Here is a 46331-nt window from a genome sequence, read left to right as displayed (position 1 = left end):
CCCTATGACGTCCCCGAACAACGCGCGCACTTCATGCAGCGCGTTATCGGCTTCCTTCAGAACTCATATGGGACGCGATCGACCAATGATCTCACGCATCTGTCATGTGGTCACTTCATCGACGGCCGTCTGTTCAATCTCGACCGCTTCGGCGCGTGCCCTATCTGCCAGCATCAGGTGGCTGAACTGGCGATGTCGGAAGACCTCGCTCCCAACAATGGCGTGTACACACCCCTGAAGGTTCTCGGCCATATGGACGGCGATCACGCGCGTGCCATGGGTAATGCCCTGCTGCGCCGTCAGTCGTCCCTGTCCACCGATGAGAAGGCGTTTCTGGCGCGCCAGACCGATCTGACTCTGCCGGACAATCTGTTCAAGGAAACCCTCCCGTTCGCCTATCGGCTGTTCGGAACGAAGGTCAGCGAGCAGCTTTCCGGTGCAACCGATCTGCTGCGCATCGCGACGTTCCTCAGCGATGAGGCGGGCGACCTGTCCCTCAAGGACAATGTGCGCTTCAAGCTGAAGAAGGCCGATGCTCGCAATCTGCTTTCGATGCTCGACCAGATGCACAATCTGGAAGAGGATATGATGCGTCATCGCGAACGCTGGCTGCGTCTGGGCGAGAAACTCAAGCCCGCAAAGCATGCTGCGCGCTATCCGCGTGCAGCAGAAGCGTTCGACCGGCTGCGAAACGCGCCTGAGACGATCATCACGTTCAATCGTTCGATGGAAAAGGGTCTACGCGCCAAGCAGGTCGATCGCGACTTCATCGATATGATGAAAATGCGGCCGGGCGAATTTGCCCGCAAGCTGGACTTCATGCTGCGAAGCGCGACCGACGATACCACGCCTCGTATTCTCAATGCGCTGGGTGATGTTCGCACCAAGCTGACCGAGAGCATGCTCTATGACCTGCGCAAATATCTGCATGCGCGCGACATACTGCCCCAGCGCATCTATTTCCCCAAGGGATCGGTGAACAAGGTTCAGGTCGTCGACGATCATCGAAGCCCGATTGATCCCGAAATTCTGCTCCGTGCTGCGGCCATGATCGAAGACGAAATCATGTCCCGCGCAGAGGCACGAGAGCCGATGGGTAAGGTCTATATCGATCCCTTGCTGGAAGGCATCGTTGCGCCGTTCAACCGACGCGGCGACAGTTCGACGACCGTCGCCATGCCCAAGGGCAGCGCTGTGCCTTTCGACGGCGATTTCATTCGTCTGTTCGTCTACTGGGTCGGTCATATTGACGTCGATCTGTCGATCGTGCTGCTCAACAAGGATTTCGAGCAGAAGGGGCATATCGCCTTCACCAATCTGCATGGCTGGGGCTGCGTCCATTCCGGCGACATCACCAGCGCACCCAATGGCGCTTCGGAATTCATCGACTTCCCGATCGACAGTCTGATCGAAAAGGGCGTTCGCTATGTCACCTCGTCGCTGATCTCCTTCCGTGGGGAGCAGTTCAAGGATTTCGAATGCTTCGCCGGTTTCATGGAGCGGGACAGCGTCGGCAGCAAGGCGGTCTATGACCCCAAGACCGTGACGATGAAGTTCGACGTCAATTCGCCGAACACCGCCCATATGCCGCTCATCTTCGATCTGGAGGAGCGCAAGGTGGTGTTCGTCGATATGACCGGTGGCAATAGCCGGTTCGCGGCCGTGCGCAGCCAAGAAAACAAGACGGCCGCGTTGACGCAGGCCATGCTTTCTCTGAGCCAGCGCAAGACCACCTTGTTCGACATCGTTTTCCTGAACGCGATGGCGCGCGGCACGATCGTCGACACGCCTGATGAGGCAGATATCTGCTTCGGCATCGACGACATGGAAGCTATCGCTAACTTCGAAATCTGAGGAGGCTCGCATGGGCTTGGAATGGGATCGTAAGCTGGTTGCGGCGCATCGTGACGGCTATAGCGTTCGCGCGACTGCCGAAAAGCTGTTTGCCAGCGGCGATAAAAGCATGATGCATCAGATCAACCTCCATCACATCGATGGGAGCGTTGAAGTGCTGTGGTTCAACGACGATGCGGTCAGCTATGGTGGCGATTGGAGACTGCGGAACCGGATCGCCCATCACAACACCGTCGATCGAGCTAACGCCGTCTCCGTCGTCGAACGGCTTCCCAATGGGTTTCAGCCGCTGAAATTCCGGTGGGAAGAAGGGCCGACGAACAATCGCCATCCCACATGGAAGCTCACCGTGGCCGACGGCGAGTTCAATGCCACCGTCTGCAATTCATGGGACTCCGCGTGCTGGAATGTCCTGATCAATCAGGTCGGCTACAGCGATTTCCAGAGCGAGCAGGAGGCCAAGACCTTTGTCGAGCATAAGATCACCCAGATGGTGATCGACAAGGTCAATGAAGCGAACCGTGTGCTTTCCCTGTTCTGCGAACCCGGCAATCTGCGCGATGCGATCGCCGATCATCTCGGCAGAGAGGTCGTCAGTGCCTATGACTGCACTCGCGTCTGGGAAGCATGGTCAGTCGGCACCATGACGCAAGGCGATTTCGCTCCTCTGGAGTATCGCATCGACGAGATCGTCGACGGGTTGATGTCCGTGATTTCGTCCCATGGCAGCCGCGCAACCGATGAGGCGATCGACCGGGCCGCCATGCTGATCTGGGCGGAAACCAGAGGAGTTCGCCGCGACATCGAGGCACGATGGTCTAACATCCGTGATGATGCCGTCGTCGAGCCATTTATCAACGCTGCACGAGCAGTGTTCGCCCAACCGGCGGCATAAGGAACCAAGCATGACCGAAATTTCTCAGGAAACGATGGACCTCGCGCGCGATCTCTATTCGATGTGGAGTGGATGGCATCCCACCATGCACGTCAATCGTATGGCGGGGTGGCATGAACTCGACGCCGATACGGTCACCCAGTGGGTGAAGGTCGCGGAAGTGATCTACCGCCCCGAAGAACCGACAGCGCCTCAGATGGACGTCGATGTTCTGATCGATCGACTGCGCGGCATCGGCTATACGGGACCGCGTCATGGCCTGTCGCTCGCCATCGGCAATCTCATGCTTGAGGGCGCACAGGCGCTCAAACGGCAGAAGGCAGTGGTGGTCTCAACCAGCGCCGAATTGGTCCAAGATTTCGTGTCATTCCTCTATGCGGCAACCCCCATCTTGGAAGAGGCGGCACGAGCCGCCGACCAGCGCTGGGAGGACGAGCGAAACGAACGCGCATACCCCGCTGCCTTGCTCAACGAAGTCAATGCGGTGAAGGATGTGCGGGATCGAGCAGCAAAGCTTTTGGCCAAGTTCGATATCTGAACAAACACTAAATAGATGATCCGGGGCTGTTGAAGTCCCGGATTATCACTTCATAGAGCTATTTGAACGGTTCACCGCCTAAAAGGAACAGTTCGACCGCGAAATATTGCAGCGCAATGACGCGGATACGTAAATACTTGTTCAACAATTCATGAGGCTTATTTTGTTAAAACGCCTACTAATCGTGGGCGCGCTTTTCGTTACTACAACACCAGCGTGTGCACATGATGCCGTAGTGTCTAATTTGATAGCTACCTATTCTACCCCGGAAATGAAGGCTCTGTCGGAGTCGCAACAAAGAGAAATCGCCTGCACAGCATTAGCAGTCTACCACGAATCCAAGGGACAGCCTGAACGCGGCCAGAGCGCGGTGGCACATGTGATCCAGAACCGGGTTGCAAATCCCAAATTCCCGAACACCGCTTGCGGGGTCGTCTTCCAGCGTTGGAGGGGCCGAGCGCAGTTCGTGTTCATCAACTATGGCCCACAGCGCCTCATGCCACGTATTTCTTCGGCATGGAAAACGGCAGTGCGGGTTTCGATCGCAGCCCTTCATGGGAACAGCGGCGACCCGACAAATGGCGCGAAGTTTTTTCGTAATGTGCGGGTAGGCGGCCGATCAGGAATGACGATCGGCGCACACATCTTCACCAAGTAGAGAGAAGGTCGCGAAAGCGGCCTTTTCTTTTATCCCAAGATGATCGCAATTTGGCTTGCCTAAATACCATCACTATGATTATATCGCTGCGCTATGCACACTGATGAACATTCCTCCGAGAGCGGAGAAGAAGACAGTAGTAGCACCTTTGGGTGCATTTCCAACATCGACGACCGTGAGGTGCGATCATGAACATGTTTCTGATCGTAACGAGCGTATTCGTGCCGACTGTTTTGGGCCTAACCTCTTACATGGACTATGTTGCACACGGTGCGTGGTTCTGGGATCGCCCGGACCCCACTGACGTGACGAATGATCCCACGGTGACGCCAACGCTCCAATAAAAGAAGGCCCCGGTCGATGATCGGGGCCTTTTCATTCTCTGAATAAATATTACATGCGGACATTCATCGACATCGTGGCAGAAGAAATTCAGGCTCCAATGGTATTCCACTCCACTGAATTTGGCCCTGAGATCATCGCTGATGGTGAAATTTTGGCTAACTCCACCATCGACCTGTCGAACCTCAATGGCAAGGCAACCGATGTTCGTTTTGATGACACCCACCATGAGGCCAAGGGTGTTTGTGTCACGCGATCCTTCTATTTCGCCCGTCAGTTTTCCGATGTCATTTTTGGGATTGACCTGCGCAAACTGAAAAGCCGTTTCCGGGTTGTGCAGCGGGCCGAGACAGGTGCCTACGATCTTGCGGACGATCACGGCGATTTTCGGATCGAAGCAGAGGAATTCGTGATCTGTCCCGGCATTGACACCGATCGATATGTGACCTCGATCTGGATGTCAGAGGAGCGGCGTGGCGATGAAGAATTTGCTGCGATTGTCGCCGATCCCCGTTTCGCTGGATACTTTAGGCAGCCCTAACAACGATTATAAACGTCATTTGCCGTAGAGCGCCAGCACTGGAGTGACTGCGATGAATGCCGCATGGCAGCCGTCTACGCGTCCCCAGTCCTCATTGTAGACCCGCCAGCCTTTCTCAGTCGATCCATCGAAATATTCGTCCTCCTCTTCGTAAGGGGCCTCCTTGAGCCAACTGATGACCCACTGCGCTGCCGCAGTGGCGTCCATTTTGAAAGGGAAGGGGTGGAAATCGGTCTTATCGGTGGGGGCATAGGAGAAGAACACCATGCGGAGTGGTCGTTCGCGGTCGCCACGGACAGATATGTCAGGGGAGGGGCCTGCGGGGCGCAAGGCATAGCCCACAGCCGTCTTTTGCCATACGCGGCTCCGGTGTTCCTGAAACGCCATTTTCAGTGCGGGGAGAATGTCACCATCGCTGGTGATGTCGATCTTGAAGTTATCCATCGCGAATTTTTCTCTGTAAAATGATCAACACTTTATAGTGAGGTCTCAACCATGGAGGCAAAAAGAAAAGGCCACCCGTTGCCGGATGACCTTTCCTATGGAATAGAATATATGTTAATCAGAATACCAACAGCGCAGCCTCGATTCAACGCTGCTGATGTGATCATTATATTGAAGTAGATGCAGTTCGCGCAATATTAAAAAACGAATATTTTGCATTCGTTACTTCGCGCCTATAAATAAAGCGTCATGCGCAAACTAACCGATCAGGAAGAGCAATTGTGGACCGAGGTCACGCAAACCGTGCGTCGCCTCGACGATCCCACACCAATGCCATTTTCCCGGTCGCCACAGCGCGAAACCGCTCCAGAGCCATCATGGGTGCTCGATCTTCACAACATGACGCTGGAGGACGCCTACAGGGCCTCTCTCGGCTTCATTGCTGATGCGGGTGTCTGTGGGGTAAAATCAGTCGTCATCATCACGGGCCTTTCCGGGAGGATCAGGACAGAATTTCCGATTTGGATGGAGCGCGCATCACTTCGTCATGTTGAAGTGCTAAATGGTGGCGGCGCATTCAGGTGCCATATAAGCCGCAACCAGCGCGTTTCCTGACATTTTGGCATAGGCGCAACCTAAATATTGTGGACGGGCCTGTAGAAGGCGTAGAACGTCCATATCGCCGGAACACCCGCCTTAGAACAGCGGCCGGATGACGAGGCAGTCAAACACTCTAGGGCGCGATGATCCATCGCGATAATGGGACCCGCCCCAAAGCTGCGAGCCAGCACGTTGTAAGCGCCCTTTGGGGGCTCCGTGAAAGCAGACATCGGCCATGAGTGGGTCGACCGGTTTCGGGTTCTCTGCCGGTATAAAATGAGGAGGCGACCAGAACGATGATGGCGACAGCATTTCGACCATCAGCGGACACACGTTCCTCGATAGCGATGTGTCTGTGATTACCCCAAGGGTATAACCGTTAGGCAAGTGATGCCGGACCGAGGTTCGCTCGGATTGTATCTTTCCGGACAGGAAAGTTGCGTCCCAACCGTCTCAGTAGAGTTTTTGCGCATCACAGCCGAGATTGGGCTGCTACAAGCTGGTACCGGGTAACCGCCAGCCTCCAATAAAATGGATACGTTGCTTATCGAGTGACTGGACGACTCAGGGACGTCAGGAACATTATCTCCCCCTATGTGGATGAATTACCTTCTTGGAGTTCAACCATATAGGGGGAGATATGTGACATTCCGATCTAGGGACAATGCATATAATTGAACCATTCAATTGATATGAAGATCGAGAACGTAAGCGCTTGCGCTGTAGTGATGATCGAATATCAGGGCATCAGTGAAGCGTAGCGAAACTGATCCCTTAGTGATTTCATGACATCTTATGGTGCGATCAGTGCTGAGCCGAAGCCGGGCCTTGCTGCCCTCGTCGCCCACTCCAATTGCGGTAGACGGACTGATCGCACCAATCTATTTACCCTGCGATAAATAGGCCTATGCGTGAGTTCATAGATATCGTGGAAAGCTTCGGCACCGTTCTCAATTTCGACCCACAGGTTGACTCGACCCTGTTTGATCTGGACGTCAAGGCGGCCAATGGAACGATAACCCCGAAAGAGGTCAAGGATTTCGGTGCGTTTCTCCGATCGAATAAGACCAACTTCATTCGGATGTATCACGGCACCTCCAGCAAACATGATGTCACAGGGAAGGGCCTTCTGCCTACATCGGCTACACGCGCTAAAAGCCTGCAAAGTGCTCACGGTTTCGTATATCTGGCTTATGATCCCAACTCGGCCGTGTCATTCGCGCGCATGGCATATTCTGGTCAGCCCGGTCATATCATTGTCTATGCGGTGGACGTGTTGGTCAGCAGACTGCTCCCTGATAAGGACCAATTGTTCAACAAGCGAATGTGGGGCGGGGCGAAAGACCTCGGTGACTCTCTCGCAGAGTCAATGATCTACGGGCGAGGTGCCCGCGTGCGGGGGAAGATCGACCCCATGCAGTTACATATTTGGGGTGAATTCGATAAGCATGGTCACCCGATCGATGGTGCAGATATGAAGAAGGGGTCATAAGACCCCCTCAACATTTCAACGCCAATAAATACAGACGCTATCGCCAAGAACACTCACAGAGGCGGTAGGTTTGGCTCCGGTAGACGGGATTGGCGCATGAGGATGTAACTCAGCAATAAGCCGATACCGGTGAGGATCAGACCAATAATCTGTGGTGTATTCATGCCACTTTCTCCAGCATGCGGCCGATCTTCCGCAAGTCCTCGACTCCAATTCCGAGCGCGGAATAGCGCCAGCCCGTCCCCTGACCTTCGTTCTTGATCGCACGATAGAATTCGTGCGGAACGGGGAGGTGCTCGGATTGATCCAGACGGTCGACCAGATCATTGATCCGAGCCCTCATCGAAGTGATTTCATCCCGGCTGATTACGGGAACGTCGAGAGAAAATTTCCCCTCATAGATCAGTTGGTCAACCCGCGTTTTCTGACGCAGGATATAGCTCGCCATCACACCGATGATATGATTGATGCAATGTTCGTCATCGGGTTGGCTTTGCCATTGGCCGCCATAACATGGCGCGCCATCCTTGTAGAGGCGATAGCCTCGGGGCGGCTTGTGCTTCGGATAGGGTTCGGCTTCCACCTTCACCTCGTGACGAAGCGGCGGCAGTTCTGGAAGCTGACCACCCGCCGTCATGTCATAATAGTAGCGTGGCTCCCACGCTTTGATGAAGCCCTCCGATGGCTCTACCTCGATGAGATAGAAGGGCCAGCCGGAAGCACTGTTGTGGCCATAGGGTTCGGGGGCAATCAGCATCGGAAATCCTCATGGATCGGTTCGACCGAATAGGCTTCGAATTCATCATCGAATTCGAACTCGTTTATAATCATGCTTTCGTGATAATTTGGCGGGTAGCCTTCCTCGACGGAATGCGTGGTGTCGAAACGCCTGATAGCTTCTGCTCGGTCGACATTAACATAGCAGCGAAAACTGCTGGGAAAGCCGATCGCCACAATTTTGTTCATCAAATGGCTCCTTTCAAATCGGAACCACATAAACAGGTCGCGGTAGATAATTCCAGAAACTTCCGCTTTTTGAAAGTTTCTGGAATTTTCCTCTACTTCATCATCGTTTCCAGTGCGTCGGCCGCGTCATGGAGAAGCAGGACATCGGGATCGTCCATGAACTCCTCCGGGGTGCTCGATCCATATGGGCCGCAATGACTGCTATCGACATTCTCCCTCTCCGAAAGCTCGGCCGGGAGAGCATTGGCGCGATCGCGCAGCCGCTGGATCAGACCAGTGACGTCAGAGGGACGAAGGCTCATGCCGCAATCCTGTCATGCTGGTCGAATGATTTCCGCAGAGCCTTCGCATAGAAGGCGTGCATCTCGTCGAATTCCTCTTCGTATACGCCATCGCGAAAGTCAGGTTTGAACGAGAGATCGAAATCGACCTTGGCGTGGATTTTCAGACGCTTGCGAACAGCATCGGCATCGAATGCGCCCATGGAATCGTAATAGACGCCATCGACCTCGACCACCGAGTGATACCATTCGGGGCGACCCTTGTGGAAGCAGAAGGCTGCGGCGACCATCGAGCAAGCAACATCGCGCTCGCTCAGAACGTCGAAAAGGGCGGCGGCAAACACGGAACAGGTGTCCTCCTGCGCATCTTTGCGCAGGCGACCGAGCTTTGCGTCATCGATGATCTGTGCGACGTTCATGCTCACCACTCCCCCAGCATATCGATTGCAGTCGTGAACGACGTGCCGTTGACGGCCTCGAACATCAGGCGCGCTGCCATTTGCAGCACTCTGATGCGCGTTTCCAGTTCACCGATACGGGCAACGATTTCGCTGCGGCGCTGGTCGGTAACCTCGAACGTGGATTCGGCAGCCAGCATGGTGCATTCGTCGGTCATGTAGGACAGCGCGAGCATATAGGAGCGCATCATGCGGCTGTCGTCGATGCGATCGATCACCGCATCGCTCTTGCTGATATCGAACACGCGAATGTCCGACCGCTTGACGATATCATTCACCGAACAGAGCTTGGGTTCGCACTCAGTTTCAGCGACATTCCAGACCTGAAAGATCACACCTTCGAGCGTGACACGATCAACTTTCAGGTGAACGTTCTTGAGTGCGGTCTGGGTAGTCATCTCGATCTCCATCTGTTGAAGTAGATATGCCGACCAAGAACTCTCACGTCAAGAACTTTATACTACTTTTTATGAAATGCCCCGCGTCAGTCGAGATCGCTTGCTTCCCACAGGCATGTGTCGCACTCCAGTGGCGCATCCTCTCCCGCCGGGACTTTCTTTTCGCGCAGCTTCCCTTGGCATTCCTCAGTTTCGCTGCCCTCGACATAAAGGGGGCAGGGCTCTCCGATTTCGAAGTCCTCAACGTAACGGGTCATTTCATGTCACTCCGGGTGATCGTCAGGCGACCATTTCCAACGCCACGCCGTTCTCCGTCAATATTTCGTCAGCGTAGCGGGCGATGATGAGGCGCTCGATTTCCGCCAGTTCATCCGCGCGCCGCCTTTCGGCAAGCTTAAACGCCTTGGTTTCGATCGCCTGCCGGGTCAGTGAGGCGGGAACGGTCGTCTTGATCCGTTCCTTCTCAGGGCCGATCCCACCATAGCAGGTGTCACGCATGCCATAGGTGACGAATTCGATTTCCGTCGGCGAATGGATGATCACATCATAGGCGAACCAACTTTCGCTTTTGGGGAGCGCGCGCATCACATGACGGAAACGATGGTCGCTGTGCGTGTGATGCGGATGTTCGACCGCCTTGATGGTGAAGGGAAACATCGGACTGGCCTTTACTGTTCGGAAGAAATGATTTCGCAGCGTTCCAGACGAACGCCCCTGCCTGCACCGAGGCCGTCATCGAAGTCGACGTCGACCAGACCGTTGGGGCAAATGTTGACGATCGTCCCGACGCGCTTGTTTTCGCCTTGGAACCCACATGCCACGCTGACGCGGGTGGTGGGAACAAGGCCCATGGAGACAGTCCGTGCGACCATGGATCGAGAAATGGCATCGGCGAAATTAGACATGGTGGTCTCCACTTGTTGAAGTGGATATGCCCCATTCGACGAACGCGGTCAATGTAAAATACCACCTTTTATGATTTAGTAGGAGAGTAGATCGTTGTCCCCAAATTCTCTATTGAACACCGACTTTACCTGATCCGCCCCAAATGCACCGTAGGTCAAATGACCATCTTCGTGCATGCGGATGCCGTCGAAGCCTGCGCGATGGAACAGGCTCATGAAGGCCCAGTGTCCGTCAGTGCCGAACATGTCGCGGCCGTTGAGCCAGAAATCATATGCGGAATAGTGCGGCCCACTTTCCTCCTGATATCGCCCAGCCTGAAGGGAGTCGAAAGCCGCCTCATACTCCTCATCGGGGAGCGTGTTTGCCGCCTGCGATCGAATGATGTCGATCATTTGTCGGATCGTAACCGCATTAGGGAGCCCATCGGCATCGAGCGGGTGGACGATCCGCATAAAGATGGGGAGGACATTGGCGCTACCATTGTGCCATTCTTGGCGCATTTCAGCGTAGGTCGACGCCAACTCTGGATGCACGCTCCCCCAGATGAATTTGCTCGAATGGAATAGCTGAATATTCTCACCGGTGCCGTGGTAGAGGACCAATGGGGCACCATGTTCATCGACCACTTTGCTGTCGCCGAACCAGCGGACAAAGGCTGGATTGTCACGGGGGTCGGTGGCTTCGGTGATGATGTCGATGAAGTTTCTCATCGGATACTTATGCGCGCGCACCCGAAGGGAGTCGAACCCTTGACTAGATGGTTAAAGCATCCTGTTCTACCGTTGAACTACGGGAGCATGCGCCGTGTCTGGTTACGTGATCCCGACATAACCGTCAAATATAATTTCGCGATGGTCTGATAAATATACAATGACCGAAGCACCGACCTTTCGCGCACTTATCGACCTTGTAGAAGGCCAAATGCTCAACGAGCTTTTTAAAAGCGGCTATCCAATCCAGTGGGACAAATCTTTCGGTCACCCCGATACAGCGCGATTTAAGACCGATAATGGTCACAACTATGAAATCGTATTCGGAACCCAAGATGAAAAATCCTATTCGGTGTATTTCCGGAACGAGGGCAACATTACCGTCACTGGCACTGGCTTGGCAGGTCAGGTCTTTGCCACGGTGCTTGACGCCATTCGCCAGTTTATCTCGACCGTAAAACCCGCTCAAATAAAATTCACCGCCATGGAAGCGTCACGCGCAAAACTTTACAAGGCTATGATAAAAAAACTCATTTCGGAGTTTCCTGACTATCAGCTAACGGGCCAAAGTCAGGACGATGGGACCAATTTCGTGATCTCGAAAAAAGGATTTTTCAAGAGACTTCTGAACCGCTGACCCGCACTGGTGGGCATTGACCGATAAATAGTCGATGCAAGATCATCGCAAGCCTCCGAAGCCCGCTCATTACTTCAATGCCCAGCCCGGTCAGTGCAAATTCTGCGGTGAGATGGTCCTGAAGAAAGATGGTTCCGTGAATAAGCGGGCAAACTGGCACAACCCCATCTGTGTGAATGAATATAAGGTCATCTATTGGCCAGCCGCTACGCGCAAAGCCGTGTGGAAGCGCGACAAGGGTATCTGTTCGAAGTGTGGAAAGAACTGCGGCCGGAAAGATTGGGACGTCGAACACACGCGCCCACTCTATGAGGCCAATGGTGACATCGAATATTGGAAACTCTCCAATACGACCACATTTTGTAAAGACTGCCATCGAGAGAAATCCGCTCGCGAAGCTGGTGAGCGTGCTGCGAAAAGAAGGGCTGCGAAGAAAATTGACTGACGCGATTTCGCTTCTCTAACGCTGGGTCTCTGATTTGACAGCCCAATTTGAGGAGCAAGATTGTGACGAAGCAAACCGACCGGGTAAAGTGGTGCGCATCGATGGAGCGCGGCCTGACCGTTCTGTGGAACGAGGGCTATAAGCCCGAGGACATCGGCATCGCGCTCGGTATGGGCCACATGGCTGTTCGCACCAAGGCGCATCTGATGGGCCTGCCGGGTCAGCGCGCGCTCAAGGCGAAGACTGCCTAATGAGCCAGTGGATCGAATGGGCGGGCGGCAGCAGCGCACCCGTCGCTGACACCAAGGTCGTCACTGTCCGGTATCGCAATGGAATGGAAGACACGTCCCAAGCTGGTGCCTTCCGTTGGTTCAACACGGATCAATGGGAACATATGGACCACGAGGATATGAACGCCGACGATTATGGCCTCGACGTAGATTATGACATCGTCGCCTACGCGGTGCCGGTGAGTGAGTCATTCCGCGTTCTGAACGATGCGTTGGTCGAACTGGAGCATATCGGATCGAAGCACTTCCTTGTCGCTTCGCAGTCGCTGTGTCTCGCATCGAGCACCAAGGACCTGAAGCTCAGCATCCTTGCTGATGAAGTGGCAGCCAAGATCAAGGCTGTGATGGTTGCGATCGGTAATCTTGAGGAAAAGCCATGAATCCCAAGGCAAACTGGTATGTTCGCGCGGCTGCAATGCTGGCGAAGCAGTGGCAGGATGGGGCTACCATCGAGGGTGTGTCCGTCGTGGACACCATCCTACCGCTGATGGACCGCATTCTGTGTGACAACGGTCACGAGAAGAACCACCCACTGCGTGCTGCCGCCTATCTGCATTCGGTTTGCCATGGTGTGTCGATCGAAGAGGAAAATCGCCGGATGGAAATCATTCGCGCTGATTTCCCTAAGGCGACCCATGACATCATCGCGGCATTCAACAGCCGGGAAAAATATCTGAGCGATCGCGAGGCCGAGATCACGCAGCGGGTCGTCGGTATCCACCTTGGCCCGGAAGTGAAAGTCGCTCGTGACATCGTTCGCGTGATGATCACACAGCGGCGGGCACCCGAAGGCATGCTGGGGCTTGCGCGCCTGCATGACGCATATTCGGCCACCATGCAGCGTTTGGTGAGCGAGAAGATGTGGCTGTGCCTTGAACAGGCCTTCCCCGAAGGTTCAATCACCAAGCGTCAGCCGATGATGCTCCAGTTGGGTTTTTGTTGATGTCTGTGCTGGAGAGCCTGCAAGAATGCTGGACTGAAATCGGCGCGGCCAAGGTCGCTGTCGAGGATGGTGCATATGGTGATTACTCTGGAGCGATTGACGCTGCGGTAGATCACTACGAAGTGGCTTTTGATATTTTCGTCCGCATCTATGGGACGCCTAACATGATGGATACGATGCGCCACCTCCTCGATCCGTTTCTGTATAGTGCGTTTTGTGCGTTCTGCATGGCTGGCGTAGCTGCCGATTTGTCGGAGGAAGCGAACGCATCGGGGGAAAAGACCGATCAGGCGAATGCAATGAACCTGTTGCATCATGCATTCTCTCAATTGGATGACACCCTTATGAGGTTGATCGGTGCCCAAGCCTGATCGCCCGCTCAAGTGGGGTGAAACTGCATTCGATTTCATGGATCGAGAAGAGCTTCTGCTCTTCTCGAAGCGGGCATTCTCAGCCCTCCAGAGCGCACAATCGGTGATCCGCCTGTCAACGCTTCGTGATCCCACTTCGCCGTTCTGGACTGCTCCGGGTGGCACGGGGCGTTTGGCGTTGGCGAAGGTCAACATGACCATTGAAGCGATTGTTCCGGGAGATGAATATGACCTCGCGAATGAAATGTTCCGGTCGTATTTCCGTTACGCCGATCAGGTGCTGTTCCCCGATCTCGCAGATTCCCCGCATCACATCTGGTGGATAAACAGTGACGGGGTGATGATAGGCGGTCCGCCCTCGCCGGGGTTGATGGATGGATGTGGGTGGAAGGATGATTTCCGCATCATGACGGCCGAAGACCTCGACCCTTCTCACCACGAAGAATGAAGAAAGGCCCCGGTCATCACCGGGGCCTTTCACTTCATGCGTTGCAGGGCAGATAGTCCTGAAGGAAATTGCAGATGTTCCAGTGGGCGTGGCTGTCTTCCGACATGCGATAGTGGAACGGGTAGATGGCTTCGGCAGGCTTGAATGTCAGGGTGCTGGGATCGGGCAAGTCGCGCACCCACTGCTTGACGTCGCCCCACGGGTCTTCCTTCGACAACGCTTCGAGATCGCACATGGCCTCGGCCGCGAATTCATTTCCCCGCTTCCAAAGACGAAAGCCACCAAGGGGATGATCTTTCTGTGCGACGAGTTCGATCTGGTCAGTCATCATGCGTCTCCAATCTAGGTGTTTGTGATGCCCTTGATTGTTCACCGATCCAGCGCCCTGTCAACGCTCCGTAAAAATAATTCTAAGCCATTACCACAATTAAGGCTGGACTTAATGCCGATCTAAGATCGGCACTTCAAAATAAGATTTGTTTTAATTTTGACACCCGCTGATCGTCCTCGCTAAACAGTGCATCTCAGTTAGAAACTGATTTGATAAAAACAGTATTTCATTGTTTGCATGAGGAATTTGATGAAGAATTTTGCAATCGCAGCCGTCGCTGCGCTGACCGCTCTGGTCGCCACCCCGGCAATGGCCGAAGATTTCACCGGTCCGCGCGTCGCCGCTGTTGCTGCCTATGACATCGTCGAAGGCAACGAGGGTCTGGCCTATGGTGTGAACGCCGGTTACGACATCGGCGTCGGCAACTATGTCGTCGGCCTGACCGGCGAGTTCACCTCGTCGACCACCGATGATGGTCTGGTCAACACCGGTCGTGATCTGTCGGCTGCTGTCCGCGTCGGCCGCAAGGTCACCGACAACGCCCTGCTGTTCGTCAGCGCTGGTTACACCAACGCTCGCTTCAAGGCTCTGGGTGATAAGGTCGACCTCGACGGCGTTCGCGTCGGCGCTGGTCTGGAACTGGCCCTGCCGGGTCCGTTCTACGCCACTGGCGAATATCGCTACTCCAACTATGAAGCGGGCGTTGAAGCGCATCGCGTTCAGGCTGGTCTGGGCGTCCGGTTCTGATCCGGTAGGGTCATTGCCTTTCTGAATGTGGATGAAGAAGGGAGTAGGGCCACGGCTCTGCTCCCTTTTTTATTGGGGTGCATGATGTTTAACAATTTGATCGAAAAGGCAATCACGCGGTTCATTCGTTGGGCGCGCGAACGAGGTGACGCACAGAACGTATATTCATTTGAGGGTGTTTACCAGTTCACGCGCTATGCGTTTTTCCGCCCCGATGAATGGCAGGATTCCCGGTGGGATCGCGAAGTCCATACGAAGCGACCGGAAGCGCTACCGTGGTGGTGCCCGTTCAACGCCTTTGTTCATTGCTGGAATCCCAAAGGGATGCCACAGGAGATGTTCCATGATCATCCCCGATGGTCGATCACCCTATGCCTGCGCGGGCGGCTAACCGAGATCACCCCATGGTCGCGCAGGGAGCTTCGCCGTGGGAGCATCGTCTTCCGATCGCACAAAGCCATTCATGCGTTTGAAGTTCCCGGATATGAAAGGGTTCCCACTTGGACGCTGTTCATCGTTGGGCGGCGGAAGCACGCGCAGAACACCTACCGGGTGACGCCACGTTAAATAGGGGATGCGCATTCACGAAATCATGCAGGAAGCTGCGGCCAAGGACGTCCTTGATGACATCGATGTATCAAAGGCTGCCATCCTATTCGTAAACCATGTCTACAGCAGCAACACGATCAGGTTCACGCAAGGCGGACTGAATTGCCCATATGTCTATCTGGGTGATTTGGGAGTGCCTGATCGCCTCGTGGGCGTGTATGTCATGATGGTGAAGAACTACGAGCATGCCGGTTCGATGGAACCACCCCAAAACGCGGGTGGCGGCTACAAAATATATCTACCGGTCACTGGATATGAAAAACATGACCTCGTGAGAAGCACCAACAACACCAAAATGATTGAAGTCCTGAAGCACGAGCTACATCATGTTCTCGATTATAAGCGGTTGCACAATCGCAATACGAAGAAGAATGATTACGATCCCGGCGAAGAGATGACGCCGGAATGGCGGTCGACCTATTACAACACGCCAACCGAATATAATTCCTATTTCTTCGGTCTTGCCTCTCCGTGGCTGAACCGCATTCGGGATATGCGCGATGATCCGGAAATGTTGGAACTCTATGATCCATTGAGCCGAGATTTCGTCACCGCGATGCGCGATCTTGTGAAGAAAGCCAGTCGTGGCGATCGGGCGGCCTATGAACATCTCAATCCTGAGATGAGACGTCACTTCATCAAACGCCTCTACGCTCTGTTCCAGCAATACTGGGGTGAGCATGACGGGATAGAAGGGGCGGCCGACCAGACCGCCCCCTGATAGTCAGGCCGCAACCGCCACACGCTCACCGATGCGTGCATTGCCATCGACGTCGATCTCCAGACGACAGTGGCGCAGCCTGATCATCCCCAATGTGGACCCTTCGGTGAGTTCCCGGCTGGACCATCCCACCGTGCAATCGACGTGGTGGACATAATAGGTCCGGCCCTTGGCTTTGATGACCCAACGCGGGATGGTGTCGGGATATTGCGTGTGCATTTTGTTGAAGTGGACGTCCACCGTAGCGCATCCATCCAGCATCAGCGGATATTGCGCAAAATGCTCAGCGAGACCGGCCCGGCGGGCGGCATCGCGCGCAGCCACATAGAGACGCTGAGCTTCGATCTTGGCTTCGGCACGATCGCGGAGCAGGTCGCGCGCTCGTTCCTTCATCCCGCCTGTCCAGCGCTTCTCCGCCCGTGCCTTCCGGATGACGATGGAAAGCGCCGCATAGGACGCCTTCCACTCTGCTACCCAAGCCATATATTCGGCCTTGTTGCTGAACTCGTCCATCACGCGGCCTCCTGCTCACGGTTGGCTGCGACCTGTTCGCGCATGCGTTCGGTCATTTCCGTCCGACGTTTCATCAACTGCCGGGCGTCGTTCCGCAGCATAGAGCGCTTCCACTGTGCGTTGCTGCGTTCACTTTCACCGGCTGCGGTCCGCATGGTGGAGCGCTGATCTCGAATCTGAGCGGTCAGCAGCGCATACTGGGTGCGCCATTCAGCGCGGGCGGCGAGGTAGGTTTCACGGCTATCAAAATCAAACATATCAAATACTCCTATTTCGAATTGAGAAGGGCGGTTTCCGCCAGTTCTTTGGTAGTGGGGCAGGTGGTTTCGGCGACGATCGCCTTGAGCACCGTTTTGAATTCATCGGCCCTGAGCCAGATGCGCATTCCGGCATCACGGCTTTCGGAGAGCATGCGCTCCAAGGTCGATATTCGCTGTTCAGTAATCATTGGGTGTTCCTCGAATTTTGCGTTTGGTGGGGGAGGGGTGCCGTCACGGAGGCCGGGCTCGACGTGTCGGGGACGCAAAAAAGCCGCCCATGAGCAAATGCCATAGACGGTTGAGGGCCATCACTGGGATGGCGTGACGCGAGGACGCAATCGTCCCTACGTTATAGGTGTCGGAGTGATGGTGCAGTTAGTGGAAAACGAAAGGCACGTCTGAAAATCCTAGACCAAGTTGTTGTCACAGATATTTAGTAACTGCGATCGCGTAGTTCAATATCTTTTCGAAAAATTAATGCGAGACTCTATCGGCGAGATTATCTGGTCGACCCTCTGCCTTTTTCCACTCTTCATAACCTTCTCTCGTATCGATGATCTTCGACACGAGGGGGGCGGACACACGGACGACCCGCGCGACATTGGCCATAGACCGTTCGGTCCCGATGTATAGAGACCAAATCTCTCTCACCAGTTCTTCGCGGGTATCGTATTTGCCAGTTGCGCGCGGGCGTCCCATTTCCGATCCTCAGTTGAGCGTCTGACGGCTCACATACTCGCTTTTGATTTCCGATGCACCCCGGCCTGTGAATTCGGCCCAGCACTCGAACAGCCACTTGCGCTCACGCGGACCAAGCTGGAGGTCTGACGGCATGAGATCAGTGCTGCTGAGCATGGCGGATGTGGTGAAGGCGGGGCCGTCGTAGAAGAGCATCGCGCTCTCCGGCGTTCGTCCGCCGATGAAGATGAAGGATTCGCCGCTGACGCTCTTGTGTTCGTCATAGTAGGAGAACGGTGTTGCGTCACGCGTGGCGGGGATTTGCTCCATACGCATATCAAATACCTCTCAATCAAATTTATCTATCGAATAACCATGGGTTACGGGATTGGTTTCCACCTCGTCAAGAGTATAAATATCGCATGAGAAACTTCATCGATATCGTCGAGGCCAGCCTTCCTCTCTACAAGGGCCAGATGGATGGAATTCGCGGTAGTTACGGTGCTTTCATCGTGACGATGGACCCGATGGATTTCCTCAAATTGACCACCCATGACGAGGCGGAACTCAAGCGCATCATGGACAAGCCGTTTCCGATGGATAACGATGAATATGCGGAAAAAGGCTATGAGACGGGGACACCCGGAAAGTTCCAGATGCCCTTCCTTAACGTGGAGTTTCCAAGCGGCCGTGTTACCGGTCATGAGGGCCGCCATCGCGCTGCTATGATTTATCGTCAGGGTGGGAAGTCACTTCCCGTGACGATCTACCCCAAGAGCGACACACAGGTGGTCGCGGTCCTGACCTATTACGATTGGGGTGATGATGACGATGATTACCGCCCCGACATCATCAAGAAGGTCGAGTTCCCGTCGTCGGAAGAAGCCTATGCCTATATCGACGAATTGGCAGCAGCATCAAAGAAAGCCAAAGATGCCGGTGATTATGATGATCCTGTTGCGAGCTTTGCGCGCGGCAAGGTGGAATATAGCGGGGGTGACAAGCTCAAGGGCGCGCCCGATCGCACGACCGATCCGTGGGAACCGGCGCGGTGGACGAAGGACGATTTCCCTGCACAACTTGTTGGTCAGTTCAATCCCTCCTATACCGTGGACCGTTCTCTGATCAAAATTGGGTTGGTGAAGGGATACCGTCACTTCAAGGATTGACAGCCTCATAAAAAGTAGTATGGTCAACTCCAACAGATGGAGTTCGGATATGTCGACCATGCGCGAGATCAAGATGAATGGTGAGCGTATCACCACACTGATGCCGGAAGATGATATGCTGGCTATGGTCCAGAACGTCACGCGCGAATTCGCCGACGAATGGCAGGTCGTCGAGGTGATCGACCTCGACAGTGGTAAGATCATTTTCACCGAAACCAATCCTGACATCTGAGGAAGATCACATGGCACGCGAACGCACTCTCGGAACCCTTGCTCACGGCGACATCGAGGTCGTCGAGACCGACAGCGGCAACATCATCCTGCGCGGTCCGCACGGCGACGCCATCATGCTGACGCGCAACGACGTGGACGATCTCGTCCTGATGACGGAGGATTGATGATGCAGATCGAAGTCGGCAAGACCTATCAGGGGTCATCGGGTAAGAAGCGTCGGGTGCTTAGCCATGGCGCATCGATCGACTATGTCGTATGGGGCGACCCGAAATATTCTCTGCCGCTGGGCGGCTTTCATGGCCCGATCCGTTGCACCAAGACCAAGTCATTCGAGAAATGGGCAGTGGCTGAGGTTGTTTAATATTGCGGTCGATCATCGCTAACAATTACGGATGGCTCTGACTTAGGTTGGAGCCATTTTGTGTTGGATTTTGGTTTTGCTGCTGCCGTTCATAGCGGCCTCCAGATTTTCGAGAATATGAGTCGCCGCACGGGACGTTCCACCGATCTGGTGCGTCATGCCCGTAAGGGTGATGCGATCGTGGTCAAATGCTCAAAGGACAAAGCTCACGTCCAGCACCTGCTTTACGAGCAGAAGAAACATCAAGATGTGGCGGTCTGGATTATGAACCCTGAGCGCCAACTCATCGGCCAGCGCGGGACCATCCCCACAGGTGTCGTTCATTTCGACCACCGGTTCATAGAGGCGTTCTGGATTTCGCGCATGGCAAAGGCCGAAAGCGAACTCAAGTGTGCGCATGAAGCCATGTCGAAGCTTTATTTACGTGACGCCGATAGAGATCGTCTCGTTGGCCATTTTGGTGTTGACCTCGACTAACCAATCTCATAAAAGGTGGTAACGAAGGAGATTACTCATGACGCGTTTCGTCGACGACACCCCTGATACCGAGCCCCAGTATGAGACCCATCCCTCCTATGGAATGATCTCGGTCAATCGTCGCCAGAGCAGCGGAACGCGCCTGTTCGGCGTCGACTATCCGCAGGGTCACCTTGTCGCCATCACGATCAAGGGCGGTCGGATCAAGCGCGAAGGCGGCAGCGAATGGTTCTACGGTGACAACGAGATCATCGAGATCGAAATGTCCGAAGTGCAGTATGCCCGGATGATTTCCGCACCCAATACAGGCGGCGTCGCCTGCACGCTGCGTCACGGTTTCACTGATGGGTTCAAGCGTTTCGAGAACCCTCCCGAACATATGGTCGATGAACAGGCCATCCGCGACGATATCAAATCGCTGGCCAACAAAGCGTCGGGGAACTTCGACCATGTCGCGGAGATGCTTCGCGGTTTCATTAAGGACAAGCCGCCTTCGAAGGCACAGTTGCGCGAAATGCTCGGCTGGATCGAGCAGGGGCAGCAGGGGTTGAACTCCGATCTCCCCTATGCCGTGCAACAGGCTGATGAGAAGGTGACCAAGGTCGTCAATGCGGCAAAGACTGAGATCGACGCGCATCTCCAGTATACGTTGGCCGAAATGGGTCGCGAAAGCGTTCGTGAACGCATCGCATCGGGTGAAAGCATTCCGCTTCGTCTCGGCTTCGGTGGCAACAGCGAGGAAGCAGGAGAATGAACGCGTCTCTGACGCCTCGCTGGCCGCGCCGCTGCATGCTCGGTTGGTCGGAATATTGGGGCGATCATGACGGCGTCCGCGCTTTCCATTTCCTCTGGATCAGGTGCTGGCGCTCGACATTTGTTCATTCGACGGCGTGGTTGGACTGAACGCTCTGGACTTCTCGTGACAATCGATTAGGCACGGGTCCGATTTGATAGAAGGGAATTTGATAATGGATCGTCGTGGTTTCCTCGCGGCTTCGGCCGCCACCGTGGTTGCCGCCATCGCGCCGGGTACGCTTCATGCGTTCGAAGTGCCGTCGAACATCGTCTGGGGCGCAGGGACGCTGGAGAACCGTTTCGCGCCGCTCGTAGCCGACTGGTGCAAGAAGCAGATCGAAGGCGGCATCCTCTACACGCGCGGGGACGAAATCGGTTTTGGCTACACCGTGAAGCTGGAAAACCCCACCTTCGTGATCAAAATGGGTAAGCCGCTGCACAACTGGATTGTCGGCGGTTATGCAAATCAGGAAGACGGTCCGCAGATCGATGTCTACGAACATGGGGTTCATATCGTCTCCACGTCTATCGGTGTGTCGGACGGGTACGAGGAATATTTCAAATCCGGAGCAATCGACAATCCGGGCGATTTCGTGCGCGCTCCATCACTTACCTATGATGAGCAGAAGCTCCTCAAGGATCGGCTTCCGAAGGAGCACTTCGGCATGGACATGAGGTGGCTGGAACGCACGATCGCGCGTGAAAAGGCTGCGGCATGACGTTCGGCGGCCCCGATCCTGCTCTCGATCGTCAACGCCGGAAGATGGCGCTGAACGGCGACTATCCCCGTGAGGCGGCCGTAACATCACGGCTGTTTGATCCTGCTGACATCGAGGGGATCACGGAAACGGGCCGCCGCCTCACCGAGACGATGAACGATGTCATTGCAGCAGCGAGTGATGATGTCGACAGCGTGGTCGATCCAGCCGAAACCAAGACGTGGACGACTTTTATTCCCGGTGCCTATGGTGGCTATTATGCTGGTGCTGCCGTTGGTTGGGGCAGGCATGGGGCCGCGAGCTATAGCCCCGACATTGCCGCCGCAAAACTGATGACGAAGGCCGCCGCCATCGAGTTCCGGAAAGTCTGGGGCGGAAAGGTCGTCAGGATCGTAGACGGGAAGGTCGTGAAATGAGCGCAGAGACGATCATTGCTTCGTATGAGGTGAGCGAATGGAGCCAGCGCGCACCAATGCGCGAACTTGCATCGGGCGAGGCTGAACGTCTCTTCCGGGAAACAGGGGTCCCACACAAATACCGTTGGGACAAAGAGACCCAAAGCTATCTGGTCATCAAACCTGCCTTTGCGCCGCCCACGCGACCTTGGGATATGGACGAGAACCGCCCTGACCGCCTGCCAGTGATAGGCAATCCGGAGGCACGCTATGTGGCCCCTGAAGACCTGCTGGTTGCAGCGGCTTCGCTCTCAATCACCCATTGGGTCACTGCGCGCCAGTCGGTCCGTAATGGTAATGCTTTCCGTAAGGATTTACAGATCGCATTGGATGCCCAGTATGGACCGGGATATTTCTGGGCCTTCAATCATGGTGACCGGGTTTCGGTCCAGTGTCGACATCCCTACTATGATGATAGCGCCGACCCGTATCTGCTTGGCATTTCCTGCGAGGGTGCTTGTGGTCACCCCAAATGCCCGAAGTGCGAAGGAAAGACGTCATGACGCAAGACCAAACAATCTATGAAATAGTTGTCCGTCTGGAAACCAAGGACTGCCTACCACCGGATAAAAACGGTGTGGAAAGCTGCCCGCGCCTTCGCAACCCGGATGGCCCGGCGGCTATCATGGTTCTTCGCGAGCTTCGGGCAGAAATTTTGGCGCTGCGCGAGGCGCTCCATGACGCGATCAATCGCCCCATGGGCGTGGTCCCGTTTACGGCCGATCGGTTCTACGATCCCAAGCGCGCAGCGGTCCGTTCGGAGGATACGCCGGTGGATGTGGTCTACCGGAAATATTTCGAGAGCGCCAACCCTCGCACCGATCCTGAGTTGCGATCGAGCTATCTCTATGATCATTACCAACGAGGGCAGGCCGGTATCATGAAGCCTGACCGAGGGGCGCGATATGCGCTGGCAGCATGGCGTGCCGGTCGCGACCGCAAGAAAGCGGACGGCTGATGCGGCGGTATGACATATGGTCGAGCTATCCCTACAACCGCTATGGGAATGCGATCGTTCTAACGCGTTTTCCCAGTTCGGAATGGATGGATCAGAACCTCGTTGCGTCTCTGGAGAAGTGGGACAACAATGATGGTATGGGGGAGCCTGTTTTCGTCTGCCACATGATCGGATTCCAAAGCTGGAAGACCGAGGACGGCTTGGTCATGATCAGTTTCCATGACCCGGAAAACCGCCTCCGCGTGCTCAAGCTGGCCCCGGAGTTGGTCGTCGAGGCCGATCCGTTTGGACCCGACGTTTGTCCGCGCTGTGATGGTCGCGCACTGACGTTTATGGAATGGGTTCGCGGCTTCACATGGAAGTGGTTTGGGTCTACCACTTCATCAAACTAAAGCAGAGGTCACCATGTCAGCCGCCACATTGAAACTGGGCACCGATACCGGCATGGATGCTGCGACTATCAAATATTTCGATTTTCTTCGAGATAGCTGCGGTTATGTGATGGTCGTTCCTGCTGGTCCCGGTCGTTGGGCCGGGGTCATGCGGTTGATCGCACACTGGACCATGCACGAGGGTCGGATCGGTGACATGCGTGGCCACGATCGTCGCTTTTGCTATCAGACGTTTGATCTGGCGCTAGAGGCTATGGCGGAGTGGGCCGCGCGCGAATTCGATGGCGAGCCGACTTTCTGGCACAAAGACCCCTACACCAACCGCAGTCGCATCAATGGCGACCCTGAGCTTGAATATGAGCACGGGAATTATGCCGATGAACTGCGCGCTCGCGCCAAAATGAACCAGCGTCCGTGATCCCGATCGGGAACATTTAGGCCCGAATATCCCATTTGATAACGGAATGTTCCCGATCGGGAACATCGATTTGAGAGACATATGAGAAACATCGTTATCCTGACCGGCGCAGGCATATCCGCCGAAAGCGGTATCCCGACATTCCGTGACGCCAATGGCCTGTGGGAAGGCCATGACATCGACGAGGTCTGCACCCTCGATGCCTACGCGCGCAACCCCACGATCGTCCACCAGTTCTATGATGCTCGCAGGCTTGCGCTTGCGGCCGTGGAGCCGAATGCAGCGCATTACGCTCTTGCGATGCTGGAGCGAGAGTGGGAGGGCAATTTCGTCATCGTGACGCAGAACGTCGATGATCTGCATGAGCGCGCTGGCAGCCAGAACGTCATCCACATGCACGGAGCGCTGCGCTCGGCTATCTGTGGAGGGTGCGTCGAGAGCGTGTTCTGGGATGATGTCCTGCCAGTGGGTGCGGAATGCACTTCCTGCGGAGAGCCGTCTATGCGCCCCAACGTGGTGTTTTTTCAGGAAATACCGTATCATCAGGCGAAGATTGCGGCAGCGATCGCCGATGCTGATATTTTCGTCTCCATCGGGACATCCGGGGTGGTCTATCCAGCCGCCGGATATGTCCAGAGTGCCCGCTCGCAGGGCGCACGCACGATCGAGGTGAACCTAGCGCCGACCGGAAATTCCCATTTTGGCGAAGTGATCTCAGGCCCGGCATCATCAGGCGTTCAAGAACTGATCGATATCCTATAGAAAGGGGCGCTAATGCGCCCCTTTCTTTTACCAATCTGGTTTCCTCGGTCTGGAGTCCAGAGAATATCTGTATCCCATCTTTTGGCCATCTTTGCGCGAACGAAACATGAAATGTTTCCGTACATAGAAATGAGTAGTCCACCCATTCACCTCATCAACCAGCGCTTCGTTGTCCGACTGGATTGCCTTTGCGCACGCCTTCCACTCATCTCGATACGCGATCAGAAAGTAGAAATTCTGGCACGTAGCGAGGAAGACAATGAACCAAAACAGCGCACCCACAGTCGCCGCCGCGACATACCATGGGTAGCTCAAGAGCATGATCACAATGATCACGCCAAAGATGCTCAGGAAAGTGCGCTGAAGATCGTTCATCGCGATTAGTCCGCAGAACCGGTGAGGCTCACGGTTGTTGCCAGCAGATTACCGTTGAGGTCGTAACCAATGGTGGTGATGATGTCCGAGCGCGGATTCACCAACACGGGCGTTTTGTTCAGGGCGAAAACGTCGATCTCCACTCCATTGTCGTCTGCACGTCCCTGATAGAACATTTCTTCATGCTCTTTCATGTAGGCGATGATGTTGGGGCCGACGACGTGGAGGATATGATGCTCAAGGGGGGCTGCCACCGTATAGATTGCTGCCATCAACCCGTCAGGCGCATCAACGTGGCACTCCCCGGTATTGACGACATTGATATGTTCGGAAAGATCAATCAGGTTCATAATAGGTTCCACATTTAGTTACGTTATTTTACCTCCGCGTCCTGCGAGTTATCAAATTAAATATCGACGCGCGCAATCGGTCGTTGAAAAAGTTATATTTTGGATCGCAACTAAATACGTGCATGCGATATAGTGACATTGTCGAAAGCATCATCGATTTTGAGGCGTTCAGAAAACGCGACATCAATCATGAGTTCTTCAGAAGTGCCATGATGGGTAAAGACAACCCCGAACTGATGCGAATTTTTGGCGATATAGCGGAAGATGCGAAATCAAACGCTCACCGCTCTTTGTTGAACCAATTTCAGGTCGATATCAACGGATATGGTCACCCATTTTTAGATGCGTATGGGGTGCGTGCCGATTATCGTGGAACAGACTGGTATGCCGAAATCCCGACCGAATATGGCGTGCCGAGAATCTGGCCGCACAGCCGTCCACGTTATAATGGACCGCAGTTTTTGCATAAAGTGTCGATCAGCTATAAGGAAACAGCCAATTCAAGCCGAGGTCCAGCCAGTATCTGGTATTTCGAGACACCAAGCGGATGGAAGCCATCCGTCGCCGATGTCCTCTATAGGCATAAAGTCGACGGCGACCTTGAACAGTTCGTTCGGGACATCAAGAACAAACTCGCAGATGCTGGTGAGAAATTGGTGCGCGACCGCCGATCATCCATGCACGTCGTTCGGGAAGATTAGCCGTGAGACCGGTATGGTTTCATAAGAGATGTATTGTTTTAATATATTGAAGTTCCGAAATCCACTCAGCTAAATAATTCCAGCACATGGAATTGGTCCATGCGCGTGGCAGGCAGAAGCCCTTGCACGTAGGCAAGGCAGTAAGACCTGCGTGGAGAAAGGAATGACTAAACGCTCGAAGGGGCGCGCCACGGCTATTGTCGCGGAAGCTCCTACTTTTATTGAACTTATTCTTGATGAAACAGGTTCGATGGGATCGTATCGAAATCAGGCCATCGGTGGCTTCAATGATTTCCTCAAGGAACAACAGGCTCAGCCCGGCGAATGCGCCCTCACGCTGACCAAGTTCCACACCGGACGAACCCGCACCCCATATGTCGATCTGGACATCCAGATTGTCCCCAAGCTCAATACCAAGACTTACGCACCCGGTGGTGGCACCAACCTCTATGACACGATCGCCTCGCGGATCGCGCAGTTGGACGAACGGCTCGCCGCGATAGATGGTCCTGCGAATGTCGTTGTGATCGTCATGACGGACGGTCAGGACACCAGCAGCGTCCTCAACGCAGGTCATATTGCGGAATTGATCGCACAACGAATGCAGCGCGGATGGACGTTTGTCTATCTGGGTGCGTTTCATGGTGCCGAACAGGCTGGCCTCAACATGGGCTTCCCCAAGGGAAACATCCGATCATTTGCCGCCGCTGTCATGGAAGAAACCATGCACCAGACAGCCATGGCCACCACAGCATATCGAGCCGCGCGCGCATCGGGCGAAATCGCCACCGGCACGACCTCGACGACGTATTTCACGGAGTAATTTGAGATGAAGAACCAGAATATCGAAATGAATGTCCTGATCAAGGGCAAGAAGGCAGCGACTGAATATCGTTCGCCGCGCAACAACAAGCTCTACATCGAAGGCCGTGACGGGTCCGAGTTTGAGATTGAAGTTCGCAACAACAATCCATTCCGCATCGAAGCGGTGATTGCCGTCGACGGTATCTCGATCACCGATGGCGAGGAAGCCGGTCTGGAGAGCCGTGGTTTCGTCGTGGAGGCCAATGACGCCATCGTCATTCCGGGTTGGAAGCTCGATGGCGCATCGGCCGCCAAGTTCCAGTTCTCTGGTCACAAGGGCGGCTCCTATGCCGAAGCCGTCACCGGTAGCCCGGCGAACAAAGGTGTGATCGGCATCATGGCCTTCGAGGATGCTTCGGCGCGCTTCGTCACCCTGAACCAGAACCCTTCATACACCAAACTGGCAGGCACCACACCGCTGGGTAACTGGCGTTTGTTCAATGGGCCTCTCTGCGGTTCGGCTGGCCTGATTGTCGACGGCGCAGTCACGGCCGATAAGATTTCGGCCGGTTCAATTACGTCGACACAACTCAGCGCGAGCAGCGCTGCGCAAACCGCTACTAACGCTGCCACTTGGACGTCGGTTGCCATGTGTTCTGCAAACTCGGCGTCGACGCATGCAACCATGGCCAGTTCGAGCGCTACCACGTCGGCCGCTAACTCGATGGCTGCCATGGAGGACTATTTCTTCTCAGTGTCGGATCAGGAACGTGGCAGTAATGTCAACTCCCTCTCGGAGGTCAAGCAGACGCTGGGGACCGCTTTTGGTGACGAGACCGAGTTCAAGACCACCGAGGTCAAGTTCGAGCGCGGTGACATGATCTGGATGGGTATGGTCTATTATGACGACAAGCGGGGCTTGGAAAAGCGCGGAATCCAGATCGTCAAGCCTTCGCGCCGCCGGGTCGACGAGGAGCCGCAGGCTTTCCCCGCGATGCAGTCCAAGGGTTGCACTCCGCCGCCGGGCTGGGAGCCCAACAAGCGGACCCGCAGGATGAAGTGATAGGGAAGGGGCGGGAAACCGCCCCTTTTCCGATAAATATCCCATGCGCATTTTCGACCTTTTTGAAGCCGTTCCGCTCAGCCTCTATCGTCCGTTGCATGGTCAGGCCGACCCTCATCTCTATGACGCGATTTTCGACCGGTTCTCAGCCTACCAGCGCGGAAACGACCAGCGCATTTACTTTCCCTTGAAAGCACCCGCCACACCCATTGATACGGATATGGATACGGCCGAATTGGTTCTTGATAACATCAACGCGTTCTCTCGCGGCGGCGTGCATGGTTTCGAGTATATCTATGACGTGAAATTTGAACCCTTGTTCAACGAAGTTACTCCCATCGGAGCCAAGACCCATCCGGAGATTGCGGCAAATTATCTCAGAGGAATTGTGGTACTGGATGGTCGCGAAATTCGGATAGGAAAGGTCCTGAATCGGATGGAAAAGCGCTATCGGGAGATGGCCCAGATGACAGCGACCAAACCCGGTAGAGAGAATATTGGACCGGAGATGTTAGCCGATTTCCTGAAGGTCAAGCGCGCTTACGAAACCGACCGTGCGCGTGATCTTGGGGGTTTGTCAAAAGGTCGCTATGAAGTGGTGATCAGCCGCCACCCCTATGATATGGCTGGGATCAGCACCGGGCGTGGATGGACAAGCTGCGTCAATCTGATGGATGGTCGAGAACGCAAATATGTCCTGTCACACATCAAGAATGGTAGCCTTGTTGCATATCTTATTCACACTGGTGACAATGACATCAAGCGCCCGGTTTCCCGCACCGTCATCGAGCGTTTTGAGAACGAAAATGACTTCATCCTCATGGCGAGCAACGATGTCTATGGCGCGGGTGGCGAGTCTTTCAAGGCCATGGTCAACCGTTGGTGCAAGCTGATCAATCGCGGTAAGGATGACGGTCTCTACTGCAACAGTGATGAGAACCAATACACGGGAACCGTGACCAAAAGTGGCCACGGTCTGGAATGGGATCATCGTCGCCGAGGCACTAGATAGTCGCGGGGCGAACCTGATCGGCGCGGAAGATGTTGTAGCTGTCCGCGTTGCCCTCTACGGTGTTGCGATAGACCATACCGTCATAGCCTTTCGCGGTCAGTAGCTGAAACAGTGCCCGACGGATTTTGATCGCGGCTGCGAACGGTTCCGACTTGATCTCGCCCTTTTCCTCGTCCGACACCTGCTCCCAACGATAAAGCTGCCCATCGATCGTGGTAAGGTAAGGTCGCTCCATCTGGACGACCTGTTTGCGTTCGCTTCCGAGATCGACGTGGATCGAGAAATAATTGCCGAACAGGTTGTTGGCTTCAGTTAGGGTTTCGGCCAACGAGCAAATCTTGCTGATGTCACCGGCCTGCACCTCATAGCGCCGCCCGCCGATATGGCTGGTGATCGATCCAGAGACGACGCGTTCCCCATTGTGGAACAGAATATCGATCTCATCATCGGTGATGCATTGGCATTCAGAATGACTGTTTTCCGACATGCCGTATTTATCGGCTTAACGCTGCTTAACTGCCTTAACGGGCGCTCGAATAATATTGCAGCGGGTGCAGCCTAATCGATATGCTCGATCCATAAGATAAATGGAGAGGGCAAAATGCCTGACACTGCTTTCATTCTCATGCCAGTGCTGATGACGGGGCTTATCCTTCTCGCGCTCGGTATGATTGCATCACTTTCGGATTGATTTGGATTTATAATGGCTAATAACCCTGACGTGAAGGCTGAAACATATCTTCAGTGCTTCGAGAAGCGCCTGAGCCTTCTCAACGATGATCTGAGCGCATCTTTGCTGCGTATCGCGAATTATCTCGATGATGCTTTCGATCGGGTGCATCCGATCAGCGACGAAGAAGCCGAGGGCGACGTGATGGCCGTGAGCATTGGTGGTCATCTATCCCGTGTCCAACATCAGATTGATCGCCTTTCCACTTTGCTTGGTCATCTGTCACGAGAAGTTTCGCTCGTTGAAAGCATCTGATCAGGTCGAAACCAAGTTCACAAATGAGCTTGGGAATGAGATCAAAATGAGCGTCGACCTGATGCATGGCCTTACAACGGATTTCGTGAGCGTTCATGCATCAGGTCCGTCGAGCGAGGTTGACCACATTTGGACGCGAATGGAAGCCGAAAGGCTGCGCGATATGCTGATAGAATTGCTTGGGAAGTGAATATGCGTCACTTCATCGCTACGGCTACGATCGAAGACCTGCGCACGCGCGGCCGTCGTCGGGTCATCGATGGGTTGATCGGCTCCTACACTGACATTGAGCAGCACAGGCTTCCCCGCACCGGCGACATCACCCTCGATATCCGCAAGGAGAGGGGGAAGGTCCAACCGACCTTCGCTCATCGAAGGCGTCCTGATGAAATCGGTTACATTCTGTCGACCACCGTAGATGGTGTCAGGCTGGATCATCGCATCACCTACCGGGACTTTAAGCACTATCGGTCTCTTTGTGATCGCACCCCTATCTTCATACGGCGGTGGTCTGGATTGGCCGATGGCGTGACCGTCGACGAGTTCATCAACCTGCGGTTCGATGGCTTGGTGCTGGCAAGGGTATCCCACAGCGCCATCAAACCAGACTGGGTCGGCGCAGAAGTGACCGAAGACTATGAATATGACAGGATGAAATTCCATGCATGAAATCGAACGACGCTTCCTCGTCAACATGAGCATAGCTGACATTCGCAAAACCAATCACGATCAGCGGCGGCTGCATATGCGTCCGCTCGATATTGAGCAGCGATATCTGTCCGACACCGGCAACGCGGCCATTCGAGTGCGCAAGACCGTATTGGACGGACGAGTGGCAGACCCAACCTACCATCTGACGATGAAGTGGAAGAAAACTGCCCGATCAGCCATCGAGATGGAGCATCCGATAGACGGTGCGGCATATGGCAAGTATGAGACCCTGACTGGTCCAATCGCGTTGTCCAAGCGCCGCTGGCGCAGTTTCTTCGGCACATTCGAAGTCGATCAGTTCCTCAACCCTGAATTGCGCGGGTTGGTGATCGCAGAGATTGAACTTCAGCGCGAAGACGAAGAGTTTGAGCGACCGGCTTGGCTTGGTGAAGAAGTAACCGGACGATTTGAATATTCCAATCTGGCTCTCTGGCAGTATATAACTGGGCAGGCCCCATTGGGGTTCGATTTTAGACAGAACGATTTGATGTTGGTGACATGAATATCGATATTACGATTGATTGGCAGATGGTGCTTGCCGTGATGATGGTGACCTTCGGGCTGAAGGCGGCATATGATCTCTGGCGAGGGGCAAACACTTCGAAAGAACAGCGTCTGGCTGACCTTTACGCGCAGCGAGACGAGGTCAACGAGAAGATCATGGCGGCGTTGGGTTCGTCAACCAAATGCCCCGGATGCAATCTCTGGGAGCACGAAAGCCGCTATCAGACGATCTGGAAGGAAGAACCCACCGGCACCGTCTACCGCACCTGTGGTGGCTGCGGTAATGTCAGCGAGTGGGTCGATGGTCCCGGCCTGATGCTTCTGGTGAAGCCGGGCACGGCTGAACTGGCGAAGGCCTGACCATGGAAACCTTCCGTTGCTGGACGTCCGGATATCACTCGAAATATGGGGCGGATTTTCGAGCAGTGAACGCGACGGAAGCTATCCGCCTCTATGCCGATTGGTATCGCGGATACCATCTCGGTGACGCCTATGACTCGATGGACGTCGAGTGCCGATCGAGTTCCGGGCTCCACATCCGCTGCACCGTTGATGTCGAGTTCGTCCCATCCTTCTATATCCACCCAGCAGAGATCGTCAGAGGCGAGGAATGATCGATCGCACATATCATTGCTGGGTTCTCGATGAGATGACCGAAGACGATGCCCGTGAGATCAGCAGCCACGATGCCGAAAGTGCCGCCGCAAAATATGCCGAATGGTATTATGAGCGCAATGCCGGTGACATGGGTGAATATTTCGACGTGGTGGTTAAGCGCGATCGCGAGGTATTATCGTTCCCAATTTCAGTCGGCTATCGACGCTATTACGTCGTAGGCGCGCCGATTTCATTTGATAGTTAGGATTTGAACATGGACTGCCGTTACAATCTCACCATGATGGTATCACCGGATGATGCCTTCGGGTTCGACAGCGAATATGCTCTGTATCGACTGCTCAATTCGTCGACCGAAGCGCGTATCTTCCTCAACCTGAGCGGTAAGGCTACCGGCAACGATGGGTATTGGCGGGAGTTCGAGCATGATATGCGGATGTTCTCCAAGACCATGCCGGAAGTGACCTTCTTCTTCGAGGTCGAGACCTATTACGAGACGCGCGATGAGCAGCGCTATTGGTTCCGCAATGGCAAAATGCTGATGCTGGAGCCGATCATGGCGTGGCCGGAATTTCGCGAAGAGGATATGCACTGATGCCAATTCCCATTCCACTTTTCGATAGCCAAGATGAACAGGACGACTGGTTCTGGGAATTATCCGAATTGAGTGATTTCTTGCGCACCCATGGCCTCAAGATTGTCGTGTTCAAGAAGGGAGAAGGTGAGTGCTTCGACGTAGTCGATCAGAACGCTCCGGACGACCGTGGTCGCTGCTCTGACCCTGATCCTATTGTCATTTTGCGCACGAGGCATCACTGATGACGCCGCCACTCGCTATCTGGAAGCGCATCGTCATCGCGGGACAACTCCTCACTTTCCCGATCTGGTATCTGCCATTCTGCTTTTACGTCGGTTTTCGTGAGACGGTAGGCGAGATCAAATCCATGTTTCGGGATGGATTTCGCGCGATCAGGGGCGAGCCGTTGTGATGCGATAATGCAACTCTTGTTCGTTATAGTTTAGCGCATTCGCGCAGATAGGAAATTTGAATGGCGAAGAAGCCAAAAACACTCACAGAAAAAGATTTCTCTCGTGACACCCTGCGTGCGTTTCGTCGGAACGCACCGAAGGAAAAGCAAATGAGAGCCGATGTGCCATCCTATTACTTCATCATCGAATTTCGAGCCGATGATGTGGTGTGCCAGCCAGTTGGTGACACGCGATACAATTACTATATCCCGATCGCAGAATTCGATCCGAATGATTTCATCACTCCGGATGGTTTCTCGCCGGAAGATGCGCGCCTGCGGCCGAAAAAATATCCGGAACATTGGCTTCCGCCAAAGCCCCTCTGTCTGACGGCCGCCGATATGGTATCGAGATTGACGCCTCAGAGCGAACAGTGATGAATAACTCGCGATCAATCAGGATCGCCGAACGTGATGCCCGGCCGCTTAAGCAGCGCGTCGGGCCAACGCCGGTGGTGATCAAAGCAGGGAATAACCTCATCCCTCTGGAACGCATCACTCGTGTCGATATGTCCCGGATCGAACAGCAGATCGCAGTCGTTCATGTCGATGATGCGACCTTCACCGCGCATGGTTTCGACGCTATCGAGATCATCATGCTGCTCAAACCATCGGCGCTGGAGGGCCTGCGTGGGATAAAGTGGCGGTCCGGGGCTTGGGCCTTCCATAATTGCATCGGCCACCCGGTGACACAGGTATTGGCATGGCTGGGCTACAAGCGCGCTGCCGTGCGCTTCCATGATTGGACGACACCCAGTCCGCGAGATATCATAACCCGATCATAAATATCGGATGCGCGAATGGATTAGATTGTTCGAAGATGATGGTTTTGCCGAACTGGTAAAGGGCATGAAAGCGCACGACGCGCCCTATGCTGACGTCGGTTATGGATACACCATTGATGGCGATGCTTTTGAGATCACCGATGCGCATGTCGCCGATATGCGACGAAATATAGAGGAAATTTTAGAACAGAGCCCAACGATTTATCGCTATGTTCTGCTGCGCCCGGCCGATCTCGATCGCTATCTTTCTGGATCGCTCGGTGTATACTGGTGCTACGATTGGGAAATAGATGTTGCCGCGTTGACTGGATGGGATAGTTCCCCCGACGATGCAGAGCTTTATCGTCTAACGGCTCAGATCACTATTGGCGACGTCGAGATGTCTCGGACTGTTTTTCAGAATTTGGCCGCCCCATGGGAAAACGAGATCACACTCAAATCCGGTGCGGGAATCAAACTCATCGGTGTCGACCTTCTACCCAATTCGGACCCCGTCGCGCGCCCAGTGAAACAACCGTTTCCGCGTCAGCAATACAGGGCTTAGCATGACCGATGCCTATATGGGGACCGTAGGGCGACACAAGAGGGCTGAAACGCCGCCCGAAGCAGGTGAGGGGTGGGATCGCGTAGTGTGTGCGGTGGCGGCCCTATAAGGGGCCATTCATAGGCGTCGCGCGTTCCGTGCTTGTGAAGCTCCAGATGCAACATCGACATCGGCCGCCCTTTGTCCTTCTTCAGGACAGGCACGACGCTTCCGACGATGTAATCCTGCCTCACGGCATCACCGACCACCAGATGGGTCTTGATTTCCCCATAGAGGATGACGCCACTCTCGCCCTCTATCATGACGGCCTGCGTGTCATTCCACCATGGAGAGGGAGGGGTCGCGTGCTCGCCGGTGAAATCAAGGACCGCGACCACGCAGCCGTCCTCGACTGCAAACACGTCAGCGCCATCCTCGCAATAGAGGTCGACACCTTCGTGGACATGGTTTTTGCGAACGAAACCGAATGCGCCGGGGTGATTGCCGCAAGGGATGCCGGTTTGACCGCGTCGCATATCCTGCCAGCTATCTCCATTATCGGTCGGAATCAGGTACGCGGCCAACGGCGAAGTCCACCTACCCACGACGAGGTCCAAAGCACTCGAAGTAAAGCATGATCGGCCACGTTAGTCCTACGAATAACAGGAGACCGAAAGGCGTAGCAATGAGTGGCGCAATCCAACGCACATCTTCGCCCTCGCGGATCGCTTCCTGTTCCATTTTCTTGCAGAGTTTGGTCATATCCCTCGATCGCATGACGACGTGCCGGGTGTAGACATATGTTGTGAAAATGACACCGCCGATGAGATAAAACCACAGCCCGCGAATGATGAAGTCGATCACGCCGTTCCCCCGAACCGTTCAGTGGGGGCGCTTTCCAGCGGGCACCACGCCACAGGTTGCAGATCGTTCGGACCATCATCGTCGCAATGCCGCCAGCAGCTATGCTCCGGGGACCACCAGCCCACAGTGACGAGGAAACGGGGCTCCTCGCCGCCATCGCCATTCACGTTCACGCCGAGATCGATCAGCAACTGGACCATCGGACCGTGCAGATATGGCGCAAAATCATATGCGGGATTGGTATAGGTGGGCGTTACCGGCGCATCGGCGATCGGATACCAGCGGGCAGGAATTTCGTCCTCGCCCTTATTCCAGCGCATGCGCAAATCGCGCTCCCATTTGAGGTTCAGCTTGGCGAACCAGAGTTGCCGCTCCATGTGCTCGACGCGATTAAGCAGCAGATCGATCATGATCTCATCGTTGAAGCCCACCGTTTCGAGGCTTTTGATGTCGCTGCTGCGATGGGCTCCCAACGCGGATGAGATGATCTGCGCATAGGCACGCTCCGCATCCTTCGACGCGAAATTCCCGTTGACGTAAAGGCGGGCATCGCTGTCGCCTTCTTCGTCCTGAATGAAGACGCGGCCGTCCTCGGTAACGCCAGTGGTGAACATCACTTGTCCTCGAATGTGAATGCCCATGCGGGGATGGGCGCGATTTCGGTGTTGAACAGCACGGCCAGCGGCCAAGCAGGCCAGATCACACCATAGTAGGTCGCACCCTTGTAATTGATCGCGGGCATTGCGCGCGCCATACCAAGGCCGAACACCAGTGCGGTTGCCAAATAGAGGGTGGCAAAACCCAGCATGAAGTTACGCATTCTTTTCTCCCCTCAGATGCATGGCCAGTGCGGCTAAATAGGTTCCGACCTGCTGACCCACTCTCCCCTGCACACCCGCTTGCTCGGCACGAACATCGAGGAGATTAGCAATGTCATTGCGCACTTGTTGCGCTATTTCAGGCATGACGGCGTCATAGATGCGCCCCGCGCATGCCATCCCTTGGTCATACGGCGTGAGATAACAGTCTTCATTCGGCATTGGCGCGGACATTACGCCGAGAATGTTCCGCAACGCTTTTTGACGATTTCCCATCGCGCGAAGCTCATCCCGCATTTGACCGATGGTTTTGCTGTCGTCGGAGTTGGCGAGAAGTGTCATCGCCTCCAGCGGCATGTCCGTTCCGAACATGTCGATCATTTCTTCTTGCGTGATTTTCTTATCGGTCGTCATTACCGAGGTAGCTCCACAAAGGGGTGACGCAGACCGTGCCACGGACGCGCTTTCCGTCGATATCGTTTGCGCTGTAGGCGTAGGGGAAATCTGGTTTGGCACAGCCGGATAGCAGATTGATCCGGAAACCTTCGATTTTGATGTCCCTATAACCGTAGCGTTCAAGGGTGGCGGCAGCTTTTCGTTCAAAACCGCCGCTCAGTCCCCATGCTGCAATCGAACCCGATACGGCAATCGAGATCGCCATCGGCATCCAGAAATATTTTCGCGCGCGCCTCATCAGATGCGGGCCTCGAAATATGCGATGATCTCATCGGCGTCGCCGATATCGCCTTCGGGTGCCTCATAGTCAGGCCGAGCATAAAGCCACTGCCTCAGCTTGCGCAGTTCTCCCGCAGCATAGCTGGGAGGGCTCTCCATCTCCACCTCCGGTGGATTGATATGGCGATCAAGCGCCATCACGCCTTCGCCGAGAAAATGATCGCGCTCATCATGCTCGAAAATGCCATCGCCACGCGGATATGCGGTATAGACGGTAATTTCGTCGCCGGGTTCAGCGCCTATGGGCGTGTCGACAGTGAACGCACCATGCCTCAGCCGAAAATAGCCGACGTATTTGTCGTTGCCATCTTCGTCCTTGATAAAGGCATCATATGCCTCGGGACATCCGCCACACGTTTCATTTAGGCGATACTTACCGATCCACATCATCACTACCTTTCGCAGACGGATTACCACCATTTATGAAGTCAGTCAAACAAATGACGTTATCACGCGGGGTACCCGGCTGTGCCGTATCATAGGGGATGCGTTCTTCGCGGCCGTCCTTCCAGCGATCGATGCGCAAGCAGTCGGGGTCGCTGAAGTCGATCGTCGCATCACAATCGGGGCAAAACCACGTCATGATATCCATGGGTGCCTTACCGGCGCGGAGATGGTCGCACGCCATCAAGGGGTGTCCTTCAGTTCGCCAGACCATGGCGCGGGTTTGGGCTCATGATTGGCGATCAATCTCCCGCTCTTGTCGTATCGCGCAGCTACGCCATAACCGGCGCGATAGAGCGTGTCAGCCTCGTGCCACGAAATGATGTTACCATCGCCGTCGACATTAGCCGAAGCACCAGCAGGCTTGCCCGGCTCATACCAGCCGGTGTCGCGCTCTCGCGGCGTATAGTCGCTGTAGCCGTCATGAGCACCGATTTCCGATACCCCGCAGCGCTGGCAATGGTAGGGGCCGCACTGCTGATAGCCCACTCCGATATCGACAAAGTCGGCGAAACACTTCGCCCCGCAATAGGGGCAGTTTTCCTTCGGCTCCAGATCGCCGTAACCATAGCCACTGCTCAAGGCCCAATATCCTTCATCAAATAATTCCCCACCCATAATGGCTGGGTGGGGTTCTGATCAATTTTAAAGAGCGAGGATGGTCGACCGCCGCGCGCGGGCAATTGCTTCAGCCGCACGCTTTCCGCCGAAATCACCCGCTAGGGCGGCGGGATCATAGACGCCCCACGCATCCGAACCGGAAGTGAAATCGGTGCCCTCGATCATATTGACGCGATCGAGACGCAGGAACTTCAACCTGATGAAATTCCGCACATCGTCGGCCGTCGGCTCGACTTCGTCGTCGAACCGGTGCTCAAAAAGATAGTGCATCTTTTCTTCGGACGACAGATCGTCGAAATTCTCCACCTTGGCCTTGCGCGCGTTGATCCACTCATCGGGAAGCTGGCACAGCACGTCATAGACACGGTGTTCGGTCCGAACGCCCTCTGGGCTGATCAGATGCACTTCATTGATGGCGATCCGCGACCAGTGCCACGTCCCGCGTTCGAGATCGACCGACGAAAAGCCATCAGGGGCCACAGACGGCGTGAACTGCACTCCTTCGGGGAAGCCTCCCATGTCGGTGTAGCCGATGAGCTTCCGATTGATGAAATCGGCGATCGTCGCGGGCGTGATCGGGATGACCGACTGTTTCCACTTCCGACGTTCGATGTCATGATGGGTCGTGCCGTGGAAGCGGGCCAGCGAAATGACCATTTTCTGACCATCGGGGCGATGCAGGATCACATTGGAGGAGTTGGTCCGCCACCACCAATTCTGACCATGAAGCACGAGTTTGCGGCAACCATGACGGCCGCGCTCTTCATGCTTTTTCTGGATACGCGGATCATCACCGCGAACGCGCTGCTTCTTGTCGCCCATCATCAAATCTCGCTAGTAAAATCAAATTCGAAACAACCATAGGGTGAAACCCGCCATCTGTCACGCTGTTCGTGCGTCATGCTGGCGACTTCAGCCAGAATTTCACCATGACACTGAAGGGGGTGGCAATGGCACCACAATGTGCGCCCACGCAGTTCGTCAATCCGCGCCAGAATGTGATCGGCAGTCTTGAGCCAAAGCTCATACTGACCAAGGATAAACTCCCGATCTTCTTCCCGACGCAGCTTGAACGGATTGCCCCAGAAGGTGTCGCCCCACCGGGGATTGCGCCCGATGTAGGTACCATTTTCCGGGATGGCGCACCCATGACGGACTTTGCGGATGATGCTCACCGGCGCTTCCTGAACCTATCCCTGAATGATGCAGAGATGAAATTCATAGCACCGGAAAACCAGTCGATATCGGTGTTCTCATCACCGCTCTCACGCAACGCGGTGCGGATACGCTCCTTGGCAGCAGCATTGGCCGCTCCCTCTAGGGTGAACCATCGCCGCCCGGCCGCCCGATAAACCGTAGCAGTCTCGATCGTGATACCGGGATCGGTGACGTCGATATATTCAGCAGCCCATTCGCGGCCTTGAATAGCCTGATGCTTCATTCCTCCCTCCATGATGCCCGCCGTTCGTCCAGCGCGCGCTCTCGTTCGATCAGCAATTCTGCCCTTTCGTCCGAATGCTGGATATCGAACAGATCGGCCGCACGATTGAGGAAGACGTTCCGCTCCCGATTGATGTCACGCAACCGGGCATCAATTACGGCAATTCGTTCATCGAAGCCCAAAATAACCTCCATCAAATGAAACTATAAATGGCAATCATGAAGTCACTTCTAATATCATGCCATATGGATTACTCATATATTTCGGCAGATGCCGAGACCGATGGAATTAAAGCATCAGTCATCTGGATGTTAGGTATAGAAAATTTACTGACGGGGGAATATAAATCTTACGTCGGAGCGGACGAAATAGCCGAAGCGTGTTATTACATGTCCACCGATAGCAAGATGATAGTCGGGCATAATTTTCTTGGGTATGACGCGAAAGTCATCAAGGAACGAGCGGGCGTGGAACTGGATCGCAGTCGTATAGTGGACACTTGCATCGCATCCAGAAAGTTGGCCAAGGAACTTCCGAATCACAAACTTGAAACGTGGGGTGATTATTTTGGCTTACCCAAACTAAAGTCGCCTATATTTGAGCATTACACCCCGGAGATGGTCCCATATTGTCACCGTGACGTCAATATAACCACCCTTACGTTTAATGAACTGCTTGCACGAGCGATCGAACGGGATGCGCTTGAGAGTTTGTCTGACAACGTTGACCTCTTGCTCGATTATGTAAACGCAAAATATTATGTGAATTGATAAATTTGATGGCTGAAGTAATTTGCAAAATCTGTTATGTGGTATTTGAAGCGACGCATTTTGCTGCCGCATACTGCTCTGACGTTTGTCGTGCACGAGTGGCAGCCAACCGCTCATTGAAAGCATATCATGATCGGAAGCAGGGAGTGGAGAACCCAAACACCCGGTTCCGCGCGTGCTTAGAATGTGGATCGGAGTTCAACGAACGTAGGGGTTCTAAGTTTTGTTCTCAAAAATGCTATCTTCGTTGCTATCATCAGTCAAACAAGGAAGTTAAGCCTGATAGAAACTGCGATCAATGTGGCGAACTGCTTGATCCCACGCGCAAGCGGTTTTGTAACAGCGCCTGTAGTAATCGACATTTTCGGCGGAACAATGCAGTCGCGTTGCGAGAACGAAAACGATCTACGATCGAACGCGATATGCTCCAAAGAACCAAAGCTCGCGCTAAGGCGAAGGGAATCCCATTCAATCTAACGATCGACGATATCATACTCCCTGAAGTCTGCCCTATATTGGGAATCACTCTTGAACCCAATATTGCTATTGGTTCAAAAGGACCGCAAAACTCGTCACCGTCGATAGACAAAATTTTACCGGAGCTAGGTTATGTCAAAGGCAATGTGCGCGTCATATCGTACCGCGCTAATTTGCTGAAAAGCAACGCTACTCTTGATGAAATGGAGAAAGTCGTAGCGGACTTACGAAAAATATCAGGAGTTTCTGATCACCCCACCGATATGCTGTCGCTATCGCTGGCAACTTCCTCGCCAGCGAACGATACCGCTACCCGGACGCGCAGGAACACCCGATCACCCTCATAGTCGGATGACGTCTCCACTGAGACCGAGATTTCACTCTTGAGCAGCGCGAGGATTTCCTCGCGGGACATACCCTCGCTCATTGGGTCATCTCCTCTTCAAAAATGTTGTCGAAGTTGGCCGCGTCTGTCCGGATGATACCCGTTCCGCCATTTTTCTTAACGGCGTCGGGGAGATTGGCCAGAAGCCAAACGTCGATCAGGTCATGATTTACGACCGGGGAAGACGCATAGTAGAAAAGGATCATGCGGTCATTCACCTTCGCCTTGCTGACGCAGATCGTAATCTGTTCGCCTCCGAACGTGCCCACGGCGGGATAATAGCCGAAACCGGCTTCGACCCACGAACGTCCCATGAAATTGCTGTGAAGCTCGTTGAGCGCCTGACGTTCATAGGCGGTTGCCTCGACCACGCATTGAACGTCGTGGAAATATTCAGCCACTTCAACGGTGACGGGATACAGGTGGTAGTTCGGCACGGTGATTTCCTCAGAAAGAATCGATATGGCGCTGGCCGTCGTCCGTGATGGCGAAGCCTTTTTCGGTGCGTTCGAGCCAACCGGCCTCGACCATTTCCTCCGCGACCGACACGGAGGTAGAGGGAATTTCCTCGCCAGCGCGAACGTGATCGAAAACAGCGTAGGTCTTCATTTTCGTCGTCAGCAGCATTTGCAGCCATTGGCGTGCCGAAACTTCATCAAGGCTTGGCATAGCGCTTCCTACAGATCGATCTCGGCGAGGATATTGCTCCGGGTCGGCGAATGTCCACCAAAACCATAGATGAGCGTCGCGACCCAGATGCCCCGCAGTTGGGTGATCTTTATCTCGAACTGATATCCCGGCGTGTTCTCGCCATTGCGGAGCCAGCGCTGGGCGGCTTCAACGCGCTGATGCGGGACCGTGATGTCGTCGAGTTCCGCGCGCAGGTCGCGGATCACCTTGATGTTCGGGACCATCAGAACATGTCCGCGTAGGTCTGGCCGCGACCATAGAGGTCACGCATGTCGCGCGTAATATCGCGGAACCAGCAGTAGCCGAGATTGTCGAACCGCTTGCCCGACTTCACGTCTTCGACCCAGCTATTGCAGCGGATATTGGTTCGACGCGAGCCATTGCCATCACGATACACGTCGTTCGTGCGGATGAACATGAAGCGGGCGACGTGCTCACCATCGACGTAGACATCATGCTCGTTCATGTGCATGAGGCCACCGACGGGCTTGATCGTGATCTTGGTCGCGGTCGTCATCATATGTCTCCATCTAATGACGCCACCATACTACTTTTTATGATGCGGTCAAGCGATCAGTGAATATAATTTTGCCACTGGTGGTCGACATAGAAGGCCAAATTGCTCAAACCTCAGGTTAGTGAGAGTGTCGAGGACCCGCGCAAGCAACACCGAAATGGGGACGATCGAGTTCGGCATTCATTCCGGGATAGATCATGGGAAATAATCTGCACAAGTGAAACCGAATTTGTAAATTCGCGTCATCAACTTTGATATGCCCTCCAATGTGTCATAATGGAGGTTTTCATATTTCTTGCCAGTTTTGAGGTCAATCACCCAACAATCGGTGGTTACCTCGTCTCGCCCTTCCACAAGATCGATGAAATTCCTACCTGAAATAAACATGAAGACCGCAACGCGTTGGCCATCGGCGTAAACCTCATATTGCGGCTGCAAGATGTCTTGCGGAACCATGGGGTGTATGGATACCTGATGATCGGTCATAATCGAAATCCCTATAAAGTCGGACGTTCAATACCACCTTTTAAGATGCTATCAACCCATCAGTGGACATAATTTTGCCACTGGTGATCGACAAACATTTCCGCCTGTCCATCCAACTGTCTGATGTCGGAAACCTCGAAAATCGCAGGGTCTCCGTCCCACATCACGTCGATGACCCTCTGGACATCTTCCTCGATCATCCATTGCTGAGGGTTGTATCCCTCATCCTCCAATCGGATCGACAGATGGTGGACGATGCGGCCAGCAAAATACTCGGCGGCAGCTTTCCATTTATATTCCTTGGGGAACGGGATGATCTCACACATACGCCGATATTTATCGGAAATTGAGAGGCATAACCGAGATTTGCAACTGTCTAGCCTGCGTGACGATTTCGGTCGTGTCGCGAGCCATTGCCATTTCGAATGTCGACCAACATTATAAGGAGGCAACCCAATAGGAGACCCATAATGGCGACGCGAGCACAGAAGCATGAAGAGATGAGACGGATCATGGCCGGAACCGGCGAACCAGCCAGCCTAACCGAACATTCACCCGAAAACCCCATGGACGAAGGCATGCTCCGCTATCTCGCTCACAGGACGGGAAATCTGGTCGAGGACATGCATGAGAAGACTTTCCACACTGAGAAAGTCTATGGCGAATATGGGACGTCAGAAGAGAATGAAGTGATTGCTCTCACGGTCGTCGACGACGAAACTGGTGAGCGCAAGACGGTAGACGTTCCGACCGAGCATGATTTCAACTGATAATGGGTGAGGGCGGAACCTCGGCTCCGCCCTCTATCCGGGATCGGGATAATACCCTCGCTGCCAAGGTGAGGAGCCCGTTACCTGCCGCCCGACCGGCATGTCCGTTGGGCAAGGCCACTTCCCCTGCATCTGAGACAGGGAGCCTTCTATGGCCACCCGGCTGGCTTATGTTAATTGGCGCTGTCGTCTCTATGGACCGGGTTCTTTATCCTTGCGCTTTGATCCGGCGCATCCGCCGACCCTGCATACACTCCCCAGTTACTTCGCCTGCCGGACCATACCATCCTGTTCGTCAGCGACCGGTCTTTCACGTAGAGCCATGTGGGGATGATGGCGAAGCCGCGCATGCGTTCTCAATATCTTTTGCGTAGCCAATGCTAATAAAAAGTGGTATCAAGCATCACGTTCTATCGAGGTGATCATGGCGTTCCCAGCAGACTATCTTGCGGCGGTTGAGAAGCTGGCCACTGGCTTCTCCGAATATAACGCGCTCACTGGCGGCCATGCCATTCTGGTAGGCGGCGCAGCAGTTGCCCTGCACACAAAGGGTAGTTTCCAGTCGAATGATTTTGATGTCGTGGCGGCCGACGACGCATTCTCCGCCGCAATGGAGGAGGCGGGCTTTGTTCGAGACCTAAGCAGCGGGCACGGCCTTGGTGGATGGTATCACCCAGACACGCCCAACTATGGCGTTGAACAGGTTTCTGGCGGCTACTTTGAAGGAAGAGCCGATAGGGATCGGTGTATCCGCCTCACCGTTCGGGAAGGGGAGATTGTCATACCTCCAATCGAGGACATGATTGCCGACCGCCTTGGTCAACATGAAGTATCCAAGGGTGATCTGGCGATGCTCCGGCAAGCCCAATTCCTTTATGGAATTTCAACCGGTTTGGATCATAAATACCTCACACGGCGCATTGAGGAAGAGGGTGGAAATCCCGCGCTTTTGGAGCTATATGATCCACATGGTCACGATGAGCCTTGATCTGTTTCTCGCCGATGTTGACCGCCGGAAGGCGGTCGCTGGTATCGATGAAGAAACCTTTGGTGTCGACGCCCTCCGCAACAATGGAGCGCGCCGCACACCGGAGAAGCGCGCCATGCTGGCGGCGATCGCTGAACGGACGGCAAGCGCTTTCTTGAAGTGATCTAATCGTTGTTTTGGAGCGGAAGCGGCATGGTCGGCGTCCGCATAGCCAGTTCGAAGTAGGCATCGCGGAAATGATCGCGCTCATGCCTCAGCACGCTGATCTCGCGATCTTCATCGTAAATGAATGTGAGAAGGGCGTTGGCAGTTTCATGGGCGATACGATAGATCGCCTCCCGATCGTCAGCTTCTGTGGCCTTCTCCGATATCGTGTATGCTATGTGGTCTATGATGGCGCGAAAGCGAACGTCACGCTGGAGATATGATGGTGGTATCATCTAACCAACGTAGGCTATTCGAATTTCTGGTCGCAATATTTTCTCATACCCCTTCCGGGGTATTACATTAGTCACAAATCGTTGATATGACGTGTTTGCGACCCGAAGGTTTGTCTTTTAGGCGAAACTTCACCCTGACCCGGCACCTCTTGGTGTCGGGTCTTTTTATGTGGTCAGGACTTGGTGTCTGGTCAACCGTCGCTGAGAACCTCGCGCGGAACCTGTTGACGAAAATGGGTCCCGACTACACAGACCCACTACATGCTCTCATGCCGAGGTTCGTGGCTTTCATGTCGTGTTTCATACACTCCACCAAGCGTTCTGTGTAGTCGGGGTGACGGGTTTGCTTCTGTTTCCAAGGGAAACCCGGCGAAAGTCTCAGGGATAAATCACCGCTTACGCGGCGACGGCAACCATGTCAGTGTTGTCATTGACATTTAAGAGTTTAGCTGCGGGCATAGCCCCGGCGCTTCTTCCGATCATCTCGCTCAGCCTTTAGTGTTCCCAATCGATCCCTTTCGCCCCCATCAACTGCTACGAGAATAAACACTACTCGGCAGTGTAGCCACGATATCGTAGCAGATGGTGGAGGCGGGGGCATCCGAGAGCCCCGTCTTGAAAACTTATTCCGCCTTGGTCAACAATGACTGGACTTATTTACGTCATTGAAGGTGGTAATGCAACTATTATCTACTATCAACGAAAGAAGTGCTCGAAGGCTGTCGTCGGACCTCTGCCATTTTGCCCAGTTTAATGCACACGACAGGAATTGGACATTACCTTGGATATACCCGAGAGTGGAATCGATACGATCCAGCGAGGCCATTACATTATGGTCGGTTGTGAGGACCGCGTGCTCCAGAGGAATATTGGAAACGGCGCATCGCCCATTCTGCCTCAGCCATAAATCCTGCAAATATTGGATAGTCAGGTCGCAGGACCATTTCTTGCGCTGTTGTGCTCGTCGAATGTATGGCTGGAATATTGCATCTTCGCCATAATATCGACGGTTGGCTTCCGCTGCCTTGGAAGCCATTTTACTCATGTGCTCTGGTGAACTGACCGTATCCGGAAGATTGTGCTTTGTTTTGATACTCGCACATTTCATTCCGCAAAACATCTCAGTTTTACCGAGCCGTTTCCGACGGTTGAGTTCTTTGTTCGCTTTTTTGAAAAGGGTGCCGCAATTATGGCACTGGACGTCAGTAAATCTGCTCATCCATTATTTAGCAAAATGGTGGAGATGGGCCTTGTAAAACCAAATCCACCAACGCGACCCTACCGGCTCAAAACAGGCTTCCTCATATCCCCCATGTAGAGCGCTGACCCAAATTCCGCTTTGGTGTTGACCGAACGGCCAACCACTTATACCTCTAGGTAGAGGTATGAGGATGACATCAATGATCGATACGGATTGGGTTGATTGGTCGAGTATTGCCTTTCTCGATACGCTGAAAGTCGGCGATTCCGTGACGCGCATGAGCCGGAGCAATGAGTTCTCTGAGTGGTCACGAGAGGCGGCCACGGTTACAAAAGTGTCAGACAGATATGTCTACCTTGAATATGTAAACGGCCGCGACAACTGGAATCGAAAAACAGGGTTTCTGGGCGCA

At 54.3% G+C, this 46331-nt stretch carries 91 protein-coding genes and 1 other RNA gene (2 of these 92 cut by a window edge); 52 read left to right on the top strand and 40 right to left on the bottom strand.

All coding sequences use genetic code 11. The features are described 5' to 3' along the window. The 5 genes from AC0KVN_RS01205 to AC0KVN_RS01185 form a co-directional block, all read left to right on the top strand. Nucleotides 1-1854, top strand: the 3' portion of a protein-coding gene (locus tag AC0KVN_RS01205; protein WP_483655318.1) for a TerD family protein. 273 nt of this gene lie to the left of the window's left edge; the window shows 1854 of its 2127 coding nt (coding positions 274-2127); its start codon lies beyond the left edge, outside the window; the stop codon is at nucleotides 1852-1854. Nucleotides 1855-1864: 10 nt separating this feature from the next. Then, the gene (locus AC0KVN_RS01200) at nucleotides 1865-2749 is read left to right on the top strand and encodes a hypothetical protein (RefSeq protein WP_483655317.1); all 885 of its coding nucleotides are present in this window, start codon (nucleotides 1865-1867) and stop codon (nucleotides 2747-2749) included. Nucleotides 2750-2783: 34 nt separating this feature from the next. Further along, nucleotides 2784-3287, top strand: coding sequence for a hypothetical protein (locus tag AC0KVN_RS01195; RefSeq protein ID WP_483655316.1), 504 nt, complete (start codon nucleotides 2784-2786; stop codon nucleotides 3285-3287). A 235-nt stretch (nucleotides 3288-3522) separates the two neighbouring features. Further along, nucleotides 3523-3945 carry a cell wall hydrolase gene (locus tag AC0KVN_RS01190; RefSeq protein WP_483655315.1) on the top strand — a complete coding sequence of 141 codons (423 nt, stop codon included), beginning with the start codon at nucleotides 3523-3525 and terminating at the stop codon, nucleotides 3943-3945. 397 nt (nucleotides 3946-4342) lie between these two features. Then, the gene (locus tag AC0KVN_RS01185; protein ID WP_483655314.1) at nucleotides 4343-4828 is read left to right on the top strand and encodes a hypothetical protein; all 486 of its coding nucleotides are present in this window, start codon (nucleotides 4343-4345) and stop codon (nucleotides 4826-4828) included. Nucleotides 4829-4843: 15 nt separating this feature from the next. Here the strand turns inward: AC0KVN_RS01185 and AC0KVN_RS01180 are convergent, their stop codons facing one another. Beyond that, nucleotides 4844-5272 carry a hypothetical protein gene (locus AC0KVN_RS01180; protein WP_483655313.1) on the bottom strand — a complete coding sequence of 143 codons (429 nt, stop codon included), beginning with the start codon at nucleotides 5270-5272 and terminating at the stop codon, nucleotides 4844-4846. 249 nt (nucleotides 5273-5521) lie between these two features. On the opposite strand from AC0KVN_RS01180, the gene AC0KVN_RS01175 reads away from it, so the two are divergent. After that, nucleotides 5522-5887 carry a Smr/MutS family protein gene (locus AC0KVN_RS01175; protein WP_483655312.1) on the top strand — a complete coding sequence of 122 codons (366 nt, stop codon included), beginning with the start codon at nucleotides 5522-5524 and terminating at the stop codon, nucleotides 5885-5887. An 892-nt stretch (nucleotides 5888-6779) separates the two neighbouring features. Next, entirely contained in the window at nucleotides 6780-7364 is a 585-nt protein-coding gene (locus AC0KVN_RS01170) for a hypothetical protein (RefSeq protein ID WP_483655311.1), read from the top strand. 160 nt (nucleotides 7365-7524) lie between these two features. Here the strand turns inward: AC0KVN_RS01170 and AC0KVN_RS01165 are convergent, their stop codons facing one another. The 9 genes from AC0KVN_RS01165 to AC0KVN_RS01125 all read right to left on the bottom strand — a co-directional run bounded on the left by AC0KVN_RS01165 (nucleotide 7525) and on the right by AC0KVN_RS01125 (nucleotide 11083). Continuing rightward, a complete protein-coding gene (locus tag AC0KVN_RS01165) occupies nucleotides 7525-8121 on the bottom strand; it encodes a hypothetical protein (protein WP_483655310.1) in 597 nt (198 codons plus the stop codon). Next, nucleotides 8115-8330 (bottom strand): hypothetical protein, encoded by a 216-nt coding sequence (locus tag AC0KVN_RS01160; RefSeq protein WP_483655309.1) that lies wholly within the window; start codon nucleotides 8328-8330, stop codon nucleotides 8115-8117. The genes AC0KVN_RS01165 and AC0KVN_RS01160 overlap by 7 nt, the downstream gene beginning before the upstream one ends. Before the next feature lie 92 nt (nucleotides 8331-8422). Next, entirely contained in the window at nucleotides 8423-8632 is a 210-nt protein-coding gene (locus AC0KVN_RS01155; RefSeq protein WP_483655308.1) for a hypothetical protein, read from the bottom strand. Then, the gene (locus AC0KVN_RS01150; RefSeq protein ID WP_483655307.1) at nucleotides 8629-9030 is read right to left on the bottom strand and encodes a hypothetical protein; all 402 of its coding nucleotides are present in this window, start codon (nucleotides 9028-9030) and stop codon (nucleotides 8629-8631) included. The genes AC0KVN_RS01155 and AC0KVN_RS01150 overlap by 4 nt, the downstream gene beginning before the upstream one ends. Before the next feature lie 2 nt (nucleotides 9031-9032). After that, complete coding sequence (locus tag AC0KVN_RS01145; RefSeq protein ID WP_483655306.1) at nucleotides 9033-9467, bottom strand: hypothetical protein; 435 nt, start codon at nucleotides 9465-9467, stop codon at nucleotides 9033-9035. 86 nt (nucleotides 9468-9553) lie between these two features. After that, nucleotides 9554-9724: a hypothetical protein gene (locus tag AC0KVN_RS01140; RefSeq protein ID WP_483655305.1), complete on the bottom strand. Its 171-nt coding sequence runs from the start codon at nucleotides 9722-9724 to the stop codon at nucleotides 9554-9556. Nucleotides 9725-9746: 22 nt separating this feature from the next. After that, nucleotides 9747-10124, bottom strand: a complete 378-nt coding sequence (locus AC0KVN_RS01135) for a hypothetical protein (protein ID WP_483655304.1) — start codon at nucleotides 10122-10124, stop codon at nucleotides 9747-9749. Between the two features lie 11 nt (nucleotides 10125-10135). Then, the gene (locus AC0KVN_RS01130; RefSeq protein WP_483655303.1) at nucleotides 10136-10372 is read right to left on the bottom strand and encodes a hypothetical protein; all 237 of its coding nucleotides are present in this window, start codon (nucleotides 10370-10372) and stop codon (nucleotides 10136-10138) included. A 75-nt stretch (nucleotides 10373-10447) separates the two neighbouring features. After that, nucleotides 10448-11083 (bottom strand): ADP-ribosyltransferase-containing protein, encoded by a 636-nt coding sequence (locus AC0KVN_RS01125; RefSeq protein WP_483655302.1) that lies wholly within the window; start codon nucleotides 11081-11083, stop codon nucleotides 10448-10450. Between the two features lie 160 nt (nucleotides 11084-11243). On the opposite strand from AC0KVN_RS01125, the gene AC0KVN_RS01120 reads away from it, so the two are divergent. The 7 genes from AC0KVN_RS01120 to AC0KVN_RS01090 all read left to right on the top strand — a co-directional run bounded on the left by AC0KVN_RS01120 (nucleotide 11244) and on the right by AC0KVN_RS01090 (nucleotide 14217). Further along, nucleotides 11244-11720 (top strand): DUF6934 family protein, encoded by a 477-nt coding sequence (locus AC0KVN_RS01120; protein ID WP_483655301.1) that lies wholly within the window; start codon nucleotides 11244-11246, stop codon nucleotides 11718-11720. Between the two features lie 34 nt (nucleotides 11721-11754). Further along, nucleotides 11755-12165, top strand: coding sequence for an HNH endonuclease (locus AC0KVN_RS01115; RefSeq protein ID WP_483655300.1), 411 nt, complete (start codon nucleotides 11755-11757; stop codon nucleotides 12163-12165). Between the two features lie 62 nt (nucleotides 12166-12227). After that, on the top strand, nucleotides 12228-12416 hold the full coding sequence (locus tag AC0KVN_RS01110; RefSeq protein WP_483655299.1) for a hypothetical protein: 189 nt from the start codon (nucleotides 12228-12230) through the stop codon (nucleotides 12414-12416). Beyond that, nucleotides 12416-12835 (top strand): hypothetical protein, encoded by a 420-nt coding sequence (locus AC0KVN_RS01105; RefSeq protein WP_483655298.1) that lies wholly within the window; start codon nucleotides 12416-12418, stop codon nucleotides 12833-12835. Before AC0KVN_RS01110 ends, AC0KVN_RS01105 begins: the two co-directional genes overlap by 1 nt. Continuing rightward, nucleotides 12832-13398, top strand: a complete 567-nt coding sequence (locus AC0KVN_RS01100; protein ID WP_483655297.1) for a hypothetical protein — start codon at nucleotides 12832-12834, stop codon at nucleotides 13396-13398. Before AC0KVN_RS01105 ends, AC0KVN_RS01100 begins: the two co-directional genes overlap by 4 nt. After that, nucleotides 13398-13769, top strand: a complete 372-nt coding sequence (locus AC0KVN_RS01095) for a hypothetical protein (protein ID WP_483655296.1) — start codon at nucleotides 13398-13400, stop codon at nucleotides 13767-13769. Before AC0KVN_RS01100 ends, AC0KVN_RS01095 begins: the two co-directional genes overlap by 1 nt. Then, nucleotides 13756-14217 carry a hypothetical protein gene (locus tag AC0KVN_RS01090; protein ID WP_483655295.1) on the top strand — a complete coding sequence of 154 codons (462 nt, stop codon included), beginning with the start codon at nucleotides 13756-13758 and terminating at the stop codon, nucleotides 14215-14217. The genes AC0KVN_RS01095 and AC0KVN_RS01090 overlap by 14 nt, the downstream gene beginning before the upstream one ends. A gap of 34 nt (nucleotides 14218-14251) precedes the next feature. Here the strand turns inward: AC0KVN_RS01090 and AC0KVN_RS01085 are convergent, their stop codons facing one another. Next, nucleotides 14252-14548, bottom strand: coding sequence for a hypothetical protein (locus AC0KVN_RS01085; protein ID WP_483655294.1), 297 nt, complete (start codon nucleotides 14546-14548; stop codon nucleotides 14252-14254). Between the two features lie 249 nt (nucleotides 14549-14797). Here AC0KVN_RS01085 and AC0KVN_RS01080 point away from each other — a divergent pair, with 249 nt between their 5' ends. The 3 genes from AC0KVN_RS01080 (at nucleotide 14798) to AC0KVN_RS01070 (ending at nucleotide 16625) form a co-directional block, all read left to right on the top strand. Continuing rightward, complete coding sequence (locus AC0KVN_RS01080; protein ID WP_483655293.1) at nucleotides 14798-15295, top strand: outer membrane protein; 498 nt, start codon at nucleotides 14798-14800, stop codon at nucleotides 15293-15295. 81 nt (nucleotides 15296-15376) lie between these two features. Beyond that, on the top strand, nucleotides 15377-15862 hold the full coding sequence (locus AC0KVN_RS01075) for a hypothetical protein (RefSeq protein WP_483655292.1): 486 nt from the start codon (nucleotides 15377-15379) through the stop codon (nucleotides 15860-15862). A 7-nt stretch (nucleotides 15863-15869) separates the two neighbouring features. Continuing rightward, nucleotides 15870-16625, top strand: coding sequence for a hypothetical protein (locus tag AC0KVN_RS01070; protein ID WP_483655291.1), 756 nt, complete (start codon nucleotides 15870-15872; stop codon nucleotides 16623-16625). Between the two features lie 3 nt (nucleotides 16626-16628). Here the strand turns inward: AC0KVN_RS01070 and AC0KVN_RS01065 are convergent, their stop codons facing one another. The 4 genes from AC0KVN_RS01065 to AC0KVN_RS01050 form a co-directional block, all read right to left on the bottom strand. Next, a complete protein-coding gene (locus tag AC0KVN_RS01065; protein WP_483655290.1) occupies nucleotides 16629-17138 on the bottom strand; it encodes a hypothetical protein in 510 nt (169 codons plus the stop codon). Continuing rightward, nucleotides 17138-17395, bottom strand: a complete 258-nt coding sequence (locus tag AC0KVN_RS01060; protein WP_483655289.1) for a hypothetical protein — start codon at nucleotides 17393-17395, stop codon at nucleotides 17138-17140. Before AC0KVN_RS01060 ends, AC0KVN_RS01065 begins: the two co-directional genes overlap by 1 nt. A gap of 11 nt (nucleotides 17396-17406) precedes the next feature. After that, nucleotides 17407-17586, bottom strand: a complete 180-nt coding sequence (locus AC0KVN_RS01055) for a hypothetical protein (protein ID WP_483655288.1) — start codon at nucleotides 17584-17586, stop codon at nucleotides 17407-17409. A gap of 520 nt (nucleotides 17587-18106) precedes the next feature. After that, nucleotides 18107-18412, bottom strand: a complete 306-nt coding sequence (locus AC0KVN_RS01050; RefSeq protein WP_483655287.1) for a hypothetical protein — start codon at nucleotides 18410-18412, stop codon at nucleotides 18107-18109. 86 nt (nucleotides 18413-18498) lie between these two features. Between AC0KVN_RS01050 and AC0KVN_RS01045 the strand changes: the two genes are divergently transcribed. From AC0KVN_RS01045 to AC0KVN_RS00985, 13 genes are all read left to right on the top strand, one after another. Next, entirely contained in the window at nucleotides 18499-19245 is a 747-nt protein-coding gene (locus AC0KVN_RS01045) for a hypothetical protein (RefSeq protein WP_483655286.1), read from the top strand. A 49-nt stretch (nucleotides 19246-19294) separates the two neighbouring features. Next, nucleotides 19295-19477, top strand: coding sequence for a hypothetical protein (locus AC0KVN_RS01040; RefSeq protein ID WP_483655285.1), 183 nt, complete (start codon nucleotides 19295-19297; stop codon nucleotides 19475-19477). Nucleotides 19478-19487: 10 nt separating this feature from the next. Then, the gene (locus tag AC0KVN_RS01035) at nucleotides 19488-19643 is read left to right on the top strand and encodes a hypothetical protein (protein ID WP_483655284.1); all 156 of its coding nucleotides are present in this window, start codon (nucleotides 19488-19490) and stop codon (nucleotides 19641-19643) included. Further along, complete coding sequence (locus AC0KVN_RS01030; protein WP_483655283.1) at nucleotides 19643-19840, top strand: hypothetical protein; 198 nt, start codon at nucleotides 19643-19645, stop codon at nucleotides 19838-19840. Before AC0KVN_RS01035 ends, AC0KVN_RS01030 begins: the two co-directional genes overlap by 1 nt. Before the next feature lie 60 nt (nucleotides 19841-19900). Further along, nucleotides 19901-20317, top strand: a complete 417-nt coding sequence (locus AC0KVN_RS01025; RefSeq protein ID WP_483655282.1) for a hypothetical protein — start codon at nucleotides 19901-19903, stop codon at nucleotides 20315-20317. A gap of 37 nt (nucleotides 20318-20354) precedes the next feature. After that, nucleotides 20355-21071: a hypothetical protein gene (locus AC0KVN_RS01020; protein ID WP_483655281.1), complete on the top strand. Its 717-nt coding sequence runs from the start codon at nucleotides 20355-20357 to the stop codon at nucleotides 21069-21071. A gap of 214 nt (nucleotides 21072-21285) precedes the next feature. Further along, on the top strand, nucleotides 21286-21831 hold the full coding sequence (locus tag AC0KVN_RS01015; protein ID WP_483655280.1) for a twin-arginine translocation signal domain-containing protein: 546 nt from the start codon (nucleotides 21286-21288) through the stop codon (nucleotides 21829-21831). After that, nucleotides 21828-22247: a hypothetical protein gene (locus AC0KVN_RS01010; protein WP_483655279.1), complete on the top strand. Its 420-nt coding sequence runs from the start codon at nucleotides 21828-21830 to the stop codon at nucleotides 22245-22247. The genes AC0KVN_RS01015 and AC0KVN_RS01010 overlap by 4 nt, the downstream gene beginning before the upstream one ends. Then, on the top strand, nucleotides 22244-22789 hold the full coding sequence (locus AC0KVN_RS01005) for a hypothetical protein (protein WP_483655278.1): 546 nt from the start codon (nucleotides 22244-22246) through the stop codon (nucleotides 22787-22789). Before AC0KVN_RS01010 ends, AC0KVN_RS01005 begins: the two co-directional genes overlap by 4 nt. Continuing rightward, a complete protein-coding gene (locus tag AC0KVN_RS01000; RefSeq protein WP_483655277.1) occupies nucleotides 22786-23244 on the top strand; it encodes a hypothetical protein in 459 nt (152 codons plus the stop codon). The genes AC0KVN_RS01005 and AC0KVN_RS01000 overlap by 4 nt, the downstream gene beginning before the upstream one ends. After that, nucleotides 23244-23636 (top strand): hypothetical protein, encoded by a 393-nt coding sequence (locus AC0KVN_RS00995; protein ID WP_483655276.1) that lies wholly within the window; start codon nucleotides 23244-23246, stop codon nucleotides 23634-23636. The genes AC0KVN_RS01000 and AC0KVN_RS00995 overlap by 1 nt, the downstream gene beginning before the upstream one ends. A 13-nt stretch (nucleotides 23637-23649) precedes the next feature. Next, a complete protein-coding gene (locus AC0KVN_RS00990) occupies nucleotides 23650-24054 on the top strand; it encodes a hypothetical protein (protein WP_483655275.1) in 405 nt (134 codons plus the stop codon). A gap of 81 nt (nucleotides 24055-24135) precedes the next feature. Then, nucleotides 24136-24816, top strand: coding sequence for an NAD-dependent deacylase (locus AC0KVN_RS00985; protein WP_483655274.1), 681 nt, complete (start codon nucleotides 24136-24138; stop codon nucleotides 24814-24816). 27 nt (nucleotides 24817-24843) lie between these two features. Here the strand turns inward: AC0KVN_RS00985 and AC0KVN_RS00980 are convergent, their stop codons facing one another. Both AC0KVN_RS00980 and AC0KVN_RS00975 read right to left on the bottom strand, forming a co-directional pair. Next, nucleotides 24844-25191: a hypothetical protein gene (locus AC0KVN_RS00980; RefSeq protein WP_483655273.1), complete on the bottom strand. Its 348-nt coding sequence runs from the start codon at nucleotides 25189-25191 to the stop codon at nucleotides 24844-24846. Between the two features lie 5 nt (nucleotides 25192-25196). After that, nucleotides 25197-25541, bottom strand: coding sequence for a hypothetical protein (locus AC0KVN_RS00975; RefSeq protein WP_483655272.1), 345 nt, complete (start codon nucleotides 25539-25541; stop codon nucleotides 25197-25199). A gap of 122 nt (nucleotides 25542-25663) precedes the next feature. On the opposite strand from AC0KVN_RS00975, the gene AC0KVN_RS00970 reads away from it, so the two are divergent. From AC0KVN_RS00970 to AC0KVN_RS00955, 4 genes are all read left to right on the top strand, one after another. Beyond that, nucleotides 25664-26242, top strand: a complete 579-nt coding sequence (locus AC0KVN_RS00970; RefSeq protein WP_483655271.1) for a hypothetical protein — start codon at nucleotides 25664-25666, stop codon at nucleotides 26240-26242. Nucleotides 26243-26405: 163 nt separating this feature from the next. Continuing rightward, entirely contained in the window at nucleotides 26406-27065 is a 660-nt protein-coding gene (locus AC0KVN_RS00965; protein ID WP_483655270.1) for a hypothetical protein, read from the top strand. Between the two features lie 6 nt (nucleotides 27066-27071). Further along, nucleotides 27072-28109: a hypothetical protein gene (locus AC0KVN_RS00960; protein ID WP_483655269.1), complete on the top strand. Its 1038-nt coding sequence runs from the start codon at nucleotides 27072-27074 to the stop codon at nucleotides 28107-28109. 43 nt (nucleotides 28110-28152) lie between these two features. After that, nucleotides 28153-29121, top strand: a complete 969-nt coding sequence (locus AC0KVN_RS00955; RefSeq protein WP_483655268.1) for a hypothetical protein — start codon at nucleotides 28153-28155, stop codon at nucleotides 29119-29121. Here AC0KVN_RS00955 and AC0KVN_RS00950 read toward each other — a convergent pair. After that, nucleotides 29114-29608 carry a hypothetical protein gene (locus AC0KVN_RS00950; protein WP_483655267.1) on the bottom strand — a complete coding sequence of 165 codons (495 nt, stop codon included), beginning with the start codon at nucleotides 29606-29608 and terminating at the stop codon, nucleotides 29114-29116. The two genes, AC0KVN_RS00955 and AC0KVN_RS00950, sit on opposite strands and share 8 nt — an antisense overlap. A gap of 216 nt (nucleotides 29609-29824) precedes the next feature. On the opposite strand from AC0KVN_RS00950, the gene AC0KVN_RS00945 reads away from it, so the two are divergent. The 13 genes from AC0KVN_RS00945 (at nucleotide 29825) to AC0KVN_RS00885 (ending at nucleotide 34293) form a co-directional block, all read left to right on the top strand. Then, nucleotides 29825-30106, top strand: a complete 282-nt coding sequence (locus AC0KVN_RS00945; protein ID WP_483655266.1) for a hypothetical protein — start codon at nucleotides 29825-29827, stop codon at nucleotides 30104-30106. Between the two features lie 46 nt (nucleotides 30107-30152). Further along, nucleotides 30153-30296 (top strand): hypothetical protein, encoded by a 144-nt coding sequence (locus AC0KVN_RS00940; RefSeq protein WP_483655265.1) that lies wholly within the window; start codon nucleotides 30153-30155, stop codon nucleotides 30294-30296. 2 nt (nucleotides 30297-30298) lie between these two features. Then, nucleotides 30299-30775 carry a hypothetical protein gene (locus AC0KVN_RS00935; RefSeq protein WP_483655264.1) on the top strand — a complete coding sequence of 159 codons (477 nt, stop codon included), beginning with the start codon at nucleotides 30299-30301 and terminating at the stop codon, nucleotides 30773-30775. Further along, entirely contained in the window at nucleotides 30768-31319 is a 552-nt protein-coding gene (locus tag AC0KVN_RS00930) for a CYTH domain-containing protein (protein ID WP_483655263.1), read from the top strand. The genes AC0KVN_RS00935 and AC0KVN_RS00930 overlap by 8 nt, the downstream gene beginning before the upstream one ends. After that, nucleotides 31316-31681, top strand: coding sequence for a hypothetical protein (locus AC0KVN_RS00925; protein ID WP_483655262.1), 366 nt, complete (start codon nucleotides 31316-31318; stop codon nucleotides 31679-31681). Before AC0KVN_RS00930 ends, AC0KVN_RS00925 begins: the two co-directional genes overlap by 4 nt. 65 nt (nucleotides 31682-31746) lie before the next feature. Next, complete coding sequence (locus AC0KVN_RS00920) at nucleotides 31747-31935, top strand: hypothetical protein (protein ID WP_483655261.1); 189 nt, start codon at nucleotides 31747-31749, stop codon at nucleotides 31933-31935. Beyond that, nucleotides 31932-32183, top strand: coding sequence for a hypothetical protein (locus AC0KVN_RS00915; RefSeq protein WP_483655260.1), 252 nt, complete (start codon nucleotides 31932-31934; stop codon nucleotides 32181-32183). The genes AC0KVN_RS00920 and AC0KVN_RS00915 overlap by 4 nt, the downstream gene beginning before the upstream one ends. Before the next feature lie 9 nt (nucleotides 32184-32192). Next, nucleotides 32193-32531: a hypothetical protein gene (locus tag AC0KVN_RS00910; protein WP_483655259.1), complete on the top strand. Its 339-nt coding sequence runs from the start codon at nucleotides 32193-32195 to the stop codon at nucleotides 32529-32531. Then, nucleotides 32531-32755, top strand: a complete 225-nt coding sequence (locus AC0KVN_RS00905) for a hypothetical protein (protein WP_483655258.1) — start codon at nucleotides 32531-32533, stop codon at nucleotides 32753-32755. The genes AC0KVN_RS00910 and AC0KVN_RS00905 overlap by 1 nt, the downstream gene beginning before the upstream one ends. Then, a complete protein-coding gene (locus AC0KVN_RS00900; RefSeq protein ID WP_483655257.1) occupies nucleotides 32755-32925 on the top strand; it encodes a hypothetical protein in 171 nt (56 codons plus the stop codon). Before AC0KVN_RS00905 ends, AC0KVN_RS00900 begins: the two co-directional genes overlap by 1 nt. A 60-nt stretch (nucleotides 32926-32985) precedes the next feature. Next, nucleotides 32986-33342 carry a hypothetical protein gene (locus tag AC0KVN_RS00895; RefSeq protein ID WP_483655256.1) on the top strand — a complete coding sequence of 119 codons (357 nt, stop codon included), beginning with the start codon at nucleotides 32986-32988 and terminating at the stop codon, nucleotides 33340-33342. After that, the gene (locus tag AC0KVN_RS00890) at nucleotides 33342-33749 is read left to right on the top strand and encodes a hypothetical protein (RefSeq protein WP_483655255.1); all 408 of its coding nucleotides are present in this window, start codon (nucleotides 33342-33344) and stop codon (nucleotides 33747-33749) included. The genes AC0KVN_RS00895 and AC0KVN_RS00890 overlap by 1 nt, the downstream gene beginning before the upstream one ends. 25 nt (nucleotides 33750-33774) lie before the next feature. Then, a complete protein-coding gene (locus AC0KVN_RS00885; RefSeq protein ID WP_483655254.1) occupies nucleotides 33775-34293 on the top strand; it encodes a hypothetical protein in 519 nt (172 codons plus the stop codon). Here the strand turns inward: AC0KVN_RS00885 and AC0KVN_RS00880 are convergent. The 13 genes from AC0KVN_RS00880 to AC0KVN_RS00820 form a co-directional block, all read right to left on the bottom strand. Further along, nucleotides 34290-34856, bottom strand: coding sequence for a hypothetical protein (locus AC0KVN_RS00880; RefSeq protein WP_483655253.1), 567 nt, complete (start codon nucleotides 34854-34856; stop codon nucleotides 34290-34292). The genes AC0KVN_RS00885 and AC0KVN_RS00880 overlap by 4 nt on opposite strands. 13 nt (nucleotides 34857-34869) lie before the next feature. Continuing rightward, on the bottom strand, nucleotides 34870-35136 hold the full coding sequence (locus AC0KVN_RS00875) for a hypothetical protein (RefSeq protein WP_483655252.1): 267 nt from the start codon (nucleotides 35134-35136) through the stop codon (nucleotides 34870-34872). Next, the gene (locus AC0KVN_RS00870; protein ID WP_483655251.1) at nucleotides 35133-35750 is read right to left on the bottom strand and encodes a hypothetical protein; all 618 of its coding nucleotides are present in this window, start codon (nucleotides 35748-35750) and stop codon (nucleotides 35133-35135) included. The genes AC0KVN_RS00875 and AC0KVN_RS00870 overlap by 4 nt, the downstream gene beginning before the upstream one ends. Then, nucleotides 35750-35956, bottom strand: a complete 207-nt coding sequence (locus AC0KVN_RS00865; protein ID WP_483655250.1) for a hypothetical protein — start codon at nucleotides 35954-35956, stop codon at nucleotides 35750-35752. The genes AC0KVN_RS00870 and AC0KVN_RS00865 overlap by 1 nt, the downstream gene beginning before the upstream one ends. After that, a complete protein-coding gene (locus AC0KVN_RS00860) occupies nucleotides 35949-36368 on the bottom strand; it encodes a hypothetical protein (protein ID WP_483655249.1) in 420 nt (139 codons plus the stop codon). Before AC0KVN_RS00860 ends, AC0KVN_RS00865 begins: the two co-directional genes overlap by 8 nt. Next, nucleotides 36355-36615 carry a hypothetical protein gene (locus tag AC0KVN_RS00855; protein WP_483655248.1) on the bottom strand — a complete coding sequence of 87 codons (261 nt, stop codon included), beginning with the start codon at nucleotides 36613-36615 and terminating at the stop codon, nucleotides 36355-36357. The genes AC0KVN_RS00860 and AC0KVN_RS00855 overlap by 14 nt, the downstream gene beginning before the upstream one ends. A 32-nt stretch (nucleotides 36616-36647) precedes the next feature. Then, entirely contained in the window at nucleotides 36648-37079 is a 432-nt protein-coding gene (locus AC0KVN_RS00850; protein WP_483655247.1) for a hypothetical protein, read from the bottom strand. Beyond that, a complete protein-coding gene (locus AC0KVN_RS00845; RefSeq protein WP_483655246.1) occupies nucleotides 37063-37281 on the bottom strand; it encodes a hypothetical protein in 219 nt (72 codons plus the stop codon). The genes AC0KVN_RS00850 and AC0KVN_RS00845 overlap by 17 nt, the downstream gene beginning before the upstream one ends. A 35-nt stretch (nucleotides 37282-37316) precedes the next feature. Continuing rightward, nucleotides 37317-37715 (bottom strand): hypothetical protein, encoded by a 399-nt coding sequence (locus tag AC0KVN_RS00840; protein WP_483655245.1) that lies wholly within the window; start codon nucleotides 37713-37715, stop codon nucleotides 37317-37319. 63 nt (nucleotides 37716-37778) lie between these two features. Next, nucleotides 37779-38579: a hypothetical protein gene (locus AC0KVN_RS00835; RefSeq protein WP_483655244.1), complete on the bottom strand. Its 801-nt coding sequence runs from the start codon at nucleotides 38577-38579 to the stop codon at nucleotides 37779-37781. Continuing rightward, complete coding sequence (locus AC0KVN_RS00830; RefSeq protein WP_483655243.1) at nucleotides 38579-38929, bottom strand: DUF4326 domain-containing protein; 351 nt, start codon at nucleotides 38927-38929, stop codon at nucleotides 38579-38581. The genes AC0KVN_RS00835 and AC0KVN_RS00830 overlap by 1 nt, the downstream gene beginning before the upstream one ends. Next, on the bottom strand, nucleotides 38926-39195 hold the full coding sequence (locus tag AC0KVN_RS00825) for a hypothetical protein (protein ID WP_483655242.1): 270 nt from the start codon (nucleotides 39193-39195) through the stop codon (nucleotides 38926-38928). Before AC0KVN_RS00825 ends, AC0KVN_RS00830 begins: the two co-directional genes overlap by 4 nt. Continuing rightward, nucleotides 39192-39377, bottom strand: a complete 186-nt coding sequence (locus AC0KVN_RS00820) for a hypothetical protein (protein ID WP_483655241.1) — start codon at nucleotides 39375-39377, stop codon at nucleotides 39192-39194. The genes AC0KVN_RS00825 and AC0KVN_RS00820 overlap by 4 nt, the downstream gene beginning before the upstream one ends. Before the next feature lie 27 nt (nucleotides 39378-39404). Between AC0KVN_RS00820 and AC0KVN_RS00815 the strand changes: the two genes are divergently transcribed. Further along, on the top strand, nucleotides 39405-39965 hold the full coding sequence (locus AC0KVN_RS00815; protein ID WP_483655240.1) for a PolC-type DNA polymerase III domain-containing protein: 561 nt from the start codon (nucleotides 39405-39407) through the stop codon (nucleotides 39963-39965). Nucleotides 39966-40692: 727 nt separating this feature from the next. Here the strand turns inward: AC0KVN_RS00815 and AC0KVN_RS00810 are convergent. The 7 genes from AC0KVN_RS00810 to AC0KVN_RS00780 form a co-directional block, all read right to left on the bottom strand. Continuing rightward, nucleotides 40693-40869, bottom strand: coding sequence for a hypothetical protein (locus tag AC0KVN_RS00810; protein WP_483655239.1), 177 nt, complete (start codon nucleotides 40867-40869; stop codon nucleotides 40693-40695). Next, nucleotides 40866-41264, bottom strand: coding sequence for a hypothetical protein (locus AC0KVN_RS00805; RefSeq protein WP_483655238.1), 399 nt, complete (start codon nucleotides 41262-41264; stop codon nucleotides 40866-40868). The genes AC0KVN_RS00810 and AC0KVN_RS00805 overlap by 4 nt, the downstream gene beginning before the upstream one ends. Nucleotides 41265-41274: 10 nt before the next feature. After that, nucleotides 41275-41496 carry a hypothetical protein gene (locus AC0KVN_RS00800; protein ID WP_483655237.1) on the bottom strand — a complete coding sequence of 74 codons (222 nt, stop codon included), beginning with the start codon at nucleotides 41494-41496 and terminating at the stop codon, nucleotides 41275-41277. An 8-nt stretch (nucleotides 41497-41504) separates the two neighbouring features. Then, the gene (locus AC0KVN_RS00795) at nucleotides 41505-41741 is read right to left on the bottom strand and encodes a hypothetical protein (protein ID WP_483655236.1); all 237 of its coding nucleotides are present in this window, start codon (nucleotides 41739-41741) and stop codon (nucleotides 41505-41507) included. Next, nucleotides 41741-42037, bottom strand: a complete 297-nt coding sequence (locus AC0KVN_RS00790; protein WP_483655235.1) for a hypothetical protein — start codon at nucleotides 42035-42037, stop codon at nucleotides 41741-41743. Before AC0KVN_RS00790 ends, AC0KVN_RS00795 begins: the two co-directional genes overlap by 1 nt. A gap of 192 nt (nucleotides 42038-42229) precedes the next feature. Continuing rightward, a complete protein-coding gene (locus AC0KVN_RS00785) occupies nucleotides 42230-42520 on the bottom strand; it encodes a hypothetical protein (RefSeq protein ID WP_483655234.1) in 291 nt (96 codons plus the stop codon). 59 nt (nucleotides 42521-42579) lie between these two features. Next, nucleotides 42580-42846 (bottom strand): hypothetical protein, encoded by a 267-nt coding sequence (locus tag AC0KVN_RS00780; RefSeq protein WP_483655233.1) that lies wholly within the window; start codon nucleotides 42844-42846, stop codon nucleotides 42580-42582. 144 nt (nucleotides 42847-42990) lie between these two features. Between AC0KVN_RS00780 and AC0KVN_RS00775 the strand changes: the two genes are divergently transcribed. The 3 genes from AC0KVN_RS00775 to AC0KVN_RS00765 all read left to right on the top strand — a co-directional run bounded on the left by AC0KVN_RS00775 (nucleotide 42991) and on the right by AC0KVN_RS00765 (nucleotide 44441). Beyond that, the gene (locus AC0KVN_RS00775; protein ID WP_483655232.1) at nucleotides 42991-43290 is read left to right on the top strand and encodes a hypothetical protein; all 300 of its coding nucleotides are present in this window, start codon (nucleotides 42991-42993) and stop codon (nucleotides 43288-43290) included. Nucleotides 43291-43714: 424 nt separating this feature from the next. Beyond that, nucleotides 43715-44278, top strand: coding sequence for a hypothetical protein (locus AC0KVN_RS00770; protein WP_483655231.1), 564 nt, complete (start codon nucleotides 43715-43717; stop codon nucleotides 44276-44278). Further along, nucleotides 44250-44441: a hypothetical protein gene (locus tag AC0KVN_RS00765; RefSeq protein WP_483655230.1), complete on the top strand. Its 192-nt coding sequence runs from the start codon at nucleotides 44250-44252 to the stop codon at nucleotides 44439-44441. Before AC0KVN_RS00770 ends, AC0KVN_RS00765 begins: the two co-directional genes overlap by 29 nt. Before the next feature lie 615 nt (nucleotides 44442-45056). Here AC0KVN_RS00765 and ssrA read toward each other — a convergent pair. Together ssrA and AC0KVN_RS00755 are read right to left on the bottom strand one after the other, a co-directional pair. Beyond that, nucleotides 45057-45405, bottom strand: a transfer-messenger RNA (tmRNA) gene (gene ssrA / locus AC0KVN_RS00760). Continuing rightward, nucleotides 45356-45937 (bottom strand): hypothetical protein, encoded by a 582-nt coding sequence (locus tag AC0KVN_RS00755; RefSeq protein ID WP_483655229.1) that lies wholly within the window; start codon nucleotides 45935-45937, stop codon nucleotides 45356-45358. Before AC0KVN_RS00755 ends, ssrA begins: the two co-directional genes overlap by 50 nt. 181 nt (nucleotides 45938-46118) lie before the next feature. On the opposite strand from AC0KVN_RS00755, the gene AC0KVN_RS00750 reads away from it, so the two are divergent. Beyond that, nucleotides 46119-46331, top strand: partial view of a hypothetical protein gene (locus AC0KVN_RS00750; RefSeq protein WP_483655228.1) — the 5' portion only. It continues 51 nt past the right edge of the window; the window shows 213 of its 264 coding nt (coding positions 1-213); the start codon lies at nucleotides 46119-46121; its stop codon lies off the right edge, out of view.

Source organism: Sphingobium sp. SG1, assembly GCF_057063145.1.
This window is presented reverse-complemented; position numbering and strand designations above follow the sequence as displayed.

Bases quoted from the DNA above. Each gene is read 5' to 3' on its own strand.
- AC0KVN_RS01200 (WP_483655317.1), top strand. From the start codon at position 1,865: ATGGGCTTGGAATGGGATCGTAAGCTGGTTGCGGCGCATCGTGACGGC.
- AC0KVN_RS01195 (WP_483655316.1), top strand. From the start codon at position 2,784: ATGGACCTCGCGCGCGATCTCTATTCGATGTGGAGTGGATGGCATCCC.
- AC0KVN_RS01185 (WP_483655314.1), top strand. From the start codon at position 4,343: ATGCGGACATTCATCGACATCGTGGCAGAAGAAATTCAGGCTCCAATG.
- AC0KVN_RS01180 (WP_483655313.1), bottom strand. From the start codon at position 5,272: ATGGATAACTTCAAGATCGACATCACCAGCGATGGTGACATTCTCCCC.
- AC0KVN_RS01175 (WP_483655312.1), top strand. From the start codon at position 5,522: ATGCGCAAACTAACCGATCAGGAAGAGCAATTGTGGACCGAGGTCACG.
- AC0KVN_RS01170 (WP_483655311.1), top strand. From the start codon at position 6,780: ATGCGTGAGTTCATAGATATCGTGGAAAGCTTCGGCACCGTTCTCAAT.
- AC0KVN_RS01165 (WP_483655310.1), bottom strand. From the start codon at position 8,121: ATGCTGATTGCCCCCGAACCCTATGGCCACAACAGTGCTTCCGGCTGG.
- AC0KVN_RS01160 (WP_483655309.1), bottom strand. From the start codon at position 8,330: ATGAACAAAATTGTGGCGATCGGCTTTCCCAGCAGTTTTCGCTGCTAT.
- AC0KVN_RS01155 (WP_483655308.1), bottom strand. From the start codon at position 8,632: ATGAGCCTTCGTCCCTCTGACGTCACTGGTCTGATCCAGCGGCTGCGC.
- AC0KVN_RS01150 (WP_483655307.1), bottom strand. From the start codon at position 9,030: ATGAACGTCGCACAGATCATCGATGACGCAAAGCTCGGTCGCCTGCGC.
- AC0KVN_RS01145 (WP_483655306.1), bottom strand. From the start codon at position 9,467: ATGACTACCCAGACCGCACTCAAGAACGTTCACCTGAAAGTTGATCGT.
- AC0KVN_RS01140 (WP_483655305.1), bottom strand. From the start codon at position 9,724: ATGACCCGTTACGTTGAGGACTTCGAAATCGGAGAGCCCTGCCCCCTT.
- AC0KVN_RS01135 (WP_483655304.1), bottom strand. From the start codon at position 10,124: ATGTTTCCCTTCACCATCAAGGCGGTCGAACATCCGCATCACACGCAC.
- AC0KVN_RS01130 (WP_483655303.1), bottom strand. From the start codon at position 10,372: ATGTCTAATTTCGCCGATGCCATTTCTCGATCCATGGTCGCACGGACT.
- AC0KVN_RS01125 (WP_483655302.1), bottom strand. From the start codon at position 11,083: ATGAGAAACTTCATCGACATCATCACCGAAGCCACCGACCCCCGTGAC.
- AC0KVN_RS01120 (WP_483655301.1), top strand. From the start codon at position 11,244: ATGACCGAAGCACCGACCTTTCGCGCACTTATCGACCTTGTAGAAGGC.
- AC0KVN_RS01115 (WP_483655300.1), top strand. From the start codon at position 11,755: ATGCAAGATCATCGCAAGCCTCCGAAGCCCGCTCATTACTTCAATGCC.
- AC0KVN_RS01105 (WP_483655298.1), top strand. From the start codon at position 12,416: ATGAGCCAGTGGATCGAATGGGCGGGCGGCAGCAGCGCACCCGTCGCT.
- AC0KVN_RS01100 (WP_483655297.1), top strand. From the start codon at position 12,832: ATGAATCCCAAGGCAAACTGGTATGTTCGCGCGGCTGCAATGCTGGCG.
- AC0KVN_RS01095 (WP_483655296.1), top strand. From the start codon at position 13,398: ATGTCTGTGCTGGAGAGCCTGCAAGAATGCTGGACTGAAATCGGCGCG.
- AC0KVN_RS01085 (WP_483655294.1), bottom strand. From the start codon at position 14,548: ATGATGACTGACCAGATCGAACTCGTCGCACAGAAAGATCATCCCCTT.
- AC0KVN_RS01080 (WP_483655293.1), top strand. From the start codon at position 14,798: ATGAAGAATTTTGCAATCGCAGCCGTCGCTGCGCTGACCGCTCTGGTC.
- AC0KVN_RS01075 (WP_483655292.1), top strand. From the start codon at position 15,377: ATGATGTTTAACAATTTGATCGAAAAGGCAATCACGCGGTTCATTCGT.
- AC0KVN_RS01070 (WP_483655291.1), top strand. From the start codon at position 15,870: ATGCGCATTCACGAAATCATGCAGGAAGCTGCGGCCAAGGACGTCCTT.
- AC0KVN_RS01065 (WP_483655290.1), bottom strand. From the start codon at position 17,138: ATGGACGAGTTCAGCAACAAGGCCGAATATATGGCTTGGGTAGCAGAG.
- AC0KVN_RS01060 (WP_483655289.1), bottom strand. From the start codon at position 17,395: ATGTTTGATTTTGATAGCCGTGAAACCTACCTCGCCGCCCGCGCTGAA.
- AC0KVN_RS01055 (WP_483655288.1), bottom strand. From the start codon at position 17,586: ATGATTACTGAACAGCGAATATCGACCTTGGAGCGCATGCTCTCCGAA.
- AC0KVN_RS01050 (WP_483655287.1), bottom strand. From the start codon at position 18,412: ATGCGTATGGAGCAAATCCCCGCCACGCGTGACGCAACACCGTTCTCC.
- AC0KVN_RS01045 (WP_483655286.1), top strand. From the start codon at position 18,499: ATGAGAAACTTCATCGATATCGTCGAGGCCAGCCTTCCTCTCTACAAG.
- AC0KVN_RS01040 (WP_483655285.1), top strand. From the start codon at position 19,295: ATGTCGACCATGCGCGAGATCAAGATGAATGGTGAGCGTATCACCACA.
- AC0KVN_RS01035 (WP_483655284.1), top strand. From the start codon at position 19,488: ATGGCACGCGAACGCACTCTCGGAACCCTTGCTCACGGCGACATCGAG.
- AC0KVN_RS01030 (WP_483655283.1), top strand. From the start codon at position 19,643: ATGATGCAGATCGAAGTCGGCAAGACCTATCAGGGGTCATCGGGTAAG.
- AC0KVN_RS01020 (WP_483655281.1), top strand. From the start codon at position 20,355: ATGACGCGTTTCGTCGACGACACCCCTGATACCGAGCCCCAGTATGAG.
- AC0KVN_RS01015 (WP_483655280.1), top strand. From the start codon at position 21,286: ATGGATCGTCGTGGTTTCCTCGCGGCTTCGGCCGCCACCGTGGTTGCC.
- AC0KVN_RS01010 (WP_483655279.1), top strand. From the start codon at position 21,828: ATGACGTTCGGCGGCCCCGATCCTGCTCTCGATCGTCAACGCCGGAAG.
- AC0KVN_RS01005 (WP_483655278.1), top strand. From the start codon at position 22,244: ATGAGCGCAGAGACGATCATTGCTTCGTATGAGGTGAGCGAATGGAGC.
- AC0KVN_RS01000 (WP_483655277.1), top strand. From the start codon at position 22,786: ATGACGCAAGACCAAACAATCTATGAAATAGTTGTCCGTCTGGAAACC.
- AC0KVN_RS00995 (WP_483655276.1), top strand. From the start codon at position 23,244: ATGCGGCGGTATGACATATGGTCGAGCTATCCCTACAACCGCTATGGG.
- AC0KVN_RS00990 (WP_483655275.1), top strand. From the start codon at position 23,650: ATGTCAGCCGCCACATTGAAACTGGGCACCGATACCGGCATGGATGCT.
- AC0KVN_RS00985 (WP_483655274.1), top strand. From the start codon at position 24,136: ATGAGAAACATCGTTATCCTGACCGGCGCAGGCATATCCGCCGAAAGC.
- AC0KVN_RS00980 (WP_483655273.1), bottom strand. From the start codon at position 25,191: ATGAACGATCTTCAGCGCACTTTCCTGAGCATCTTTGGCGTGATCATT.
- AC0KVN_RS00975 (WP_483655272.1), bottom strand. From the start codon at position 25,541: ATGAACCTGATTGATCTTTCCGAACATATCAATGTCGTCAATACCGGG.
- AC0KVN_RS00970 (WP_483655271.1), top strand. From the start codon at position 25,664: ATGCGATATAGTGACATTGTCGAAAGCATCATCGATTTTGAGGCGTTC.
- AC0KVN_RS00965 (WP_483655270.1), top strand. From the start codon at position 26,406: ATGACTAAACGCTCGAAGGGGCGCGCCACGGCTATTGTCGCGGAAGCT.
- AC0KVN_RS00960 (WP_483655269.1), top strand. From the start codon at position 27,072: ATGAAGAACCAGAATATCGAAATGAATGTCCTGATCAAGGGCAAGAAG.
- AC0KVN_RS00955 (WP_483655268.1), top strand. From the start codon at position 28,153: ATGCGCATTTTCGACCTTTTTGAAGCCGTTCCGCTCAGCCTCTATCGT.
- AC0KVN_RS00950 (WP_483655267.1), bottom strand. From the start codon at position 29,608: ATGTCGGAAAACAGTCATTCTGAATGCCAATGCATCACCGATGATGAG.
- AC0KVN_RS00945 (WP_483655266.1), top strand. From the start codon at position 29,825: ATGGCTAATAACCCTGACGTGAAGGCTGAAACATATCTTCAGTGCTTC.
- AC0KVN_RS00940 (WP_483655265.1), top strand. From the start codon at position 30,153: ATGAGCGTCGACCTGATGCATGGCCTTACAACGGATTTCGTGAGCGTT.
- AC0KVN_RS00935 (WP_483655264.1), top strand. From the start codon at position 30,299: ATGCGTCACTTCATCGCTACGGCTACGATCGAAGACCTGCGCACGCGC.
- AC0KVN_RS00930 (WP_483655263.1), top strand. From the start codon at position 30,768: ATGCATGAAATCGAACGACGCTTCCTCGTCAACATGAGCATAGCTGAC.
- AC0KVN_RS00925 (WP_483655262.1), top strand. From the start codon at position 31,316: ATGAATATCGATATTACGATTGATTGGCAGATGGTGCTTGCCGTGATG.
- AC0KVN_RS00915 (WP_483655260.1), top strand. From the start codon at position 31,932: ATGATCGATCGCACATATCATTGCTGGGTTCTCGATGAGATGACCGAA.
- AC0KVN_RS00910 (WP_483655259.1), top strand. From the start codon at position 32,193: ATGGACTGCCGTTACAATCTCACCATGATGGTATCACCGGATGATGCC.
- AC0KVN_RS00905 (WP_483655258.1), top strand. From the start codon at position 32,531: ATGCCAATTCCCATTCCACTTTTCGATAGCCAAGATGAACAGGACGAC.
- AC0KVN_RS00900 (WP_483655257.1), top strand. From the start codon at position 32,755: ATGACGCCGCCACTCGCTATCTGGAAGCGCATCGTCATCGCGGGACAA.
- AC0KVN_RS00895 (WP_483655256.1), top strand. From the start codon at position 32,986: ATGGCGAAGAAGCCAAAAACACTCACAGAAAAAGATTTCTCTCGTGAC.
- AC0KVN_RS00890 (WP_483655255.1), top strand. From the start codon at position 33,342: ATGAATAACTCGCGATCAATCAGGATCGCCGAACGTGATGCCCGGCCG.
- AC0KVN_RS00870 (WP_483655251.1), bottom strand. From the start codon at position 35,750: ATGTTCACCACTGGCGTTACCGAGGACGGCCGCGTCTTCATTCAGGAC.
- AC0KVN_RS00865 (WP_483655250.1), bottom strand. From the start codon at position 35,956: ATGCGTAACTTCATGCTGGGTTTTGCCACCCTCTATTTGGCAACCGCA.
- AC0KVN_RS00860 (WP_483655249.1), bottom strand. From the start codon at position 36,368: ATGACGACCGATAAGAAAATCACGCAAGAAGAAATGATCGACATGTTC.
- AC0KVN_RS00855 (WP_483655248.1), bottom strand. From the start codon at position 36,615: ATGGCGATCTCGATTGCCGTATCGGGTTCGATTGCAGCATGGGGACTG.
- AC0KVN_RS00850 (WP_483655247.1), bottom strand. From the start codon at position 37,079: ATGATGTGGATCGGTAAGTATCGCCTAAATGAAACGTGTGGCGGATGT.
- AC0KVN_RS00845 (WP_483655246.1), bottom strand. From the start codon at position 37,281: ATGGATATCATGACGTGGTTTTGCCCCGATTGTGATGCGACGATCGAC.
- AC0KVN_RS00835 (WP_483655244.1), bottom strand. From the start codon at position 38,579: ATGATGGGCGACAAGAAGCAGCGCGTTCGCGGTGATGATCCGCGTATC.
- AC0KVN_RS00825 (WP_483655242.1), bottom strand. From the start codon at position 39,195: ATGAAGCATCAGGCTATTCAAGGCCGCGAATGGGCTGCTGAATATATC.
- AC0KVN_RS00815 (WP_483655240.1), top strand. From the start codon at position 39,405: ATGGCAATCATGAAGTCACTTCTAATATCATGCCATATGGATTACTCA.
- AC0KVN_RS00810 (WP_483655239.1), bottom strand. From the start codon at position 40,869: ATGAGCGAGGGTATGTCCCGCGAGGAAATCCTCGCGCTGCTCAAGAGT.
- AC0KVN_RS00800 (WP_483655237.1), bottom strand. From the start codon at position 41,496: ATGCCAAGCCTTGATGAAGTTTCGGCACGCCAATGGCTGCAAATGCTG.
- AC0KVN_RS00795 (WP_483655236.1), bottom strand. From the start codon at position 41,741: ATGGTCCCGAACATCAAGGTGATCCGCGACCTGCGCGCGGAACTCGAC.
- AC0KVN_RS00790 (WP_483655235.1), bottom strand. From the start codon at position 42,037: ATGATGACGACCGCGACCAAGATCACGATCAAGCCCGTCGGTGGCCTC.
- AC0KVN_RS00785 (WP_483655234.1), bottom strand. From the start codon at position 42,520: ATGACCGATCATCAGGTATCCATACACCCCATGGTTCCGCAAGACATC.
- AC0KVN_RS00780 (WP_483655233.1), bottom strand. From the start codon at position 42,846: ATGTGTGAGATCATCCCGTTCCCCAAGGAATATAAATGGAAAGCTGCC.
- AC0KVN_RS00775 (WP_483655232.1), top strand. From the start codon at position 42,991: ATGGCGACGCGAGCACAGAAGCATGAAGAGATGAGACGGATCATGGCC.
- AC0KVN_RS00770 (WP_483655231.1), top strand. From the start codon at position 43,715: ATGGCGTTCCCAGCAGACTATCTTGCGGCGGTTGAGAAGCTGGCCACT.
- AC0KVN_RS00765 (WP_483655230.1), top strand. From the start codon at position 44,250: ATGATCCACATGGTCACGATGAGCCTTGATCTGTTTCTCGCCGATGTT.
- AC0KVN_RS00755 (WP_483655229.1), bottom strand. From the start codon at position 45,937: ATGAGCAGATTTACTGACGTCCAGTGCCATAATTGCGGCACCCTTTTC.